This window comes from Halomonas sp. Mc5H-6, from assembly GCF_024124705.1.
GTDB classification, from domain to species: Bacteria; Pseudomonadota; Gammaproteobacteria; order Pseudomonadales; family Halomonadaceae; genus Vreelandella; species Vreelandella subterranea.
The window spans coordinates 1-57,260 of sequence record NZ_JAMXSI010000008.1; the positions used below are offsets into that span (position 1 = coordinate 1).

Consider the following 57,260-nt stretch of genomic DNA (forward strand, 5'->3'; position numbering starts at 1 on the left):
GGGTCTTTCGCTTCTTGTTCTGGTACTCGGCTTCGGAGAAAGTGATCTGATCCATGCGGTAATGAATCCTAGGCAGTTGACGATGGCCGTATTATCGCTGATTTCGGAGACTTATTCAGAGTCTCCTAAGTGTTTTTTTCATTGGACTAGCTTCGCTCGTATCAGGGTAAATGGCGTAACAGCGGCGGGTATGAGCGTTAGCGCAGCAGCGTTGACCACTCGACTAACTCAAATTGACCATCGACAATAATCGTCGGCCAGACACTGTCACTGGCCTGGTGATCGTCAGGCCCCAGATGCAGCGGCTCCTCCAGGCCGATATCGATCTCGCCAAGCCCAAGCAAGCCGTCAACAATGGCTTCTCGATCCGGCGAATCGCCTGCCGCCTTAACCCCCTCTACGAACAGTTTTGCCGCTATATAACCTTCCAGGGAAACAAAGTCGGGTTCACTGCCATCGGCATACGCATCGAGCGCCTGGCGATATTCGTCGACCACCGGCAGTTCGGAATCCAGTGGCGGCACAACCTGCGTCACGATCACCCCGTCTGCCTGGTCACCCAGCTCGTTCAACAGCGCCTGACTGCCGACGAAGGACACGTTGAGGAACACCGCGTCGGGCATATCCTGGCGCGCTTCGCGAATAAAGTCGGCGGCGGGACCATAGGTACCCACGATAATCACCGCCTTGGGCGTTTCAGCGGCTTGCAGTATGGTGGCCAGCCCCTGGTGGACATTGCGGGTACCGCGAGAAAAGCGGCCATGGGCCAGGTTATCGGTGCCGGTAAAGCCCTGCGCCTCAAGCGCTTGCTTTGCGCCGTTATAGCCCGCGTCGCCAAAACTGTCGTTTTGGGTAAAAAAAGCGATCTCTCGCGGCTCAATGCCCGCCTCTATCAGGCCATCCACCATGGCGGCGGTTTCCTGCACATAGCTTGCGCGGTAGTTGATGATGTAACGGTCGGGTGGCGATTTGCGTAGCACCCCCGCGCCGGTAAAAGCGCCAAACAGCAGCGTTTCGGCTTCGTTGTAAACCGGGATGGTGACGGTCGCGGTGGGGGTGCCCACATTGCCGATGGCTGCCAGGACATCCTCGTCCTGAACCACTTCGCGGGTATGGCGAGCAGCGGTGAGCGGGTCATACCGGTCGTCAAAGGCGGCAAGTGTCAGCGTTTCGCCATTGACGCCGCCGGACGCGTTGACTTCAGCGAAGTAGGTGTCGATCCCTTTTTTCATGCCCTGCCCAAGCGAGGCGGCCGGCCCGCTGTCAGGTGCTACAATGGCAAACTTGAGTTCCGCGTGGGCTGTCGAAATTGACACCACACTCACCAGTAACGCTATCCAAAATCGTCGCATTGCCCCCTCCTTTATCTGCTTGCCCGCTTGATTGCCAAGCACGGCTGCCTCAGCACTTTTTAAAAAAAATTAAAAACGCTTTTAAAACAGTGTTATAGAACTTTATTTATGCCCACCGGAAAACCGTCGTGAACATGCACAACACTACTATCGGCCGCAGAATATAGGACTAAAGGACAATTATCCTTAATTTCTAAGTAAACATTGTCGCAAAGTATGTAAACAAACGTTCGTTAGGCAGGTGCTGGTCAAGCTTTGCCAGCTTAGCTGGGGCGCTGCAGCGCGAAACGGTCGGTGGTGCGAACATAGTCACTACCTGCCAGTCGACCCACTGGGTTGAGGACTTCCAGGCTGACGTGTCGACCGTCCCAGACATCATCATCAAGATGCAGGGAAATCACGTTGGCAAGCACCAGGTTGCCTGACATGGGCTGGTCGCCAAAGCGAATGATGTCGCGCAAGCGGCAGCCAAACGCGATCGGGGCCTTGGCAATGCGGGGGACCGATACACCGGGCATGGCCGCTTTTTCGAGCCCGGCCAGAGTAAACTCATCCTCGCCGGGAGGCAGGCTTGCGCTGGTGGTATTGAGCGCCTCGACCAACGCTTCGCTACCGACATGCACCACACATTCGGGATTTTCTTCCAGGTTGCGCACGGTATCCTTGCTTCTGCCCTGACCATTCTGTAACGGTGAAAATCCCAGCACGGGCGGATCGACGCTGACCACATTGAAGAACGAAAAAGGGGCAAGGTTGGCATTGCCCTGGCGGTCCTGGGTCGCTACCCAGGCAATCGGGCGTGGGCAAACCGAGCCGGATAGCAGCCGATACAGGGTGCCCACTTCCAGCGGCGTCTCGTCGAGCAAATAGTGCATGGTGTTTCCTCATCGCAGACAAAATAAGTCATCACGCTACCACACCCAGCGAATGCGCGAAGACATGATACCCTTGGCTCTGGCAGTTTTAACCACCGTTTTGTGACAGCCAAGAGGTAAAACGATACCTGTGACTTCATCACTCCCTGACCGTCCGCTCTCCCCCTGCCGTCAGATATGCCGCATTGAGCCAACCCAATCACTTTGTGAAGGGTGTGGGCGACGTCTGGATGAAATCGCTCGCTGGGGGCAGATGACCGAGGCCGACAAGGCCCCGGTGTGGGAACGCATCGAGGCTGAAGGCTATGTCGTCTCTGAAAGTAATTCAGCGCGGGGCGGGTGATGGCGGTCGCTCAGGATGTGGTGAAGCTCGCCGCAGTTCACCAAGGGATCATCGCAGTTGATCACGATATCCGAGTGGGCCAGCACATAGCTTCGCCCGGTAATGGTGTTTTCCACCACCTGATAAGCGCCTTCCTGGTGGGTATCGATGAAAGTGCCGATAAAGCCGGTGTCGCGCAGCGATACGGTTTCCAGCTTGTCGCCCTGCCTGAGCCGCCCTTCGTAATGCATCAGCGCCAGCCGCGCGGACGTCCCCGTACCGGTGGTGCTGCGGCAAATAACACCGGGATGCACGTAGGTCGTTGAGCGAGAACGTACATAACCTTCAGCGACCTGTTCTTCAGGCCCCATGAAATGCAGGAATGGCAGCGGCCCGACATCCCCCAGGGTGTAATGGGAAAAACCGCGCTCCGCCTTGATGGCTTCGACGATTTTATGCGCGCACAGCGCGAGCGCCGACTCTTCTTCCAGCGTCAGCTTGAAGCCTAATTCAGCGGCATCCACCAGGGCATAAAAGCCGCCACTGTAAGCGACCGAATAGGTCACCGGGCCGATGCCGGGCACGTCGATCGTCTCACGGTAGGTGTCGATATAGCTCGGCAGTCCGCCACAGGTGACCGACTCCACCACGCCGTTATGCACCCGGGCCTCTACCTGTACCAGACCCGCGGGGGCTTCGAGCTTGAAGCGTTGAAGACCTTCCTGCTTGGGAACGATACCGCTTTCCAGCACCGCGGTGGCGGTACACAAGGTGTTGGACCCCGAATAGATCGGATAGCCCATGACCTCCATGATGATGTAACCGGCGACGGCTTCCGGATCGCAGGGTGGCACCAGCAGGTCCACGGACATCTCGGGAATGCCGTAGGGCTCCTCAAGCAACAGCCGACGCAGACCGTCGGCATCATCACGCAGGTATTCCATTTGCTCGCGGACATTCTTGCCCGGGAGATGATCGATGCCCCCCGTGACAATACGGCTGACATCGCCTCCCGCGTGGGTGTCCATTAACTGGATAGTATGCTGAGTATTCATTCGCCGGACTCTTTGCGGTTAGGAAGCGTTAAGGGCAAACGGAGCGCCATGGGATTCCCACTGGCTATCCGGGACGATCACGATCTTGCCTAGATAGTTACTGCCACGATTGACGAAATAGCGCTCGGCGTCGTGGAGTTCGGACAGCTTGAAGGCGGCATGCAAGACGGGCTTCAACTCGCCGCTACGAATCCACGCCATGAGCTGTTCGGCCTCTTCCCGCGTGCCGTGGGAAACCCCAAAGATCTGCACCTGGTAGAGGTAGATACGCGTCCACATGATCTCGCTGAGGTTGCCACCGCTGGCCCCCGCGATGGAAAGCCTCGGGTAGCGTTTGCGGTGCTGCATATCGACAATCATGGTGTCGATAAACAGGTTGGTCATCTCCCCGCCGACCAGGTCCATCACCGCGTCGATGGGCTGACCGCCGGTGGTGGCCAGTACGCGATCGACAAAGGTCGGCAAGTCGCCACGGTCAATCACGGCCTCGGCCCCCAACGCGATCAACGCATCGGCTTTATCGGGCTGGCTGACGGCGTAGGGAATCGCGCCGACCACCCGGCAAAGCTGAATCAGGGCCGTGCCTACCCCGCCGCTGGCACCGGTGACCAGCACGCGCTCTCCGGCGCCGATCCCGGCGGATGTCATCATGTGGTAGGCCGTCTGGTAGGAGCACATCCCCATGGCGGCAAGCTCGGCATCGTGCAGTTCCGGGTTGGGCACGTGGTGGAACTGATCGGACGGTACGGCGATGTACTCGGCATAGCCGCCATCCGCTCCGTGGCCATAGTAGTCCGGGGTCAGGTTGATATCGCGGCGATCATCGGCATAAAGATTGAAATCCAGAAGCCCCCGCTCACCGATCCGCGAGGTATCAACGCCCTCGCCTACCGCCACGACACGGCCCGCCACATCGGCGCCCTGAATGCGTGGGAACGTCAGCGTGGGCTCGCCGCCCATGGCAAAGGAGGTCACGTCGCCCTTGTCCTTGGTGGGGTACAGACCCTCGCGGGCTTTACGGTCGGTATTGTTCTTCGCCGTCGCCGTCACCTGCACCAGCACCTCGCCCGCTTGGGGTTCGGGGGTGGCCATATCCTGACGGTACTCGAGCTTCTCAATACCGCCATGCCCGGTGAGCAGCATGGCCGCCATGGTCGGCGGCGTTGAACGAGCAGTCACGTCTGCCATTGACTGGGCTCCTCTTGACTTGACTAAGAGATAAAGCTGTTGCGCCTGATGATGACCATAACAAACTTTCGCGCCGTCTCCATCAGGCCACCGAGGGCGTCAAAACCAGTGTTTGCGTTTGAATAGCCAGATCAGCATCCCACCGATTCCCAGCATCACTCCCCAGACAAAGAAATAACCGTAGCGATAGCCAAGCTCGGGAATGTACTCGAAATTCATGCCGTAGACACCGGCAATGAAGGTAAGCGGCACAAAGATAGCGGTAATCACCGTCAGCACGCGCATGGTGATGTTCAGTTGATGCGATGAAATCGAAATGTAGCCATCGACCAGATCGCCGCAGATATCGTAATACATTTGCGTGAGGGTATAGAGCCGCTCAAAGCGCTCTTCCACATCGGTAATCGCGTGGAGGGTGTCGTTTTTATCCCGCGGCAGGTGGGCATAGTCGTAGGCGGTCAGCTCCTGGGTAATGCCCTTGTGGTAGCTGAAGATTCGACGCATTTTCACCAGCCGCGAGCGGTAGGCGGTGATACGCCGCATCAAGACATCATTGCCGTTATCCAGCAGTTCATCTTCCAGATCGCTGAGGGCGACTTCGAATTCCAGCAGGCTGTCGATGTAATACCCGGCCGACAGGTACATCACCCGCAATGCCACGTGCTCTGGGGAGTGCGCCAGCAGTGCACTGCCCTGCTCGTTGAACAGACGCTTGATGCTTAACGCCTCACCCGGGTGCAGGGTGACCAGGAAGCGCTCGCCGACAAAAAAGCTTACCTGCTGGGGCACGAAGTTCAACTGGGCATCGAACGAGGAAATACCGCGGTAAATGATCAGCGTATGGTGCTCAAACTCTTCGATTTTGGGTGGATGACGCTCTTTTTGAGCATCCTGAATCGCCATCGGATGGCATTCGAAGTCTTCCAGAAAACGCTGCTCGACGGCCTGGCTTTCGCCCTGCATATCCAGCCAGATATGACTGCCCGGCGTTTGTCGCCACAGATCGATGAGCTGTTCGTCGCCTTCGTGTACGTCCCCCTCGGGAGTGGTTAGCAGTGTCCGAATCATGATCGTCCTTGAAGGTTAACGGATGACGTTTTGGTAGGCATGTTCACTCTGGCGCGTCTGCCATATAGACCTGTGCTTTACCGGCGTGTTTGGCGTTGTACATGGCAACATCGGCGCGCTTGAGCAATTCAAGCGCCGTTTCGCTTACGTCTGGCTTATACAGCGCCACGCCAATGCTGGCACTGACATGCACCTTCGCCTCCTGCAACTGTACCGGCTGTTCGAGGGTATCAACCAACTGCCGGGCAAGCCGCTCGGCGGCATCGAGGGCGATGTTTTCCAGCAGCACGACAAACTCATCTCCGGCCCAGCGGGCGACATAGTCGGTTTCGCGTACGGCGGCGCCTAGACGTTTGGCGATTTCACGCAGCAACTCGTCACCGGCCGCATGGCCATGCATGTCGTTGACCGCCTTGAAGCCATCGAGATCCATGAACAGCACGGCGAGCGCGGTCTGCTGGCGCCGGGTGCGCGCCATCGCCTCTGGCAACCGTTCATCCAGGGCCCGCCTGTTGGGCAGTTGGGTAAGGGCGTCTTCACGGGCTTCCAGGTCGCGCAGACGCTCAAGCTGTATGCGCTCGGTAACATCGTGGAGAAAAAGGCTACGCTGATTGCGTCCCTCAATATCGAGCGACTTGATGCGTATTTCCACCGGCAACGAGCTGCCATCACGACGCGCGGCGTAGTAGTTGAAGGGCGTCTGCTGATCGCCTTCCGGCACGCCATCAGGGAAAATCAGCTGCTGAATGGGACGCGCCAGCGCTTCCCTGCGCGTCCAGCCAAACATCGTTGTCGCGGCGCGATTCCAGTCAAGCACTATGTCATTATCGTCAATGCTGATGTAGGCGTCATAGGCCGACTCGATCACCAGGTTCAGTTCCCGAGTGCGCCGCTCAATCTGGTTTTCGAGATCCAGATGCAGCGCTTCGAGGGATGACTGGGACGCTTCCCGACGCTGTTTTTCAAACAGAAAGTGCTCGCGCAGGTGAATTTCATCGGTAACAATCGCCCCAAGGTCCTTAAGCGCATTAAGCTCGGCGTCGCTAAGCTGACGTGGCCTTGTATCCACAGCACACAGCGACCCCAACGCCAACCCCTTTGACGTGCGCAGCGGAATACCCGCGTAAAAACGCACCCCGTCAGGCTGGGTCACCAGCGGATTATCCGCAAAGCGCGGGTCCTCGAGTGTATCCTCGACCACCAGCGGCGTGGTTTCCGCAATGGTATGGGCGCAGAAGGCCACGTCACGGGACGTTTCACTCAGCTCCGTCCCCACCCGTGACTTTATCCACTGGCGTTTTGCATCAATCAGCGTGACGGTCGAGGTGGGCACATTCAGTAACTGGGTGACCAGGCGGGTCACCCGATCGAATGCGGGTTCTTCCGGCGTATCCAGCAGCGCCAATTCGTAAAGCGCCGCCAGCCGAGCTTCTTCGTCGGGAAGAATAGGGTAGTTCATTGACTGTGGCCCATGATGGTAGACGATAACTTACCATCATAACGTGATCAGCCATGCTTTGCCCAAGACGCCCGGTGACCGACCACTTTCGCCCAGCCGATACTCACCAGTGAAGAAGCCAATAGCGCACCAAGGAAAGGCCCCAGGGTGGGAATACCCGCAGGGAAGGTCGCCGCCATGAGCCCCGCTGCAAGACTGCCGCTGGCGATCCAGCCGGGTAACACCGCGCCTAATAGCCCTGCAATGCCGCCGCCGATCGCCGCCGCGGTGGACATCCGTCTCCATAACCCCAGCAATACCGGTACCACGATCGCGGCACACAGCAAGTCCGCGATCAGGAATAGTCGCAGTACGGAAAGACCCTGCAGGCCGATGATTACCACCGGCACCATCAGCGCGACCGTCCACCAGCGGGCCGTGGTCAGCGACCTGCCCCGCTGCTCATGCTGGGAGACGATCAGCGAGGCAATCGCGTTCTGCAGCGTATCGACACTGGATGCCACCAGTGTCACCGCCAGCACCAGGGCCAGCAGGGCGAGCCACGACGGTGCGCTGCCCAGGAGAGCAAAAAACGGGATAGGCGGTTCACCCAGCGCCACGCCACTCATCGCAGCAAGCATCCCCAGGCCGCCGATCACCATCACTACAGCGACGGTCAACCCACCCCCCAGCCAGGCACCTAGGCCCAGGCTGCGTGAATCCTGCGCGGCCCACACCCGCTGCCAGTAACCCTGATGGAAAAGGTTCGCCGCCGTGACGGCAATGACCAGTGTCACCGCCACACTCAGTGCGTCGCCCAGCGGGGCGCTCGGCATCGACGATGCCTCTGGCAGGGTGGGTAAATAGGTGAAGGCAACACTGCTGACGATCAGCAGCAGAGCGATCAACAGCCAGGCCTGCCAGCGGTCGGTGGCAAGGCTCGCCCTCAGCCCGCCGAGCACGGTATAGGCAAGCGTGCTCAAGGCGACGCCAAGAACAACCAGAGCAGGCGGCACATCGGAGAGTAATGCGGTAATCGCCCCAATGGCCGTCAGCTCTGCGGCCAAAAAGCAAGCCATGTAGGCCACCGACACCAGTGACACCCAGCGGCGCACGCTGGTGCCGTAGCACGCCTGGGCAAACTCGGCGATGCTTCTACCTTCGGGCAACGCGCGGCGAATGGCCGGTCCGTAAAGACCGAGTACGATAAACGGCAGCGCGGAACCGATGGCATAACCAGAAAGGGCCACTGGGCCAACGAAGGCGCCGATTTCCGGCGGCGCAAACAGGATCCATGCGCCCATCCCGGAGGCAAGAAACGATAACCCGAGGGTCGCCCCGGACTGGGAATTGCGAGCTGTAATGTAATCATCGACCGTGCCACCGGCCCAGCGAGCCCGCAGGCCAAGTATGATAAAAATACCGAGTGCCGCGGCCAGCGCAGCGGATGTCAGGTAGGGCATGTCGCGCTTCCTCCGCCGGTATCATCCGGATCAGGTTCCAGGGTTAGCGCAAGCGCACTCTCAGCCTCTTGGAGGCTCCCCTGGCGACAGTGTGTGAAAGAACTTTATGAACAGGTATTATTCTCAACGAGAATCGCACCAGCGTAAAGTGGCGAGTATATGCCATTACGCGCAAGCCCCTGCGCCCCAGGGCTTTTAATCCGCGTCACCGCTGGCCATACTCAGTAGGTAATCTAATAACGTTATAGAAACCGTGCGCCTGGAGCGACACGGTTCGCTCAAAGGGAAATCTCTAATGCGCTATACAGAAGCCAAGGAACATACGCCGGGCAGGCTACATGCATTGTTTGCTGACCCTTACAATGCGTTTGAAAACGATACCGACGAGCGGCAACTGCATCTGCATATTGCGCTGTATTTGCTGCTGGCACGCCCCATGGAGCGCGGCTTGATGACGCTGCGTGTCATACACGGCTGGGAAAATGGTAGCTTTGAGCCAGCTGATTTGCAGCATGTCGACTACGCCATTAAGACCGTGGCCGACTTCAAACGCGCCGTAAAGGACTTCACCCAGGCTTCAAAAGACAACGTTGCCTTCCCCGCCGATGAAGACGCCCTGCTGGAAGCCCCACTTGACGATGCGATCGCCAATGCCGAGGCAGACGGGCAAACGCTGGATGAAGAAACGCGCACGATCCCGGCCCGTTGGCCTGCTTTTGAAGGCGGTTTGGCCCTCTATACGCTGTTCAAGATGTACCACCGCCTGGTATACGGCGAGGACGAAGCATACCGCTGTACGCAGTGCTATACCGCTGATGGACTACGTGAGATGCACGAATTTCATCTTGAAGAAGGTGAGTTTGCGCTGCTGGTGCCGACCGGCAAGCATTTTGCCTCAGAGCCCTCGATGCTGGTGCTGCACGAAAGTCAGCTTGATCCGATTGAACGGCTGCTGGAAGAAAGCTTACCGCTGTTTCAGGATTTTTAGTCCTCGCATTGACGCTCCCTCGGCCCCTTCAGGCCGAGGAAGCTACCACCCGGCGAGTGACATCAGCCAAGCGAAATGGTGCTGTTGATCCCGCTGGAGACGTTTTCGGGCTCAAACCAGCGGGCGGTCACCGTCTTGGTCTGTGTCCAGAAGGCAATCGCCTGCTTACCGTTAGGCCCCAGGTCGCCGAGCTTTGAGCCTCGCGAGCCGGTAAAGCTGAAATAGGCAACCGGCACAGGGATCGGTACGTTGATACCGATCTGGCCCACGTCAATATCGTTTTCAAAGCGCCGTGCCACCCAGCCCGAGTTGGTAAAGATAGAGGTGCCGTTGCCGTTGGGGTTGGCATTGATGAATGCGACCGCGTCGTCCAGCGTCTCCACGTTGACCACGCAGAGTACCGGGCCAAAGATCTCTTCACGGTAGATGGTCATGTCGGCCGTCACGTCGGAAAACAGTGTCGGCCCCACAAAATTACCGTCCGGAAAGCCATCAACCGAGCAACCGCGGCCGTCGACCATTAGTTTGGCGCCCTCTTTCTCGCCTGCGCCAATCAAGCGTTCGACACGTTCCTTGGCCTGGGGGGATACCAGCGGGCCCAGGTCAGCATCGCGCTGAGTGCCAGGCCCGACCTTCATGCCACGAGCGCCTTTCACAATATCGTCTAACCATTCACGGGCTTCGCCCACCAGCACCACCACCGAGTTGGCCATGCAGCGCTGCCCGGCCGCCCCAAATGCCGAGCCCAGCAGGCTGTCGATGGCCTGGCTGCGATTGGCGTCGGGCATGACCACGCAATGGTTCTTGGCGCCCATCATCGCCTGCATGCGTTTACCCGCCGCGGCGGCGCGGTTATACAGCAGCGAGCCTACGTGGGATGAGCCAATGAACGACAGCGCCTTGATCGACGGGTGATCGGCAATCTGGTTCGCCACTTCGGGGCCGCCGTGAACCACATTCAATACGCCCGCCGGAATGCCTGCCTCATGGGCAAGCTCCACCAGTCGCATGGTCGAGCTGGGATCCTGCTCCGAGGGCTTCAGGACAAACGTATTGCCGGTGGCAATGGCCAGCGGGAACATGAAGCAAGGCAGCATGATCGGGAAATTGAAGGCGGTAATGCCCGCCCCGACGCCCAGCGGATGGTGCATGGTGTAGACATCGACCTCGTTGGCGGCATTATTGGCCAGCTCGCCAAGCTGTAGCGAGGTAATGGAGCAGGCATGCTCGACCACCTCCAGCCCGCGCCCAACCTCGCCTTCAGCATCCGGCAGGGTTTTACCGTGCTCTTCTGTAATCAGCGCCGCCAGTTCAGGTGTGTGCTCGCGAATCAGCGCCTGAAGCTTGAGCATGATGCGCATGCGTTTACCCAGGGGAACCTTGCGCCACTCCTTGAAAGCCGTTGCGGCACTGGCAATGGCGCGCTCGACTTCGTCGGCGGTGCAGAAAGGCACCCTGGCAACGACTTCCTGGGTGGCTGGATTCACCACATCACGCCACTCCTGGCTCTGGGACGTGACCGGCTGGCCATCGATAAACATGGGGATATTGCGAATGGGCATGGCGTTGCTCCTGTTGTCGTTGTATTAGAAAGTTTACGTAAACGTAAACGAGCTAACGCAAGAGTAAACAGAATCTATCGGGCGGCGTCAATTAGCCCTTCCAGGGGGACAAGCCTTTACCTGTCCGATGCATGGATTAGCCACCAGGAAAGTAAAGGATGGAGACCATGTCTAACACGCGTTGGTTAACGCTGAATCAAGGCGTTGGTGAGCCAGGGAATCCAGGCTAGCAAGACCAGGGTGACCAATGTCGCCAGCAAAAACGGCAGCAGGGCACGGAAGATTTTCAGCGGCGGAGCGCCGGTCATGGATGAGGCAATAAACAGCCCGGCCCCCACAGGCGGCGTTAACAACCCCAATACCAGGGTCAGACATACCACGACGCCAAACTGATAAGGACTGATGGCAAATTGCGTCTCGGCAATCGGCATCAGGATAGGCACCACCAGAATCAGCGCGGCGATGCCGTCGATGACCATGCCCACCAGCAGTAATGCGCCAATCATCATCAGCAGAAACACAAAGGGGTCGGTCGTGAGGGCGGCGATCCACTCGGCCGCCATTTGCGGCAACTGCTCGTAGATCACCACCCAGCCAAACACCCCGGCGGCAGCAATCAGCATGATGACCAAACCGGCGTTGACCGCCGTGCGCTTGAGCACCTGAGGCATTTGAACCAGGCGCAGCTCGCCATACACAAAACGCCCCATGATCAAGGCCACAAGCGAGGCCAGCGCCGCCGACTCGGTGGGCGTGGCAATGCCCAATAAAATGCCACCAATGATGATGACCGGAATCAGCAGTGCTGGCAGTCCCCAAAGTGCATCGTGCGCTGCCTGACGGCGACTGGGCCACTGGCCCTTGGGGTATTGCTGCACCAGCCCGACCAGCGCGATCACGACGAAGAAACTCCCTCCCAGCAATAACCCCGGCAGCAATCCGGCAATAAACATCTCGGCGATAGGCACCTGAGCCATCACCCCAAACAGCACGAACAGCATCGAGGGCGGAATAATCGGCGATAGCAGTCCACCTGCCGCGGTAATCGCCGCGCTGTAAGGCGTATCGTAGCCCTCTTCTTCCATGGCGGGCACCATGGCCCGGGACATGATCGCGATTTGCGACGCTGCCGAGCCGATAATGGCCGCCATCATCATGTTGGCCACCAGGTTGATATACGCAAGACCTCCGCGGAAACCGCCCACCAGAATTCGTGCCAGGGCGATCAAACGCCTGGTGAGACCGCCTTCGTTCATCAGCTCGCCGGCCAGCATGAATAGCGGGATCGCCAGCAACCCATAGCTCTCGATGGCGCTGAATAATTGCTGCGGATAAGACTCGAACAGCACGCTATTGCCCGACACGTAGATGTACACCATCGCCGTCAGTGCGAGCACCAGGGCAATCGGGACAGCACTCAGTAGTAACAGTAAAAATACGGCAATGGTCATAAGCGCGCCCACCTCATGGCAGTGTTTCGACCGTCGGCTCATCGCCAGGGTGGCGCCACTGGGTGACCGACTGCCAGACGTTGGCCAGCCCATGCAGGCTGAGGGATAGCGCAAACCACGGCACGATCAGCCATACCCAGAACTTTTTCACGCCCAGCGTCGAGGTGTTCTCGGCGTAAATGAAGTTGAAGGTCTGCCCCTGAAACGCCCCCGTGTCGAAGCCTAATCGAGCAAGCGTGAATGGCTGATACCAGCGCCAGCAAAGCCAAACGAGTAGCAGGGCAAATACCAGCACCATGACGTCGACCCAGAGGCCTATCAGTTGTCGTCCGACACGGGGCAGCCCATCGCTCAACAAGGTCACTGCCACTCCCTGGCGACGCTTGAACACCGCACCCGCAATCAAAAACGTCATCCAGATCATGGCGTAAATCGATAGCTCGCTTATCCAGTAAAGCGGGTTACCCAGCACACGAAAGACGATATTGATCAGGATCAAACACGTCACCGCCGCAGCCAGGGCGGCAGCGGCGGTCTCTTCAAAGCGGGCAAGCCCCGAGGAAAGGCGTTGCAACATGATCGTGGAGAATCCTCGTCAGTGGTCGAGTGGTTGACTTGTCAGCGGGTTACTCGCGCAGACGCTCGGCTTCTTCGCGCAGGGTTTCCAGCATCGGTGCCTTGGGTGCCCAGATAGCTTCCCACTCGGCTATCGCGTCTGAGAAGAATTCGGCATCCGCTTCGACGATGTTGATATCCAGGGCGCGGATCTCTTCTTCCTGAGCAGCGTCTTTTTCTTCAAAGCCTACCAGCACGTTCTCCAGATGCTCCGCCATGGTCGTGTCGATCAGTTCACGATCTTCCTCGGATAGCTCTCGCCATACGCGACCCGACACCACTCCCACCATGGGGAACATCATGTGATTGGAAATCAGCAGGTTATCGGCCTGTTCGTAGAATTTGAGAATCAGGATGGAATCGAAATCCATGTCGATGGCGTCTACCTGGCCGTTGGCCAGAGCGTCGTACACTTCCAACAACGGCATGGGCGCAGGGGCTGCACCGGTGGCGGTATAGAAATCACGAATCGGCTCGAAGGGGGTGATCCGCAGGCGCTGACCTTCCAGGTCATCGGCGCTCTCGATGGGGTCACGGCTGAGCACCTGGCGCATGCCCACCATACCGTAACCGACACCGACCAGACCGACACCTTCCGGCATCAGGTCGAGGAGCTCGCCGGCGGCGTCCGAACGCAGCAAGCGGGCGGCGTGGTTGACGTCATCAACCAGATAAGGCGCATAAAGCGCACCGAAGTCGGGAATCCGATTGGAGATTTCGGCAATGGTCAGGAACGCCATGTCCAGCGCGCCGCTTTGCAACTGCTGGACCATCTGCGCTTCATTACCCAACTGCTGGGCAGGAAAAACCGACACGCTATGCTCGCCATCAGAGCGCTCATTCAGCGTTTCGGCAAAGGCTTCCGCTTCGGTTGACCAAAGGTGCTGGGCGGGGGTGATCAGGCCTAAACGAAAATCACGCGCCTGGGCATTGAAGGACGTTACGGCCAACGCGGTGGCAGTAAGTGCAAGGGTCAACCGTTTGCAGTGATTCATAACTCGCCTCTTGTCATTGGCGCGGTCGCTTCGCAGGACCGCATTATGATGAATGAGGCTAAGAATACCCTACACCAAGCGTTGAGGGCAGCTATCACCACCAACGTCGCATCCGGCCAGGCCGTTCCGATTAACCCCGTTCAGACTGACGCAAGGTAGGCCGCCTTGAGCCGATAAAACTCATCCACAATCGCCGCCATTTCATCCGCATCATAGGGGCACAGCCCGCTGACAACCAGCTTTTTGGAGCCAACCCCCACCGATTCACCTGCTGACTCAATGGCAAACTCAAGCAGGGCGTCGGCGCGCTTTCCCTGCACATCCAACGACGAATGGCTGAGCGTCAACCCAGGCGACACAGCGTTCAGGCGCGAAAGCGAGAACCCCATGCTGTCGTAGATCACCAGGGGGCGCTTGGGGTTGAACATCACCCCGTGCTCCTCCATCAGCGGCTTGAGGTAGTGAGGAAAGTTCTTGCCCGAAAATGCCACGTAACAGCGAGCAAAGGCTTCTATCACCGAGGCGTCGTCGGTCCAGTCCCCGCGCCGTTTAACCTGTAGGTAACATTTACCGTCTTCATCGTATACGTGCAGCTCACCATTTTCAGATTCGCTGAACACAAGCGGGGTATCGGCCCCCACCATGCTGGTAAAACGAAACTCCATGTGCCGCGACAAACCAAACTTTGCCAATACCAGCGCAAAAAGTAGATCCCCCGGCACACAGAAACGCCGCGCATCCGGATTATGGATCGGGTTATAGTCACCTGCGACGCCCTTAGCGAAGCGGCTGGCCTGCTCAGCGGAGATCACCACATACTCTCCGCGCTGCGTGTAAAATTCCTTGAACATGGCGTAGGTTGTCTGCTCAGCGTTGAAATCAAAAGTCGAAGGTGGGCTTACGACGCGCATAATGCCATAAAACGTCGATCAGCAGGAGTCATCTGCAAGGAAGCCGTATGCCAAATCAGCGTCCCAGGTCAAAACGTCTTTCACACATTCTGCTCATCACCCTGGTAGGCGTTTTGACAGTGGCGCTCATCTGGCTACTCGGTAGTGCCTGGCTGCTCAATAGCCAATGGTTGCCGCAGCAGCTCTCAAAGATCGAAGGTGTCGAGGTGCGCTGGTCAAATGCCCAAAGCCTGCACCCTGGACGCTGGGAGGTCGAGAATCTCTACCTCGCCCGTGAAGACGATCGGATGCCCGTCACCGTTGACGCCCGACAAGCCACCCTTTCGCTGTCCTTGCTCGACCTGCTGCGCGGCGAATTGCATATCAAGGCGCTGGAGGCCAGTGGGCTCCGCCGCCTGACCGTTGGCGCTATTGCGCTTGAAGCCGAGGGCCAACTCCAGATAAAGGACACTCAGTTCAGCCGTGATGCCTTGGCCGTGCCCCATGTATCGCTGGATATCAACCAAGGGCGTTTGGTACGGCTAGGCGACCAAGCCACCCTGGCGCACGATATCAGGTTAGCCGCCAGTGCCAACCTGGAAAGCGTAACCACCGCACAGGTCCCCCGCGATGAGCTTATCGCCAGCCTGCTTGGCGCTCTTTCAGCACAGCTGACCATCAATGCCCAGGCCGACGCGTGGGACGTCTTCATGCCCTATCTGAAAGCACTGCCCTGGTTAACGCTTGATGGCAGCGGCGCACTGACGGGCAAGCTTGCGCTTGATGCTGGCAAGTTACAGCACGGTAGCCAGCTCACCCTGGTGGCGTCGGCCTTACGCCTATCGGTGGATGAGCAACGCCTGACGCCCGATGCCAGTGACTCACCGCGCTGGATGACTCCCGACTCTTCTCCGCCGCTTCATACCGCCGTCGGCGAAGGGCGCGTTCGTCTGGCAGCACAGGACAATACGCTGACCTTTTCCACTCAGTTAAACAACGTGGTGTTGGCTGACAGCCATCCTTACGCTGACGATACCCAACTAGGCCTGATGACCGGCATTCCCAACCAGCGCTTGGACCAGTTGGACCTACCGACGAGCGCCACCCTTGAGCTACAAGGCCAGGTGACCCGACTGGATATGCTTGACCGCTACCTGGCAGATACCTTTGACGGTCAGGGTGTTCGCCTGGCCGGGAAGGGTCAAGTCGACGCCACCGTAACGCTACGTGATGCCCAGCCTCACCGTGCCTCGTTGTCGATTCAGGCACCCGAACTGGCCACGGAACTGCTGGATTTCAACGCCATGGGAAGCGGTTCCCTGACGGCACAGCTAACCCCCGACGAGGTCATCGATGCGACACTTACGTTCATTGATGGGACCCTGCGCCACCATGAGCAAACGCTGCTGGCGGATGCCGCGATCACCCTCAACGCGCGCAGCCCGATTGACCCTGTGCAAGCCCGGGAAGACGCCACCGCCCGGCTGGCCTGGCAATCTGCCCGCCTGCCGGACATCAGCGTGCTGCAACCCTACCTGGGCGCAATATTACCCGACCCCGGCCCGCTGCAGTTGCTTGACGGTCAAGCCAACAGCAACGGCCAACTGGCGCTCACGACAGAGGAGATGAGCGGCGAGATCTATTTATCCGGGGAGCAGTTGACCACGCGCTGGCAGCACGGCGAAGAGGACGGCACGCTGGAAAGCAGCGCCCAGCTCAGCCTGGCGATGCGTCGGGCAGCGCTCGACGGCTCCGCGCTGGACATCAGCGGATCACGCTTGCGTTGGCAAGTTGCGGATACGGACGCTCCCTCTGAGACGTTACAGAGTACCCTGGTACTCAATGAAGGCCGTTTCAAGCGAGAGAGGATCGCTGACGCCAGTCGCATTAGCGGTGAGTTTTCCATGGAGGGCAGCGTACAACAGCTGGGCTTTTTGAATGCTTTCCTGCCCGAGGCCCACGGATTAAAAATCGCAGGTAACGGCCAGCTATTTGCTCAAGGGGCATTCCGCAATGACCGCCTGCTGGCGCCCACCCGCCTGAGGATCAACGCCAACCAGCTGGAGGTCGGTTTTCTGGACTATCTGGCCACGGGCCGCGGCGAGTTGACGGCTCAATTGGATAGCGCCGAGCACGCCCAGCTTTCGCTGGGCATACCGCACTTTACGCTCACGCGCCGGGACGACGACCGGCCCCACTTGGAAGGTCGCCACTTTGCCCTGACGACCCAGACCGAACGTTTCAGCGAGGTGCTGGCAGCCCCCGAGCCTGCCTTCTTCACCACGCGTATTGCGCTGCCCATTACCCAGGTTCCTGACTTCACCCGTTATAACCACTATCTCCCCGAAGAAGCAGGCATTCGCCTGCTCGGGGGCCAAGCAAGCCTGACCAGCGAATGGCTACTGGAGGGCCTGACCGCTGAGGGCGAGATCAACCTGCGCGCCTTTGGTGCCGACCTGGCGTTGCTCGACCAACGTATCAGGGGCGATGTCGAACTGAATCTGCAACTCGACAAAGGTGATCTGGAAGCACGGCGCTTTAACGCCGACGACTCATTCCTGCGTCTGGAAAACGTGTTTCGACAGAGCGAAGAAGGCACGCAGGATGCCGGGTGGTGGGTTCAATTGAGCCTTGACGACGCAGTACTCGAATGGCGCGACCCTATCAGCCTGACCAGTCAACTCCGCCTTGGCATGCGTGATACCGGTTTACTGGCCCGGCTCTTCTTGGCGCGCGCCCGGGAAAGCGGCTGGTTAGGCAGATTGCTGAACGTCCACGACATCAACGGTGACGCGCGGCTGCAGATCGACGGCGAGCGCATTCGTCTTTACGACCTGACGCTAACCGGCGGGCCCCTTCTGCTGCTTGCCGATCTCACCCTGGCCGAGAAACAGGCTAACGGCGCGCTATATGCCCGTATCGGCGCCCTGGGAACAGGTGTCGAGCTGATCGACAGCGAGCCTGAGCTGAAAGTCCTGCAACCCAGGCGCTGGTTCGACCGCTGGCGGGAGGCAAAGCGTTTTCCCAGGCCTTAACGGCGATTTCGCTCACGGCGAATCATCCTGACCCGCTGTTTGGCTTTTTGCGGCGTGGAAAGGGGAGCGGCCGAATCATCGGCAGTTTTCGGGGGTAGGGTCACCCAGGCAAATACCGGCAGCGCCAAGTGCCAGTGAATCGCCGCGATTCGCAATCCCAGCGTCACAGTCAACGAGGCGGCAATGGTCAGGGGCAGCGGCGCTTGCAGGGCATCTAGCACCACGTATGCAGTGCCACCCGCCATCGCCGCCGTGGCGTAGACTTCCTCGCGCAGCACCATGGGGACACGCTGGGCCAGCACATCGCGAATCATGCCACCCGCCACCCCTGTCATCATGCCCATCAGCACCGCCACAACGCCGGATGTCCCCAACAATAGCGCTTTGTGAGCGCCAATCACGGTAAATAACGCCAGGCCAAAGGCGTCCGCAATCGGCAAAAAGCCCCGTGACAGCCGGTGAATATAGTGAAACCCCACCAGCGCGGCGCACACGGTGGAAAAAATTACCCACAGATAGGTTGGGTCAGCCACCCAGAACACCGGCCTCACCCCCAACACCAAGTCGCGCAGCGTACCGCCACCTATCCCCGTCACAGCTGCCAACACCAGCATACCGAATGGATCCATCCGCGAGCGGCATGCCAGGACAACACCGGACAGGGCGAAGACGATCACCCCCGCCATATCCAACCAATAAACGATACCCGACACAAGATGCTCCTTTTTATCCACGGCCCTTCAATGCGGGCAGAATAGCACCCGCCTTGCCGGGCCTAACACGAATATAAAAACGCCTATGATAGGCGTGTTAAGACACATTAGGTTAGGCTGTCGTCGTAATACCTTTATCGATTGACAACGGAGTGCCCATGGACTGGAACCCTGCTTATAGCTGGTTGGTACTCGCCCTTCTACTGAGCTTGGCGGAGCTAACCTCTGGCGCGATGTTGCTGCTTGCCCTGGGAGTGGCCGCAGCGTTCACGGCAGCGGTCACAGCGCTTGGCCTGACGCTAACCTGGCAGTTGATCAGCATGGGAATATTTTCCGGTGTGCTGGTGCCTCTGGGGGTGATGGTCATTCGCCCGCACTTCTCACCCAAGGGCGTACACTACGGCACCACCGGCACCGGGGTTGAGAAGGGCAACCACTACACCACATTGAAACGCGACTTCGATAACGCTGCCGGCATCAAGGTCAACGGTGATTTTTATCGATTACAGGTATTGGAAAGCGGTGATACCGACCTACCCCAAGGCACGCCAGTGCTGTTTAAACGCTTTGACGGCACAACAGCTCTCGTTAGCCTCGCCTCCACCGACACCGATCGTCAGGACGATACTTCCCAACGCAAGGAGTTATAAAAATGGATTTACCCATTAGCCCAGGCCTACTGATAAGCCTGATCATTGTCGTCATCGGCATACTGATCATTTCGAAAGGCCTGGTGATCGTTCGCCAATCCGAGGTGATGGTCATCGAGCGACTCGGTTCGTTTCATCGCGTACTCGAAAGCGGCATCAATATTATTGTGCCGTTTATCGAGCAGCCGCGTGCCATCACCATGCTTCGCTACCGCAAAATGGGCGAGGACTACACGGCCATTACCAGCGATGAAACGCGTATCGACCGCCGCGAAACGGTGATGGATTTCCCGGGCCAGCCGGTGGTGACCACCGATAACGTCACCGTGCGCATCAATGGCGCACTCTACTATCAGATTATCGACCCGAAACGTGCGGTCTATGAAGTCGAGAACATGAGTCAGGCCGTGGAAGTACTGGCCAAGACCACGCTGCGTTCGGTGGTTGGCAAGATGGAGCTGGATAAGCTGTTCGAGTCCCGCGCAGAGGTCAACAATGAGATTCAGGCGGCCATGGAAGAGCCTGCCTCCAAGTGGGGCGTCAAAATCTCTCGCGTTGAAGTGCAGGATATCGCCATGCCGGATGAAGTCGAGTCCGCCATGCGTCTACAGATGGCCGCCGAGCGTAAGCGTCGTGCCACCGTTACCGAGGCAGAAGGCGAAAAATCCGCCGCCATCGCCATGGCGCAGGGCCAGCGTGAATCCTCAATCCTGAATGCCGAGGGCGATAAAGAATCTGCGATTTTGCGCGCCCAGGGCGAGCAGGAATCGATCAAGCTGGTACTCAGCGCGATTGGCGATAGCGAAGAGAACAAGCGCACCGTGGTGGGCTATCTGCTGGGCCAGAGCTATATCAAGGGGCTGCCCAACATGGCTAAAGACGGCGAACGGGTTTTCGTGCCCTACGAGTCCTCTGCCCTGCTTGGCTCCATGGGCATGTTCCGCGAAATGGCGGGGTCGCCGGAAGACACCGTGGCCAGCCACCTCAAAAACCGTAACGGCAGTCGCGAAAGCGGCTTCCAGGGTGGTGTCGTTGGCGGGGCTGCCAGCGGCCAGTAGGTATTAGCAAAGGAGGCTCCTGGTGATGGTCCTTGTGCCCCCCGAAGCAACGCGATCCGACCGGGCTGGCGACAGTCCGGTTTTTTTATGGCCTTTTCATGAGGCCGGGACAAAAAATCGTTGAAGAAACAGCACCACTTTGACTCGCTTTTTAGTTAAGATTGGGATCAACGTACTAACGCTACTGTACCTCGCTGCATCAGCCTCTCGCCGTATATTGTTGATGCCTTTCATCAGCGGAATGATCGCTATCATACGAGGACGTTCGCCATGCTGCGCCGTGGGTTCGCCATACGACATCGCATTCTGCTGATCGTCTCATTTATTGTGTTGGCGATACTCTCTGATGGCCTCAAAGCGGAAGCCCTGCCCCAGCCGCTAATGGACTGGGAGTACCGTTGGGGCGACTCCCCCCTGAATGCGAACGGCGAGCCCGAGTGGTTGGATGATGAATCCGCCGACTGGCAATCAGCAGCCTCCCCTTCCAACCCACCAGGCCGTGAAGGGCATCAGCACCTTTGGTTACGCACAACCTTGCCTGAGGGCGATTGGAATGACCCCGTCCTTTATATCACCAGTATCAATTTAATCGGCCAGGCCTACCTCGGCGATGAGCTGATTTATCAGTACGGCGAATTTGACGACCAGGGGCGAGGCGATTTTGCTGGCTGGCCCTGGCATATGATCGACCTGCCGGAAGGGGCGGCTGGCCAGGTACTTACTTTCCGGCTCTATTCCTACTACACCAGCATTGGTCTTTGGGGCGAAGTGCAGATAATGGAGCGTATCGATGTACTCAAACACGTCATCCATGAGTCCGCCCAGGATCTTGGCGTCAGTGCGCTCGTATTGGTGCTGGGCATTCTGGCCACCCTTTTCGCCCTTATCGGGCCTGAACGGCGTGGTTTCCTGGCCATCGCGCTGTTTGCCTACGCCTCCGGGCTGATGCTGCTCGCCGAGGCACCCGCCCGCCAATTGATCGCCGATGGCCCCCTGGCCTGGGATATGCTCAGAGCAGGCAGCTACTATACCCTTCCGATCGCGCTGGGGATGTTGCTCAGCCATTGGCTTGAAGGCACCGCCAAGCGCTGGATCAAGCGACTCTGGGCCTTACACCTGGCCTACCTGGTGATGGCCATTGGCCTGGTGCAGTTAGGCTTTATCAGCCTATCGATAACCTTCCCTGTGTTTGATGTCTTGCTCGCCGTGACCATGCCGTTCATGCTGTTGCTCGCGCTATTTCGCTTCAGCAGGCTCAATCTCGAACAGCGCTTGCTGGTGCTAAGCTTCACCTTTTTTGCTCCCCTGCTGCTCGCCGACATGGTTGTCGCCCATGGCTTCGTGGCCTGGCGAACGGTGCCATTAAGCTATGGCAGCTTAGCTTTTTCTCTGGCAATTGCGACTATATTTCTATGGCACTACCGACGCACCCAGCAGCAACTGGCAACGGCCAACGAAACCCTTGAACAGCAAGTTACCGAACGCACAGCAGAACTTGGCCAGCTTGTTCAGGAGCTGGAGGGGCTTTCGTTTGAAGACCCTCTCACCGGCCTTCACAACCGACGCCATTTCAATACGGTATTCGACCATGAGTGCCGCCGCGCTCAACAGCATGGCAGCCAGCTTTCTCTGCTCATGTTGGACCTGGACCATTTCAAAGACATCAACGATCACTTTGGCCACGATGCAGGCGATGCGGTGCTGGTTAAAATGGCCGCGTTACTCAGCCAGCATTTTATGGAGTTAGGGGTGGTCTGCCGAATCGGAGGCGAAGAGTTTGTTGCCCTGCTCCCGGAAGCCTCGGCCGATTCGGCCGAGTCCAGTGCCAACGCGCTGTTAGACGCCGTCGCCCAATGCGCCTGTGCTCATCAAGGCGTCCCGCTCAGGCCAATCACGCTGTCTTGCGGCATTGCCACCTACCCCGATCATGCTCCAAACCCGCATAAGCTTCTTCGACTCGCTGATGAAGCGCTTTATCACGCCAAACGCAGCGGCCGTAACCGCTGCGTTGTATGGTCTGAGTCATTCGAGGAACATGGCTTTATACTTGGCCGACGGCAACCACAGTAACCTGTGTTCCGTTCATCCAAGCAGCGCCTGAGGCTTAGGGGGAATCGGTCGCCAGAAAATGATCAATGAACACGCCATAGTCCTGTTCGACGCAATCCGCGTAAGCCACCGCGAGGGTCGACACCACCTCCACAAACTGTTCTTCACGCCCTTTAAGTCGCTGGCAGATCGCCATGGCAAAAGGTCTATGATCCCCGCTATTCAGCGCTTTCGCCCCCCGCAGGTGTTCCCGGGCGAGAATCTGCCCCCACTGGTGTGCGAGCTTGCGATACGGCTTTCCGCTGGAAAGTTTATGGGTAGGGAAATCCTTCTTGAAAGGAGAGCGCTCGCGGACCGAAAACACCTTGTCATTCATGGTTAACCAGCCAAGGTAGGCATCCGGGTGTTCCGCAATGGCATGAAACGCCGCCGCATGGCGAATACCTTCATTGGGAAATAGCTTGCGCCATGCCTGCTGTTGGGCCTTGCTCATGAAGCGATAGGCTTCCGGGGTTACCTGCTCTTTGACATCCAGAATGATGTCGTCGTGCTCGTGGTCGACCCCGCCTTCAATCAGTACATAGTAGCGCTCTACCCCGAGCGAACCGGTACCTGCGTCCAGCCGACGCGCGGTGTCTTTGACGCGGAAATGGCGGGGGTCGCTCTCTTTTGCAGCATCTTGAAGGGTTTGCTGGTATTCCTGCTCTATCAGTCGACGCAGTTGACTGGCCATATCAGCGGGCAAGTTAGCGAGCTTACCGGGGCGCTCCGCAAACTGCCGACCTCGCTGGTCGTCAAGCGTGGTCCATTTTTCCAACATGCGCGCACGGCTCTGCTTATCCGCCACCTTGCTCATGAAAGGCTTCAACTGACCTTTGGCGCTATCCAGCGTGACTGCCTCGATGGGCACATCGTCGGTATAATCCGCAAGCGTGTAATAGTACCCCTCTAGTAGCTTGCCAAGGGCTTTATCAATGGCTTTGGGGCTAAGCTCGGCATTTTCACGACCATCCAATACCACGCTGATGGCCAGCCTCCACAGGTCGTATTGGTAATCGCCGATTAGCGCATCGTCAAAGTCGTCCATGCCGTAGCGCACCTGGTCATCATGATGACCGTAAGCACCAAAATTGTAGACATGGGCGTCACCCTGCAACCAGGTTTGGGTATTGGGCCACCCCCCAAACAGCGAAAAGCGCCAGTCGTGCCATACGTCTTGCCAGTACATATGATTGGTACCGCGGAAGAAACGATATGGCGATGCCGCCATCTTGGCAAATTTGGCCTGGCGGGTCGCCGCGTCCAAGGGCGCGTTGGCTTGCTGGATGGCTTCAATCACTTGCTGGGGGCGGTTGTGTCCCGTTAGTGCATGACTCATTGCGATGCCTTTGTGGGTGCATAAATGCTGTCTTGTCTAAGGGTAGGCGACAAACGTTAAGAGATTAAGTCACGGAAGCCACAATACGCCTTTAAAGCCCCAACTGTCGTGACATCACCGTGACGGGTTCGCCCCGGTACTCAAGGCTTTCTACATCTTGCCAACCCAAATGCCGATAAAGCGCCTGCTGGTCGGGGGTGTAGAGATAGAAGTGCTCGATGCCGTTCTCAACGGCTTCTGCTTCTACCCGGCGCACCAATGCAGAGGCAATGCCCTGCCCCCGCCACTCGGGCACGACAAACACGGAGGCCAGCCAAGGGGTAAGTTCAGGGCGTATGCTCATGTCATCGGCAATCAGGCTGGCGGTTCCCACCGGGGTTTCGCCCTGCATCGCCACAAAGATTGAAGGCACACCGCCCTGCCCACACTCGGCTTTCAATCGTGTAATAGCCTGTTCCAGCGTTAAGCCTGGATGCAAATGCCCCCAGGATTCATATGTCCAGCCCGCGACTATTTCAGCATTAGGATTGTCGGCTCTTAGCCGCTTGAGGGTGATATCACTTTGCATAAATGACGCTCTTCTTCAGCATGAGCGAATACATTAGCGACAAATAAGGTATAGCGCTATAGCGCGTCAAACCAGGGACCGGCAAGCGGCTGCCCCCATTGATCACCATGAACGAGTTCACTTAATGGCAAGCGGGAGCGCCAGCCTTTGGCTTCAAGCTCTGGCTGATCTAAAAACTCGCTCACGTAGCCAAGGCAGAGATATGCCAGCGGGTAAACATGCTCAGGCAGGTTTAACGCCGTGCTCAGCTGTTCCTGGTCAAGAATACTCACCCAGCCAACACCGATACCTTCTACCCTCGCAGCCAACCAGAGGTTTTGCACCGCCAGACAAGTGCTGAAGAGATCGGTTTCCACAATGCTATTGCGCCCCAGCACATGGGGCCCGCCACGGCTACGGTCGCAGGTAATGCAAAGATTCAACGGGCTTTCCATAATCCCTTGCAGCTTGAGGCTGCGATAATGCTCTTTACGCTCGCCTTCAAAGCGCTCGGCGGCCTTCTGGTTCTCCTGCTCGAACATCGCCAGCACCGTTTCCCTGACGCTGCGACTTTCAATCACGATGAAATCCCAGGGCTGCATGAATCCCACGGAAGGCGCATGATGCGCGGCCTCCAGCAGTCGTGTTAGTACTTCAGGGGGAATCGGGTCGGGCAGAAACTGCGAGCGCACATCGCGCCGCTCATTTATGGCGCGGTAGAGTCCACGCCGCTCAGCATCGGAAAAAGAAGGGTTCGAGGTAGACATGTGGGTGGTGGCGCCTTTTCCTGGTCGGTTTTATCGTTAAAGGATACTCCGCTCCATATAGTGAGTCCCGCCCTCGGTTTTACGCACGCGAAATCCCATTCGCTCGTACAAAGCGCTTGCGGGGTTGATACAAAATACACGTAACCGAAGTAAGCGAATGCCTGCTTGCTTAGCAATTTCCTCCGTGTAGCGGATTGCCACTGTACCTACGCCTTGACGCTGCCACTTCTGATCAATTTGTAGTTCCCGAATGTAGTAGGCATTTTCATCGTGATTTATGCATAGCAGCCCTACTCGCGAAGCGTTGATGACCAGCTCGTAGCTGTCTAAATCACCCCACTGCTTATCAAACAGGTCGGTATCCCAGTGCATATCCAGCCGCTTGTAGTAGGCTGACATATTTTGACGAATTATTCTTGCTGCGAACTCTTTGTCATCAGTTCGACGAATGATGGCGTCCATATGCGTGTCTCTAGGCTTTAGTTACCTGAGATATCTTGGACTTATAGTATGCAAAACGCCAAGGCATTGCCTTGGCGTTTTGGTTGTTAGCTTAGCTTAAGCCCTACCCCAACTGAAACGGATAAACAGACCCGATCTTTAACAGCTGGGTGAGTTCATCCAGTGCTGTCAGCGACTCTTCTGCGAGCTGCGGGTCTTTGAGGTCGTCCACAGCAAGGCGGTCGCGATAGTGGCGCTCCACCCATGCGGTCAGCTCATCACAGAGCGCATCGGTGAGCAGCACGCGGCCGGTTAGCGCTGCTCGCTCTGCCTCGGAAAGAACCACGCGCAGCCGCAGGCAGGCGGGGCCGCCGCCGTTGCGCATGCTCTGCTTGACGTCCTTGACGATCACCTCACTGATGGGGTTATTGCCCGCTAGCAGCGAATCCTGAATGGTGCGCCATACCGCCTCGCGTTCCTGGCATTCGCCGGGCACCACCAGGGTCATGGTGCCATCCGGGTTGGAGAGCAGCTGCGAGTTGAACAGATAAGACGCCACGGCGTCTTCCATACTCACTGCTTCCTGAGGCACTCGCACAGGAATGAGTGGTGTGGCCATTTTGGCGCGCAGCTCATCGAGCGTGCCCTCTTCATCCAGAAAGGCCATTTCGTGGTAAAGCAGCACGGGGCCGTTACCCACGGCGATGACGTCGTTGTGGAAAACACCCGCGTCGATGGCCTCCGGATGCTGTTGGGCAAACACCGTTTGCGCGTCCGTCAGCCCATGCTGGCGGGCCACCGCCTGGCTGGCTTCCAGGGTCTGCCTGGCAGGATAGCGCTTGGGCTCTCGCTCGCCGCTACGCGCGCCGCCAAACGCCTGACGCCCATACACGAACAGATGAACGCCCGGCTCGCCGTGCTCACCGCATAGACGGGTATGGTTGGCCGCGCCTTCGTCGGCAAAGGCGGGGGTGGCGGGCAGCACCGGGTGGTGGGCAAAGTGCTGTTCGTTGCGGAAAATCGCTCTTAGTACGCGCCCCGTAGTTTGCGGTTCCAGGTAGCGGTGAAAGCTGGACTGAAGATTGGCCGGGGTGAAATGCACCCGGCTATCCGGCGCGTCCAGGCTTGGGGTAATCGTACCCGCGTTGGCGGTCCACATGCTGGACGCCGAACAGACCGCGCGCAGCAGCTGCGGCGCCTCTTTGGCGGCGCGGGCCAGCACGTCGCTATTGCTGCCGCTGAAGCCCAGATCGCGCAGCGCACCGATATCCGGCCGCTGCTGGGGTGGCAGAACGCCCTGGGCATAGCCCGCGTCCATCAGCGACTTCATCTTTAAAAGCCCCTGCAAGGCGCCCTCTTTGGGGCTGGACACCAGGCCGCCGTGACTCATGGAGGCCACGTTACCCACCGCCAGGCCCGAGTAGTTATGGGTCGGGCCGACCAGGCCGTCGAAATTGACTTCCTGGACGTTGCTGATGGCCGTTGTGTTCATAGATTGACTCCCGGGGGCAGGGTGTCGGGCATTTCCAGGGTGTCGGCTTCCATGGAGGCCACCGGGTAGGCGCAGTAATCCGCCGCATAGTAGGCGCTGGGACGGTGGTTACCGCTGTCACCCACGCCGCCGAAGGGCGCATCGCCGGACGCGCCGGTAGTCTGGCGGTTCCAGTTGACGATCCCGGCGCGAATGCGCAGCAGGAAGTCGTCCCAGTCGGCCTGCTCGCCGCCAATAAGCCCGGCCGAGAGACCGTAACGGGTGTTGTTGGCAAGCTGTAGCGCTTCATCCCAGTCGCTATAACGGTGGATTTTCAGCAGCGGGCCGAAGTGCTCCTCGTCGGGCACGTCCAAGCCAGTCACATCGATCAGCGCGGGGCTGAGCAGGCTGGTATTGTCCTGTAGACGCTGCATACGATTGATCACCGTGCCGCCCATGGACTCCAGCTCATCCTGGGCCTTGAGCAGGCCATCTGCCGCCGCCACGCTGACCAACCCGCCGAAGAACGGCGCGGGCTCTTCCTCGAACTGGTCCGCCACGTGCAGCTTGCCGATCGCGTCAGACAGCGCGTCGATCAGCCTGTCACCGACTTCACCCTTTGGCACCATCAAGCGCCGCGCACAGGTGCAGCGCTGGCCACCGGAGAGGAACGCCGACTGCAGAATGCTCAGCACCGCGGCGCGCTCATCTTCCACATCTTTCACCACCAGCGGGTTGTTACCACCCAGCTCAAGCGCGAGGATTTTATCCAGTTGACCGGCAAACTGCTGGTGGAGCATGCCGCCCACCTTGGCACTACCGGTAAACAGCAGTCCATCGATATCGGGGCTGCCTGCCAGCGCCTGACCGACCGGCACGCCACCCTGCACCAGATTGATGACGCCTGCGGGCAGACCGGCTTCCAGCCAGCACTGCAGGGTCAAATCCGCGGTCAGCGGCGTCTGGTCGCTGGGCTTGAAGACCACACAGTTTCCCGCCAACAGCGCGGGTACCATGTGGCCGTTGGGCAGGTGGCCAGGGAAATTGTAGGGGCCGAACACCGCCATCACGCCGTGGGGGCGGTGGCGCAGCACGGCTTTGGCGCTGCCGACGTCTTTTTCCCGTTCGCCGGTGCGCTCGTGGTAGGCCTTGAGGGAAAGCGCCACTTTACCGATCATTGCGCCCACTTCGGTGCGCGCTTCCCAGAGCGGCTTGCCGGTCTCGGAGGCAATGGCGACGGCCAAGGCTTCGCGGCGGGCGGTCAGCACCTCGACAAAACGCTCGACCAGCGCCTGGCGTTCGGCAAACGGCGTACGCGCCCAATCGGGAAAGGCGCTCCGTGCGGCGCTGACGGCCGAGGCGACCTGTTCACCGGAGGCTTCTGCCCCCTGCCAAAGCAGCGACCCGGCCACCGGGTCGACCTTGGTCAAGATGGCCGCTTCGCCGGCTACCCAGGCGCCATTGATCAGTTGCTGCTGTTGGGCGTGCATAAAAACTCTCCTGTAAACGTCGCCTAGGTCTCGAGTAGCCGTAGGGTATCGCCGGTGGTAACGCCTAGGCGCTGCGCTTCTTGTTCGCCAAGCACGATGGTGTTGTCGTCGCTGGGTGCACGGCCTATCCAGCTCGCGGTAAAGCTGAGCATATCGGTGGTCGCGGCAAGCCAGCGGCTGACGCTCTCTTGCGGCGCGCTATTGGCCACTTCCACCTGGCAGAGCCGCGAGTTGCGGATGGCGCGCACATCGTCAATGTAGGCCTCCACCGTGGGGCCACCGTCGAAAATATCGATATAACCTTCCCAGCGCAGTCCCTCTTTTCTGAGCATTTCCATGGCCGGACGGGTATGCCGATGCACCTGGCCGATGCAGGCCCGCGCCTCTTCCGACATAAAGGTGGTATAGATCGGAAACTTGGGCATCAGCTCGCCGATAAAGCTCTTCTGCCCCAGGCCGGTCAGGCGGTCGGCCTCGTTGAAATCCATGGGAAAAAAGTGCTTGCCCAGGCTTTCCCAGAAGGGGCTGGTGTTTTGCTCATCAAAAACGCCGCGCATTTCCGCCAGCACTTTATCGGGGAAACGGTCGCGGAACTGGGCGATAAACAGCCAGCGCGCCTTGGAGAGCAGCGCACCGTTGCGCAGATGCTTGTTGGCTTCGCCGCGGTATTCTGGGCGCAGAAACAGCGAGCACACCTCGGCATCGCCGGTATGGTCAGAGCTTAAAAACAGCGTGTCGATGGTGCGATGCAAGTCCAGCTGTATGGAGGAATGCGCCAGCGTGCCCAGCCGGTAATTGTAGAACGGCACTTCGCGACCAACCTGGCCCTCAATCGCGCAGCAGCCGGCGAGCTCGCCGTTGTCTTCGTCTTCCAGAACGAAGAAATACAGCCGGTCATCCACCGGGGTGCGCTCTTCAAAGGCGCGGGCGGCTGCTTCAATCTTGCCAGCCAGGAACTCGCGGTTATCCGGCAACGAGGTAAAGCCCACACCGGCCTGCTGCGCAAGCGCCTGGAGACCATCCAGATCATCCCGGGCAATGGGTCGAATGCGCATTACATTTCTCCTTCATCGAGCGCATCTACCGCGCTGGGCAAGGTTAACGGCGCGGCGAGCACCGCGCGGCCCTCTTCCACGCCCAGGCGTTCGGCGTGCTCGGGGGACAGCATCAACTGACCGGTGGGCGACAGCGCATAGCGCGCCACAATGCAGCGAAAGCCCCCCAGCTTCTGGTTGGCAATCATCGCCGGTTCCGCATCAGGCAGCGCGTGTTCCGGGCGAACCCGGACCGGGTGCCACGCTGCCGAGCGGAAGGTTTCCAGCCGCTCGCGTTCGGTTTTGACAATCGGCCCGGCGTCGAAAATATCCACATGCCGCGAGCGCACAAAGCCTTCCGCCAGCATTTCTTCCAGGGCCTCTTCGTGGGCCGGGTGTTCACGGCCAATCGCTGCCCGCGCCTGGGGCGTTAGCAGCGGTAAATAGAGAGGAAACTGGGGCATGACTTCGGCGATAAAGCTTTTCGAGCGCACCCCGGCAATATGATTCATCTCCTGGAAGCTGCGGGCAAAAAAGTGCCGCCCCACGCTCTCCCAGAACGGCGACTCGCTGCGCGTATCCAGATAGCCAGGGAATGCCACCGCCAGAATGCACGAAAAGCGCTCAGGGTACTGGGCGATAAACATCAGCCGTGCACGGCGTAGCAAGCTTTCGGCACTGGTGCCCTTGTAGCGCGGATTGAGCGAAAAGGCACACAGCAGGGTGGCATCCGAGACTTCATGGGAAAGCGCCAGGGTCTGCACTTCCCGGCGCACGTTGAGCTGCTGGGAGGCGTGAATCAGCGTTTCCTGGCGATAGGTGTAATAGGCCTCATTAGCGCCTGCCTGAGCGCGGATGGTCGCCGTTCCCAGCACTTCGCCACTGGCGTCGTCCGCCAGCACGAACGTATAGTGCTCGTTGCCGGGGAACTCCACCTCGCCGCTGAAGGCGGCCTCGGAGCGCACAATGCGCTCTTCAAGACGCTCGCGGTTGGCGGGTAGATTGGTAAGCTTGGGCACGGCGTGCTCGGCTAGCTGTTCCAGCGCCGACAGGTCGGCCATTTTCACCGGTCGAATTACCAGCATCCTCAACGCTCCCTCAGCATTTGAGACAGTTGTTGCTGCGGCTTCACTCATGCGGCGGCAACTAACCGTTCAATCGCACGTTCCAGGCGGGCCATGCCTTCGGCAATGTCCGCTTCCGGAATGACCAGGGAAGGCGCCATGCGCAGCACATTGGGCCCGGCAATCAACGCCATCAATCCCTCTTCAATCGCCAGCGGGAGGATGTCTTTGGCACGCCCTTCATAGGCATCGGACATTTGGGCGCCCATCAGCAGGCCCATGCCGCGAATCTCTTTAAACACGCCGTGCTTGCGATTGATGGTTTCAAGGTGCTCGCGAAACAGGTCATGACGCTTTTTGACACCTTCAAGCACCTCGGGGGTATCGATAAACTCGACCGCCGCCAGGGCAACAGCAGATGCCAGCGCGTTGCCGCCGTAGGTGGAACCGTGGGTACCAATGACCAATGATTTTGCCACCGCATCCGTCGCCAGCATTGCCCCCACAGGGAAACCACCGCCCAGCGATTTGGCGCTGGTGAGGATATCCGGCGTAATGCCGTAATTCTTGTAGGCGTAGAGTTCGCCGCTACGGCCAACACCGGTCTGCACTTCATCAAAAATCAGCAGCGCATTGTGCTCGTCGCACAGATCGCGCAGCCCCTGGAGGAAGTCCTGCTTGCCAGGCACGATACCGCCCTCGCCCTGCATCGGCTCCACAATGATCGCGCAGGTGTCATCGCCGACCAGCTTGCGCACGCTTTCCAGGTCATTGTAGTCGGCATGCAGGATGCCACCGGGCACCGGGCCAAAGCCCTGCGAATACTTGGGCTGCCCCCCCACGCTCACGGTGAAAAAAGTGCGGCCATGGAACGACTGATAAAACGAGATGATTTTATCTTTATGTTCACCGTGGTGATCCACTGCCCAGCGGCGAGCCAGCTTCAATGCAGCCTCATTGGCTTCACCGCCGGAGGAGCACAGGAAGACCTTATCGGCGAAGGTGCGATCGACCAGCGCCTTGGCCAGGTTCAGCGCTGGCTCGTTGGTAAACACATTGGAAAGGTGCCACAGCTTTTCACCCTGGTCCTTTAGCGCCTCGACCAGTACCGGATGGCAGTGCCCCAGGGAGTTGACCGCGATGCCCCCGGCAAAATCGATATATTCGCGCCCCTGTTGGTCCCACAAGCGGCTACTCTCACCTCGCACCGGGATGACCTGCTGCGGGGCGTAATTGGGTGCCATATAGTGATCGAAATCCTGACGGCTTGGGGTGTGGCTCATGGGACGCTACCTCCAGTGGAGTAAGGGAATGAAAACAGTATAAGGGGACGAATAGGGTAACTGCTTTCAGCAATGGGACGGCAAATTATGAAAAGCAGCATTTAACTGCCCCCTTTTGTAACACTCTATTATCCATCCTTTATCCTCCCTTGTTCACCTCACGCTATCTCTGACGTATTCAGGCCTGATGCCCTTTGGTGGCTGTAAGCGGCGCACTTTCCTCAAACATTGAATAAGGCACGGGACCCAGGCATCGGCGTGCGGTGTCGGCCATCAAGGGCTAAATCCGTGAGCCTGCATATCCAAGCCCCACCTGCACTTCAACGCTGTTCGCGGTAGGCTTGAGGAAATCCCCCGAGGAGCACGCCGCATGCTCGACGTAACCCACCTGCGTGGTAGCCGCCATGCCATTGGCGTGGCCCATGGCCAGCGCCATGCCGCGCAGATTCAGAGCAGCATTGAGGTCTATGACCGGCTGTTTCAAGACTTTGCAGGCCTCGACTGGGCCGCCGCCCGGCAGGTGGCGCGGCGCTTTATACCGGCTATCGAACGCGGCTTTCCGGCGATCCTGGATGAGCTCGAGGGCATTGCCGAGGGCGCCGACCTGCAGCGCGACGACATTCTCACCCTCAACTGCCGCAGCGAGATCTCGCTAACCCAAGCCAGCGGCGGCTGTTCCGCCTTCTCGCTCTACCAGCAGGGTCGCCAATGGCTGGCCCAGAACTGGGACTGGCGCCTCGACCAGCTCGATAACGTGGTGGTACTGCGCATAGAGGGCGAAGACGCCCCGCCGCTGGTCAGCGTCGGCGAGGCCGGGATGCTGGCCAAGATCGGCCTCAACGCCCACGGTCTCGGCGTGTGTCTCAACGCCATCCGCTCGCAGACCTGCGGCGACGGCCTGCCGATCCACGTCGCCCTGCGCAAGCTTCTCGAGAGCGACGGTTTCGCCAGCGCCCAGCGCATCGTCGCGGAAGACCGCGTTGCCTCACCGGCACACTTTCTGGTCGCCAGCGCTGCAGGCCAGGCCGCCGGTTTCGAGGTCCAGCCCGGGCCGCCGGGGGTACTCGAGGCCCGCGACGGGCGCGTGACCCACACCAACCACCTCTACGCCGCGGCCGCCACCGCCTGTGTCGCCGACTTCCCCAAGCCCGACTCCCATGTGCGCCTGCGCCGCCTCAATGAGCTGCTCGACCCACCGCCCAAGTCCAGCTTCAGGGCGCTGTTCGACGTACTGAGCGACCACCACAATGCGCCCATGTCGATCTGCAAGCACACTGACATCGACCTGCCCGAGGCCGAGCGCATGGAGACCCTGTTCGCGGTGGTGATGAACCTCGACGAGCGCACCCTGCACCTGCGCCACGGCTACCCCTGCAAGGCCCGGCAGACGCTGAGCATCGCGCTCGACTAGCGGCGCGAGAACAGAGGCTGCTGTATCAGGAGGGTCGGCGGGATACACTGGCCCAGGATCGAAAGCTTCAGCAGCAACAGCTTCAGCAACAACAAAAGGGAGAAGCGCCATGAAATATATCTTCGAAGTGCATATCCGCGACGGCTACCGCGCCGAGGACTACGCCGATGCCTGGGTCCGCGCCAGCCAGCTCATCCAGCAGGCGCCAGGGGCACGCGGTACCGAGCTGCATCGCAAGATCGGCGATCCCAACACCCTGATCGCCATTGCCCACTGGGACAGCAAGGCCAGCCGCGACGCCATGGAAGCCCAGCCCAACCCGGAGATAAAGGAAATCATCCGCCGTGCGGCCCCCTGCTGCGAGATCCGCCTGATCGGCGAATTCGAGGAGCCGGAGTGGGTGGTGATGCCGCCGAATGCCGAGTCATAAACGGGCGGGCTAGCGATCACATTTGGCATGAATGAGCCTGGTATGGAAGATCGCCGCCCTTGAAGAGCGCTATAAGAGCCCCATATTCCTTAGCAAGCTATAAAGTTATTCGTTGTGTAGTGAGGTACTGATACTCAGGACGAGAGGAGCACTCCATGCAGATTGATCTCAACGGCAAGCACGCCATTATCACCGGCTCGACCGCAGGTATCGGCTTTGCGATTGCCCAGGGCCTGGCCAATGCAGGTGCCGAGGTGGTTATCACCGGGCGCACCCAGGCACGCGTTGACGAGGCCATCGCGGCCATCAAGAAAGACATTCCCAACGCCAAAGCGACGGGCGTGGCCGCCGACCTGGGCACCGCCGACGGCTGCCAGACGCTGATCGAGCAACAGCCCAGCACCGATATCTTGATCAACAACGTCGGCATCTTCGGCCCACAGGACTTTTTTGAGGTCGACGACGCCACCTGGCAGCAGTTCTTCGACGTCAACATCATGAGCGCCGTGCGCCTTTCGCGCCACTACGCTCAAGGCATGCGTGAGCGCAACTGGGGCCGCATCCAGTTCCTGTCCAGTGAATCGGGCATCAACATCCCCAGCGAAATGGTCCATTACGGCATGACCAAATCGGCGCTGCTGTCGGTCTCGCGGGGGCTTGCCAAGGTATTGAGCGGCACCAATGTGACCGTCAATGCCATTCTGCCCGGGCCGACCCGCTCAGAAGGGGTGCTCAACATGATTCGTGAAATGGCGGAAAAAGAAGGCACTTCCCAGGCCGAAGTGGAAGCGCGCTTCGTACAGGAAAACCGCCCCTCATCGATCATCCAGCGCCTGGCAACCCCCGAGGAAGTCGCCAGCATGAGCGTCTATGCGGCCTCGCCCCAGGCCAGCGCCACCACCGGCGCCGCCCTACGCGTGGAAGGCGGCATTGTCGATACGCTAACCTAACCGCTCTTCCCTCGGTGTCATGCCGAAGTGGTGGCGGTAGGCGGTAGAAAAATGCGCCCCGGAAGAAAAGCCGGTGGCAAACGCAATATCGCCTACCGCCAGGTCGCTTTCCCGTAGCTGCTTGCGGGCTTCCTGAAGACGCAGGTCCAGGTAGTAGCGGCTGGGCACCGCCTGCAGGTATTTCTTGAACAGCCGCTCCAACTGGCGCCGGGATATTCCCAGATGCTCGGCAAGCTCCAGGGTAGAGAGCGGCTCCTCGATATTGGCTTCCATCAGCGTCACGGCATCCACCAGGCTTTGCGGTGCATGGCCCAAGCGGCTGCGCAGCGGCACATGCTGGCGTTCGTCCGCCAGACGAATCCGGTCGCAAACGAACTGTTCCGAGACCTGCTCGGCCAGGCGAGCGCCGTGGTGCTGACCGATAAGCGTCAGCATCATGTCCATCGCCGCCGTGCCGCCTGCGCAGGAAAGCCGGTCGCGATCAATCTCAAACAGCTGCTGGGAAAGCGTGACTTGCGGATAGGCCTGGGAAAAGGCGTCGAACCGCTGCCAGGGCAGCGTGGCGCGGTAACCTTCCAGCAGCCCGCAGCGCGCCAGCACCTCGGTGCCACCCGCCAGCCCTCCCAGCATCACGCCGCGCCCCACGTATCCCCGCAGCCATTCATTGAGCTTGGCGGGCAGCGCATAGGGCAGCGGCGTCGGGGCGCAGACCAGCAATAGATCAAGCGGCCCAGGCGTGCCTGCCAGCGTATGCTGCGCCAGCACGGAAAGCTGCGCGCCACTGCGAACGGCTTCGTCGTCCATACTCAGCGTGACGGTGTGATAAAGCATCTGCCCGCTGAGCTGGTTGGCCATTTGCAAAGGTTCCAGCGCGCCAGCATGCGCCAGCATCGAAAACCCCGGCAGCAGCACAAACGCTACCCGCCGTCGCGACGCGGCATTGGGGGAGTTGACCGGGTTATGCTGCATGGAAAACCGCCGTGACGAAAACAAACCGACATCTTAACCAATTGCCTGGATAAAGGCAGTGGCCGCGTCGCGGTAAACAAAACATGACGTATAAATGCAAAAACGCCGAGCTCCCAGGCCCGACGTTTTCATAACGCTAATACCGCCATTTAGCGGCAACTGGTTTACAGGTTGACCACATCAAAGTCGACCATCGGGTCAACATCGGCGTCGTAATCAACATCGTCGCGCTCGAAGCCAAACAGCTTCAGGAAGTCGTGTTTATAGCTTGCGTAGTCGGTGATCTCGAACAGGTTATCGGTAGTGACTTCCGACCACAGGTCCTGGCAGGCCTTCTGGATATCGTCGCGCAACTCCCAGTCATCCAGGCGCAGACGGCCCACTTCGTCAGTGGCCATCTCACCGCCCTGCGGGGCATAGAGCCGCTCGCCGAACAAGCGGTTAAGTTGATCGATCGTGCCTTCGTGGACGCCCTGCTCTTTCATGATGCGATACACCATGGCGATATACAGCGGCATCACCGGGATCGCCGCGCTGGCCTGGGTGACCACCGACTTGAGTACCGCCACGTTAGCGCCGCCACCGGTCTCTTTCAGCTTGGCATCAATCGCCGCGGCGGCACGGTCCAGGTCTTCCTTGGCCTTGCCCAGCGCGCCGTGCCAGTAGATCGGCCAGGTGATCTCAGTGCCGATATAGCTGAACGCCACGCTGCGTGCGCCCTTGGCCAGCACGCCGGCCTGGTCCAGCGCATCCATCCACAGTTCCCAGTCCTCGCCGCCCATCACGGTGATGGTGTCGTCGATTTCCTGCTGGGTGGCGGGCTCCACCTCGGCTTCGATGATGGCGTCCTTGTTGGTGTCGATCGCGGTCGCCCGGTAGGTTTCGCCAATCGGCTTGAGGCTCGAGCGCTTGAGCTCGCCGCTATCCGGCAGCTTGCGCACCGGCGATGCCAGCGAGTAGACCACCAGGTCGACTTCGCCCATGTCCTGCTTGATCAGCTCGATGGCTTTCTGGCGCGCTTCGTGGGAGAACGCATCGCCGTTGATCGACTTGCTGTAAAGGCCTTCCTGCTTGGCGAACTTGTCAAACGCTGCGCTGTTGTACCAACCCGCTGTGCCAGGCTTATTCTCGTTCGCCGGTTTTTCAAAGAACACCCCCAGGGTATCCGCTCCGTAGCCGAACGCCGCGGTAATGCGCGCCGCCAGGCCGTACCCACTGGAAGCCCCGATCACCAGCACCTTTTTGGGCCCGGCGCTTTTATCCAGGTTGCGGGCGCGAGTGGCCTCGATCTGCTCGCGAACGTTCTGCTCGCAGCCGACCGGGTGGGTGGTCGTGCAAATAAAGCCGCGTACTTTGGGTTTGATAATCAAGGGGAACCTCGCTTTCAAAATAACGTGTTTAGCTCATCAGTGGCACTATTCTAGCGGTCTAGAGCGGCGCTGTCCGCTATTGAGCTTATGGACCTTTCACGTCAGGATATTGTTTTATCACAGACCGCCCGTGAGGCTTTGTTAATGAATGCACAGCAGCTAGTCGATGAACGTGGCGATTTATGGTTGGCACTGGCCCCGTTATGGCTGGACCGCGAGCCAAGTGAGCGCGATTATGCCCAGATGGTCGAGGTCGTTCAGCGCTTTGATATGACCTTCAAAGAGCTTGAATGGATGTTCCGCCTGGAGATGGCGCCAGTGATGGCCCGCCATCAACTGTCCATTGCCAGCGAATGGCGTGAGTTCAATAACCGCAAACTGATGCAGCAACTGGTCAGCCACAACCTGCGTTTGACAGGCTGGCGGCGCAAGAGCTGGGCACTGTTTTCAGGTCTGACGACCATGATGGTCCGCCATCGTTGGAACGAGTTGATGAACCGGGTAATGGTCGCCCGCGGCGAGACCTAAACCTCGTCGAGCGCGCGTTCCAGACGTAGCCGTAACAAGCGGCCATGATCCCGGGGACCAAAGCGCGCAATGACCTTGCCATCACGCCCGACCAGGAATTTTGTAAAATTCCATTTGATCATTGTCGTCCCCAACACGCCGGGGGCCTCGCGCTTTAAAAACACGAACAACGGGTGGGCGTCACTGCCATTGACCCGCACTTTTTCCATGAGCGGAAACGTGACGCCATATTGCTGCTCGCCAAAGGTACAAAAGGCCTCAGCGCTTTCCGGCGACTGCTTGCCAAACTGATCACAGGGAAACCCCAGTACCGTGAAACCGCGATCCCGATAGCGTTGGTAAAGCATTTCCAGCTCTTTGAGCTGCGGGGTATAGCCACAGCGGCTGGCGACGTTGACGATCAGCAACACCTGCCCCTGCAACGCCCGCAGGTTAAACGGCTGCCCCATGTGGTTGTAACAATCCTGATCGTAAAATGTCATCTGCCGCCTCCCCCCTGGAACGCCTCGCCACTTACCATGCCATGTCTATGCTCGACGCACCAGTTCCCCAAGCCAGTCTCTGCCAACCTAGACCAGCGGACCGGCCACCACGCGAAGCGCCAATGCCAGCAGCAAAATCCCGGTCACCCGATTGATCCAGTGGGCGCGGCGCTGAAGCCAGGGCAGCACCCGTGAATGCGACAGGGCAACGGCCACCAGCACGTACCATCCTCCGTCAATGACCATCGCCGTGACCACGATGAGCGCTTTGGCAACCAGGCTCATATCGGGCGTGACAAACTGGCTGAGCAGCGCAACGAAGAAAAGGATCAGTTTGGGGTTGCCCAGCGCCACCAACACGCCCTCCCTGGCGGCCCGAGCGCCGGACGTGACCATTGCCTGTTGCTGCATCGCCCCGGCACTACCGGCACGCAGCGCTTTAATGCCCAGCCAGGCAAGATACGCCGCCCCTACCCAGGTAATCAACTGGAAGAGGGTCGGCCACTGCACAATCAGCGCGCCCAGGCCCAGCACGGTCAGCAGGGCATAGAGCCCAACGCCACCGGCATGGCATAACGCCGCGGTCACGCCCACCAGCCTCCCCCCACCCAGGGTATGGCGCAGCACCAGCGCCAGACTGGGTCCCGGTGACATCGCGCCCATGGCGCATACCGCCGCGAGCGACAACCATAGCGAGAATGGCATGTGATCCTCCTAGATCGTTTATTGTCCTTTCACCATCGGCAAATGATGACGCCTTGCATTGTAAGCCATGTCGAGGGATGAGACGCCTGCGCTTACGCAAATAACGCTGTTAGCATGATATCCTGTTGGGTAAACTTTGGCTTTTTTGATGACACCCTGATCAGCAGGGGGAATCACTAATTACAGGACGTCAACATGGGTAGGGCTTTTCAGAACCGTAAAGAATCCATGGCCAAAACGGCCGATGCAAAGACGAAGGTTTACAGTAAGTACGGTCGCGAGATCTACGTTTGCGCCAAGTCGGGCGGCACCGATCCCCATAGCAACCTGGCGCTACGCGGCCTGATGGAGCGTGCCAAGAAGGATCAGGTACCCTCTCACGTGATCGACAAGGCGCTGGATAAAGCCAGCGGGGCGGGCGGCGAAGACTTTTCAGCGGCGCGCTACGAGGGCTTCGGCCCCGGCAATGCCATGGTGATTGTCGAGTGCTTGACCGACAACCCCAACCGCACCTTCGGCGACGTGCGCGGTTGCTTTACCAAGACCAAGAGCAAAATCGGCACCCCCGGCAGCGTCAGCCATATGTTCGACCACTGCGCGATTTTCGCGTTTGCCGGTAACGACGAGGAAGCCGTGCTGGAAGCACTGATGGAAGCCGATGTCGACGTCACCGATATCGAGCAGGAAGACGGCCGCATCACCGTGTTTGCGCCGCATACCGACTACGCCAAGGCCAAGCAGGCGTTGCTCGACACCTTCGGCGACATCGAGTTCGAGGCCGATGAAATTCAGTTCCTGCCGCAAACCACCACGCCGGTCGAAGGCGACGATGTGGCCATGTTCGAAAAACTGCTCGGCATGCTGAACGATCTGGACGACGTACAAAACGTCTACCATAGCGCTGAGCTGCCCTCAGACGACGAATAAATGCTTGATACACCAGCGCCGCCCATGATGGCGGCGCTGGTGCAAGGCAGGACCAGGCGCTAAGGCCTGACAGTAACGCTTTGGGGCTTATCCATCACTAGAAGGTCAGGCAGATTTTGCCAAAGTGTTTCCCGGCCTCTTGGTGACGGAGGGCATCGGCGATGTCGGTCAGCGGGAATTCACGGTCGATAATCGGCCGCATGCCATTGGCCTCGATGGCGCGAATCATTTCAATCTGGTCGCGACGGCTGCCGACGATCAAGCCTTTCAGGGTGGCCTGCTTGGCCATCAGCTTGGCAGTGGGAATCTCGCCCTCACGGCCGGTCAATATGCCGATCAGTGCAATATGACCGCCGATCTTGACCGCATCGATCGACTGCGGCAGCGTGCCGGAGCCCCCCACTTCCACCACATGATCAACGCCCTCGCCTTCGGTCAGCGCCTTGACGGCCTTGCCCCACTCGGGCGTCTCTTTGTAGTTGATGGTGTGCTCCGCGCCCAATTCACGCAGGCGGGCAAGCTTCTCATTGGAGGACGACGTGGCGATGACCCGTGCGCCCATCATCTTGGCAAATTGCAGCGCAAAGATGGACACGCCGCCGGTGCCCAGTACCAGCACCGTATCGCCAGCTTTCAGTCCGCCATCGACCACCAATGCGCGCCAGGCGGTGAGGCCAGCGGTAGTCAGGGTGGCTGATTCGGCGTGGCTGTACTCAGCCGGCTGATAGGTGAACGAGGTGGCCGGTGCGATCACCTGCTCGCGCGCATAGCCATCGATGCCATCGCCGGGGGTAGTACGGAAATCACCGACCCGCGCGGGGCCCTCCAGCCAGCCGGGGAAGAACGTCGACACCACCGGGTCGCCCACGGAAAACTCGCTCACGCCTTCACCGACGGCGTCGACAACGCCTGCGCCATCCGACATGGGAATACGCCCCTCCTCGGTGGGGATCATCCCGGCTACCACGGCGTAGTCGTGAAAGTTCAGCGAACTGGCGTGCAAGCGCACACGAATTTCGCCTTTCCCCGGCTCGCCGGGCGCGGCTTGATCCACTACCGTTAGCTTGTCGAGACCGCCGGGCTGATTGAGTTGAATCGCTTGCATGAACACCTCTTTGGACAGAATGGTCGGTACATTAATCATTGGGGCTAACAGCATCGACATCAAGGCCGATGAACCCACCCGATTGCCGACGCCATAGACGCGCATAAATGCCATTCTTTTCCAGTAACTGGGCATGGGTGCCGCTTTCGACAATCCGGCCTTCATCGACCACGATAAGCCGGTCGAGCATCGCAATGGTGGACAGCCGGTGGGCAATCGCAATCACCGTTTTACCTTCCATCAGGGTATCGAGCTGCTCCTGGATGGCGGCTTCCACCTCGGAGTCCAGCGCCGAGGTGGCCTCATCGAGTACCAGGATCGGGGCATTCTTGAGCAACACCCGGGCAATCGCGATGCGCTGCCGCTGGCCGCCGGACAGCTTGACGCCGCGCTCGCCCACATGGGCGTCCAGCCCACGCCGCCCTTTCGGGTCGACCAGATCATTGATAAAGGTATCCGCATGGGCGCGACATACCGCCTCCCAGACGTCGTCATCATTGGCGTGGGGACTGCCGTAGCGGATGTTATCCCGCAGCGAACGGTGTAGTAGCGAGGTGTCCTGGGTCACCATGCCGATCTGGTGGCGCAGCGACGTCTGCGTAACCCCGGCGATGTCTTGCCCATCGATAACAATGCGCCCGCCCTGAAGGTCGTAAAAACGCAGCAGCAGATTGGCGAGGGTCGACTTACCCGCCCCGGAGCGGCCGATCAGGCCGATTTTCTCACCCGGCGCGATAGTCAGACTCAAGCCGTCGAACACGGTTCTGTTCTCGCCTTTGGCTTGTTCATAGCCGAAGCGCAGCCCCTCGAAAGCAATCGCCCCATGGGGAACGCTTAGCGCCTGGGCATTGGGTGTATCACGAACGGTGGGCTCCTGGGCGATCGTGTTCATGCCGTCCTGTACCGTACCGATGTTTTCAAACAGCCCGGCGACCTCCCATAAAATCCAGTCCGACATGAAACGAATTCGCATGACCAGCGCGATGGCAATGGCCAGCACGCCCAATGAGATCGCGTCCAGGTACCAGGCACTGATTGCCATCCCCGCGGTGCCCACCAGCAGGGCCGTATTCAGCAGTGTCAGGCACACGCTCATGATGGTGACCAGGCGCATTTGACGGTGCACGGTACCCATGAAACCTTCCATGGCATCCTTGGCGTAGCCCTGTTCCCGCTGGGTGTCGGCGAACAGCTTGATGGTCTGAATATTGCTGTAGCTGTCCACTACGCGACCGGTCATCTGGGCGCGGGCATCCGCCTGGGCCATGGAAACATCCCGCAGGCGCGGTACGAAAAACCACATGATCGCCAAATAGCCAGCAAGCCAGAGCCCCAGGGGCAGCAGCAGCCAAGGATCAGCACGGCCCAGCAAAATCGCCGCGCCGGTGAAATACACGATGGCATAGACCAGCAGATCCATTACCTTGGTGACGGTTTCGCGAATCGCCAGCGCCGTCTGCATGACTTTCTGCGACACGCGCCCGGCAAACTCGTCCTGATAAAACGCCAGGCTCTGGCTGAGCATATGCCGATGCGATAGCCAGCGGCCGATCATCGGGTAGTTGCCGAAGATACTCTGATGCGTCACCAATGACTGCGCCAAGACCAACAGCGGCAGGCCAATCAGCACCAGAACCCCTACCCCGGAAAGCCACAGGCCATGTTCGGCCCAGAAGTTCTCCCGCTCCACCTTGCCGAGCCAATCCACCAGCTCGCCCATGTAGCTGAAGAACACCACCTCGGCGGCGGAGACCAGGGCAGTCAACAGCGACATCAGCAGCAACAGCGGCCAAACCGGGCGGGAAAAATGCCAGATGAACGCCGCCAGCCCCTTGGGTGGTGTCGTCACTTTACCTTCAGGATAAGGGTCAACGCGCGTTTCAAAGTAACGAAACATTGGCGCGAGCATACGCGAGAGCATGAAGAGTCCTTCCTCCGTTTGATGATGGGCAGGAAGGCCGGAAGCACAGCAGCCAACCGTCCCACCACTTACCGGTCAGGCGAGTAACCAGCAGCGCTGTTGCGGCGGTGTGGTTGACACAATCCTGTACCGGCTAAACTTGCCGTTGCTGCTAACCGTTTGGAGCGTCAATAAGGCTGTGGAATCTCGCCATCATCCTCGCCGTCGTCGCGCATGCGCGCCTGGCGCTCGGCTTCTTCTTCTTTGGCGTCGTCGATGACTTCCATCAGTTCATCCACGTCGGCAATGTGAGTATCAAAGTCGAAATGACCGGTGAGCTTGCTGTCGGGATGCAGCTCGCCGGATTCGTACAGTGCCCACATTTCTTTGCCGTAATGGGTGTCGAGAAGCGCGGGGGCGTACTGGCCGAAGTAGTTGCGCATGTTATCCACATCGCGATACAGCATCGCCGCGGCGCTGTTATTACCGGCGGCGTCAACGGCCTGGGGCAGGTCGATAATCACCGGTCCATGGGCATCCACCAGCACGTTGAACTCCGACAGGTCGCCGTGAATCAAACCGGCGCACAGCATGCGCACCACGTCCTGAATCACCTTCGCGAAGTAGGCCTCTGCCTGCTCCGGCGTCAAGGTGACTTCGTCCAGGCGTGGAGCCACGTTGCCGTCGGCGTCGGTGATCATTTCCATCAGCAGGACGCCATCCACAAAGCCGTGGGGCTCCGGTACCCGCACGCCTGCACCGGCCAGCCGGTAAAGCGCATCGACTTCCGCGTTGAGCCAGGCCTGCTCCTGCTCTTTCTGGCCGTAACGGGTTTTCTTGGACATTGCTCTGGCGCGGCGGGAGTTTCGCTCTTTACGTCCTTCCTGGTACTGGGCCGCCTGCTTGAAGCTACGCTGCTTGGCTTCTTTGAAGACCTTGGCGCAGCGCTCCTCTTCGCCGCAGCGCACCACATAGACCTGGGCTTCCTTACCGCTCATCAATTGCATGAGCACTTCGTCGATCATGCCGTCATCGACCAAGGGCTGTAATCGTTTAGGAATTTTCATGGGTCGCTGCGTTGGCTCCTTTTCAGTTCACGCTCAAATAGACACTTAATGGCGAATGCGACGGACGCGAAAGGCTCGCCCTTTCAACTTATCACGCTCAAGCTTTGCCTGGGCCTGCTGAACTCTGTCCCGCACAACCGCCACGTAGGCGCTGCGAGCAAGCACTTTTATCTTGCCTACCTGGTCACCGCGCAAGCCGCCTTCACTGGTCAGTGCCCCCAAAATATCGCCGGGGCGCAACTTGTCTTTCTTGCCACCGGCCAGTTGCAGGGTGGCCATGGGCGGCTCGAACGGCAAAGCGTTCGTTGCCTTGGGCAGCGGCTCGGTGGTCAGGGTTTCACTCAGCACGTCGGCCAGTTTTTCCAGCCGGTAGGTCTCCTTGGGGGTTACCAGGGTGCAGGCAATGCCGCTCGCCCCAGCTCTCCCGGTTCGCCCCACTCGGTGGACGTGGACGTCCAGCTCACGGGCGATCTGGTAGTTGAACACCGCATCCAGTTGGGCGATATCCAGGCCACGGGCCGCCACGTCGGTGGCGACCAAGATAGACGCGCTTTGATTGGCAAACAAGACAAGCAGCCGGTCGCGGTCTTTCTGCTCCAGGTCGCCGTGCAGCGCGACGGCGCTGAAACCGGCATCGACCAGTTGGTCGGCTACCGCCTGAGTCTCGCGCTTAGTGTTGCAGAACACCACGCTGGTGGTCGGCCGGTTGACCAACAGCAACTGTTTGAGTGCCGCAAAGCGGGCGTCTTCGCTTGCGACCTGGTAGAAATGCTGGTCGATGGTGGTGGCGTCATGAACCTCGGCCACCTTGACCGTCACCGGGTCGCGCATCACGCCGCGCGTCATCGCTGCCAGCCCGCCGGATGCCTGCTCGTCCGGGAAGGTGGCGCTAAACAGCAGCGTCTGGCGGTCGGCCGGGGTGTCGGCAATGATGGCGTCAATCGTTTCCTGAAAGCCCATATCCAGCATGCGGTCGGCTTCATCCAGCACCAGGGTCGTTAGCGAACCAAGCGTCAGAGCGCCTTTGCGCAAGTGCTCGTCAATGCGCCCCGGCGTGCCCACCACGATATGCGCGCCGTGGTCCAACGATGAAAGCTGTGGCCCCAGCGGCGCTCCCCCGCACAGGGTTAGGATTTTCACGTTGGGCATTGCCCGGGCCAGGCGGCGTAGTTCCTCAGCCACCTGATCAGCAAGCTCCCGGGTGGGGCACAGCACCAGCCCCTGAACGGCAAACGCCTCGACGTGCAGCTCGGCCAGCAATGCCAGCCCAAAGGCGGCGGTTTTACCCGAGCCGGTTTTGGCCTGGGCCATGACATCGCGGCCAGCCAGCATGGGCGGCAGGCTTTGTGCCTGAACCGGCGTCATGTGGTGATAACCCAGAGAGTCAAGATTACTGGCAAGTGCGCTTGGCAGTGCCAGAGAAGCAAAAGAAGTGTCGGACACGGAAAATTCCTGAAGGGGCGAAAATACCCCGCTAAGCATGAGCGGCCTTAATGCCTCGCACCATACCAGAAAGCGCCCTTTCGCGCCCTGTTGTCATGCCTGGATAGGAGCCAGTTGCGCTTGGCTGAGTGCTTGCAGATCCTTGGGCGCCAGCTCAATTTCAAGCCCCCGCCTTCCAGCGCTGACATAAATCGTGGCAAAGGTTTCTGCAGAACGGTCGATAAAGGTGGCCAGGCGCTTTTTCTGCCCCAGCGGGCTGACACCGCCCAGCACATACCCCGTTGTGCGTTGCACGTCATCGGGTTGCGCCATGGCGGCTTTTTTGGCCCCGGCGGCTTTGGCGATCTGCTTCAGGTTCAATTGCCCGGTGACGGGCACAATGCCCACCGCCAGTTGCTTGCCATCCAGCTTGACGACCAGGGTCTTGAACACCTGTTCAGCGGCAACGCCCAGCTTATCGGCCGCTTCCAGGCCGTAGGACTCGGCAGCCGGATCATGATGATATTCGTGGATTTGGAAGGCAATGCCAGCGTTTTGGGCACTTTTAATCGCGGGAGTCATGTCGTTCTCTTCAGTTAAAGGCATCAGCCAGCCTGGAGCTATCAGTAGCTTCTGCTAATATTGATAGCGTGAACAAGCACAGTGCGTCAACTGAGTAAAACGCATACCAAAACGCCAGCTTAACGTTCAGCTGGCGTTTTGGTTGACATTGCATACAGCATGGGGGTCAGTTGCAGGCCACCACTTTACGCAGAGTATCTTTCGCCCACAGCGTTTGGCCATCGGGCGTGCGGCCATGGTCGTTCCAACGCTCGGCTGTTTCCAGACAGAATGAACCGGCGCTTTCAACGGTCGTATCGCGGTTAGCGGGACGCTCACCACCGATTCGCATGATATCAGGGTTGTCGCTGGTGTAGCTTGGGGCAATGGTAGAAGTTGCACAGCCAGCAACCAGTGAGATCAATAGCAGTACAGGCAAACAGCGGCGCAATGGCATGTTTTTACGACCCTCAACATAACACTCTTAGACCGACACCTATTGTCGGCAGCACTTAATAGCACCGCCTTCAAGCAGACGTCAATCTTTTTCGTACGTTTCGGTCAGCGGCATAAGAGCAAACGGTAACGCCGTCAAATAAATGTCCGCATGGTGTCAGAAAGCGCTCATCCGGCGTTGACATCGTTCGTTGAAATAGATTTATTGGCAAAAAACGCCAATGCCTTCCAAGCTATTAAAAAGCGCTAAATAAGGAGGAACCAGGACACGCCATCTTAACGACACAGGCAAGTGTCATTAGGACGTAAGACGCACCTGCCAGTGTCGACGTTGCCGTCAACCACGGAGTGAATGCCACGATGGTACGACTCGATAAGAAAGCAACCAGGCTTTACGTTTTGGACACCAATGTCCTGATCCATGACCCCGCCGCGCTCTACAATTTTGACGAGCACGATGTCGTTATCCCCATGACCGTCCTTGAGGAGTTGGATAAGCACAAAAACGGTATCCGCGAAATCGCCCGTACAGCGCGCCAGATAAGCCGTACGCTTTCAGACCTCACCAGCCAAGTCACCTTCGACGAAATTCAAAGCGGTATTCCGATTCCACGCATCACCGGCGAGTCCGGCAAGCTGCACTTTCTTTGCTACCGTGACCTAAAACCCTTTGATTCCCTGGACGACAGCCCCGATAACCGTATTCTCGCCGAAACCTGTCGGCTACGCGAGGAACGCCCCGATGCCTCGGTGATCCTGATCACCAAGGATATCAACCTGCGGGTCAAGGCGGCGGCGTTGAAAGTCCCGGTCGAGGATTACCTGAATGATCGTGCGTTCGACGATAGCGACGCGATGATCGAAGGTGCCCAGGTATACACCTCGGCAGGCCCTCAAGGCGCCTCGCTTTGGGAAGCGCTGAACGTGGACGTGACCGTCGAGCGAGCCGATCATCACACCTTCTACCAACTGAGTGGCGACATGCCGCGTCATTGGCATGTGGGGATGCTGGTGTCGGATAGCGAAAACGGTGCTGAGTTCGAAGCGATCGTCCGCGAGCTGGGACCTTCCTCGGCACGGCTGCAACTGCTCACCAACTACCGCCACCATGCGGGCGTCTGGGGGGTTCACGCCCACGACAGTCGGCAAAACTTCACCCTAAACCTGCTGATGGATCCGGAGATTGACCTGGTTACCATCGCCGGTAACGCGGGCACCGGCAAAACCTTCATGACCCTGGCCGCCGCATTTCAGCAGACCCTGGACCAGAAACAGTTCGAACGCATTGTGTTTACCCGGGCGCCCATTCCCATGGGCGAGGATATCGGCTTTCTACCCGGCACCGAGGAGGAAAAAATGTCGCCGTGGATGGGCGCCTTCCACGACAACATGGACAACCTGTTGCGTAATGATGAAGGCGAGTCCACCTGGGATAACGGTGCCACCCGGCAGCTGATTGGCTCACGGGTGCAGATCCGCGCACCGAGCTTCATGCGCGGGCGTACCCTCAACGATACCTTCCTGATCATCGACGAGGCACAAAACTTCACCCCCAAACAGTTGAAATCCCTGGTCACCCGGGCCGGGCGCAACACCAAGATCGTCTGCCTGGGTAACGTCGGGCAGATCGATACCCCTTACCTGACCGCCAATACCTGCGGTATGGCCGCCGTGGTAGAGCGATTCCGCGACTGGCCCCATGCCGGGCATATCACCCTGAAAAGCGTCGAGCGTTCACGCCTGGCCCTGGCCGCCGAAGAACTCCTGTAAACCTTTCAACCCAAGCCCGCTTCCTGCCCGACGGCAGGAGGCGGCGTGCGACAGATTAGTCGTCGCGTGGATTATCCCGCGGTGTCTGGGTGTCGTCCTGTTCATGCCACGGATGCTGACGCCCCAGGGTGTCAGCGGCGTAGGCCTCGCGCTGTCCCAGCGGGCGTTCCTGACCAATGGTCGTGTCCTGGCGGGTCTGACGCTCCAGCTCGCAGTTGATTTCGGCACCCAGTAACACCACAAACGCCGAGAGCAAAAACCACAGCATCAACACCACCACGGCCCCCAGAGAGCCGTACAGCTCGCTGAAGTTGGAAAAGTAACGCACGTAAAGCGATAGCCCGCCCGACCCCAACAGCCAGAGCAGCGTTGCCACCATGGTACCGACGCTCAGCCATTCCCATTTGGCGGCACGCCGATAGGGCGCAAAACGATAGAGCAGCGCGATGACAGCACTCATCATCACCAGCAAGGCCGGCCAGCGCATGAAATCGATGATCCGGTCCAGGGGTGAAACAACCGCCAAGGCATCGACCAGCATCGGCACCAGGCCTATGAACCCAAGCGTAAGAAGCGTCATGCCAATCATGCCGAACGTCATGGTGGTCACCAGCACGGCCAAACGCCAAACGCTGCGTTGCTCCTGTTCGCCATACACCACGTTCAATCCCACGATCAGGCCACTGACCCCCTTGGAGGCGATATACATGGCAATCAACAGGCTCACCAGCGCCGCCATTTCATTACTCGACCCAACGCTATCCACCACGTCCTGGGCCTGGTTGTCGATCAGCTCGGCCGCCTCGGGGGGCATCAATCGAATGAGGTTGTAAAGTTGCTGGCTTGCTTCATTCGGATCGAAAAACAGCCCCCAGATGGAGATCACCGCCGCAATGGTGGGAAACAACGCAAGCAGCGCATAGAAGGCAACCCCCGCTGCCAGCAGCATGATGCGGTCACGGCGTGCCGAGCGTAAAACACGCCAGACGATGTCGTGCCAGCCTGGCTTGGGAATTTCGTTGGGGAGCTCGGCTTGGCGGCCACGCGAGGGTCGAAACATGCGCCTACTCCTGAAATAACGCTGACCAGCTCAGCGTAACTGTTTTCCTTAACTGCTCAGGCGCTGTAAAAGCCAGCGCCCGATATCGCTTACCTGCTGGGGGCAGAGCGAGTGGGCCATGGAGTACTGCCGGTAGTTGACGGCATAGCCCAGGCTCGTTAAGCGGTCAGCGCCGCTCTTGCCCAAGCTTTCCGGCACGATGGGGTCGAAGCTGCCGTGCTGAACCTCTATGGGAATCTGGCGATTGGCTTCGGCCAGTTCAATGCTGTCGGCGGTGGCGAAGTAGGTCGACATCGCCAGGAGCCCGCCAAGCGGCTCGGGAAATGACAGCGCGGCATGATAAGCAACGGCGCCGCCCTGGGAAAATCCCGCCACGATAATCCGCTGACTATCGATACCCTGGTCAATCTGCTCATGAATCAGCGTTTGAATACGCTTGGCCGAGACCTTCAGCTGTGCTTCATCGACTCGGCGGCCCAAATCCATCGCCAGGATATCGTACCAGGCAGGCATCACCATTCCACCGTTGATGGTCACCGGCAAGCGGGGCGCGTGAGGCATGATAAAGCGCACATTGGCGCTGGTCGGCAAGCCCAGCGCGGGAACTAAAGGTTCAAAATCATGCCCGTCGGCACCTAAACCATGCAATATGAACACACACGCATCGGCGGGTTTACCGCTTTTCGGCTCGATAATGAGTTCGCCAGGCGCTGTCATGATTATTCATCCCTTACTTAAAAAAACATCACCCTAGCGCAAAGCAACGTCTGGGGCGAGTAATGTGGCGATTTTTCATACACATACAAAAAACCCCGCATAAGCGGGGTTTTTCAGCACATCAGCTATCGGCTGATGGCGCACATCATCGCTCTAAATTACAGAACTTTGATGTTGGAAGCCTGAAGGCCTTTTTTACCCTGGGTAACGTCGAAGGAAACCTTCTGACCGTCTTGCAGAGTTTTGAAGCCGTCAGCCTGAATTTCGGAGAAATGCGCGAACAGGTCGTCGCCGTTGTCGTCCGGAGAAATGAAGCCGAAGCCTTTAGTGTCGTTAAACCACTTAACGGTACCAGTTGCCATGATCGAAATCCTCGATAAAGCGTATTTAAAGCCGGGTAATACCCGAGTTGCAGTGGGTAGAACAAGAAACTTTCACCAGACTCAACGCTTGCGGCGCTTCGATACTGCTGACAACGTTCGACTTGCTAACCTACTGCCCAGAAGAATGCGCCTTGTTTCAGCACACGTCAATACTATCGCGTAAAAAAGTGTCAGTAAGATGACCGCGCCGCTAATATCCACCCTGCGGCTTTTTCAGCGATCATCAGCGTCGGTGAATTCGTGTTGCCGCTGGTGATCGTCGGCATCACGCTGGCGTCCGCCACGCGCAGGCCAGTGACACCACGGACGCGCAACCGGCTATCGACAACCGCCATGGGGTCGTCGTCCCGCCCCATCCGCGCGGTGCCCACCGGATGAAAAATCGTCGTGCCAATATCGCCTGCCAGCCGCGCCAGCTCGTCGTCGCTCTGATACTCGAGGCCCGGTTTTACTTCTTCAGGCTGATACTTGGCAAACGCTGGCTGCTCGGCAATTCTGCGCGTCACCCGCAGCGAATCGGCGGCCACCTTGCGATCCTCTGGTGTGCTCAGGTAATTCGGTGCTATCGCCGGTGCCTGGCGCGGGTCGCGGCTTTTAATTCTGACGGTCCCGCGGCTGCTGGGATTCAGGTTACACACGCTCGCAGTGATCGCAGAGTACGGGTGTAGCGGCTGACCAAATGCTTCCAGGCTTAATGGCTGAACATGGTACTGAATATTGGCGTAGTCGTACTCCTCGGAGCTGCGCGTGAAGATGCACAGCTGGGAGGGCGCCATACTCATGGGGCCGGTCCGTTTTAGGGCATACTCCAGGGCAATTTTCGCCTTGCCTACCAGTGAGTTGGCTAAGGTGTTGAGTGTTTTACCGCCCTGCACCTTATACACCGAGCGGATTTGCAGGTGATCCTGCAGATTTTCACCCACGCCGGGCAAGGGACTCACCACCTCGATACCATGCTCGGCTAGCAGGTCAGCAGGACCTATGCCGGAAAGCTGTAATAACTGAGGCGAACCAATCGACCCGGCAGACAGGATCACTTCCTGCTGGGCCTCCACGCGCAGCGTTTCACCGTTGCGCACCACTTCGGCCCCCACACAGCGTGGTGTTGTGCCATCGTTCGCAAATAAGAGTTGATTGACATGGGTCGAGTGCCAAACGGTAAGGTTATGACGCTGTCGCACCGGCTTCAAAAATGCTTTTGACGTATTCCAACGCCAACCGGCGCGCTGATTGACCTCAAAGTAGTCCACCCCTTCGTTGTCGCCGCGATTAAAGTCGCGTGTCCGGGGAACACCCGACTGTGCCGCTGCTTCAGCAAAATCATCCAGCACTTGCCAGCTTAGCCGCTGCTTTTCCACCCGCCATTCACCGCCGTGGCCATGGAAGTCGCGGTGCTCGGCATCGGCATCGCCGCCTTCATCCAGGCGATGATGGTGTTCGTGCTTGATAAAATCAGGCAGACAGTTTTCCCAGCGCCAGGCATCGTCGCCGGTCACCTCGGCCCAGTGGTTATAATCCCGCGCCTGGCCGCGCACGTACAGCATGCCGTTGATGCTCGAACAGCCGCCCAGGGTCTTGCCTCGGGGGTAAATCAACGAGCGACCGTTGAGCCCTTTATCCGGCTCGGTGCGGAACATCCAGTCAGTGCGCGGGTTATTGATGCAATACAGATAGCCCACCGGAATATGAATCCAGTGATAGTTATCGCGCCCGCCCGCCTCAATCAGCAGCACCCGATGATCGGGGTTGGCGCTCAATCGATTGGCCAGCAGGCACCCGGCGGTGCCTGCCCCCACGACAATGAAGTCAAAGGTGTTGTTCGTTGTATCGGTCATGAGCTGGCTCCCGCAACGCGTCGGCGTTTACTTGGCGGTTGGCATGACAAAGTCTGCGCCACCATCGATCGAGTCGGACCAGCGCTGCATGATCGACTTCTGCTTGGTGTAGAAGCGCACGCCTTCCTCGCCGTAGGCATGGGTATCGCCAAACAACGAACGTTTCCAGCCGCCGAAGCCGTGCCAGGCCATGGGCACCGGGATGGGCACGTTGATACCCACCATGCCCACCTGGATGCGGCGACCAAACTCCCGCGCCACGCTGCCGCTTTCGGTAAAGCAGCTGACGCCGTTGCCGAACTCATGATCGTTGATCAATTGAATGGCAGTCGCCGCATCGGGAACCCGCACACAGACCAGTACCGGGCCGAAAATTTCTTCTTTGTAGATCGTCATGTCCGGGGTGACATGGTCAAACAGCGTGCCACCCATCCAGAAACCGTCTGCGCAGCCGTCGCCGGTCTGGGAAACGTCAAACTCACGCCCGTCAACCAGCAGTTCAGCCCCTTCGGCCACGCCCTTGTCGATGTAGCCGGTGATGCGCTGGTGCGCTTCGCGGGTCACAATCGGGCCCATTTCGGCGTCCAGTTGCATGCCGTTTTTCACTTTGAGCGACTTGGCGCGCTCTGCAAGCGCTGGCATGATCTTATCCGCCACATCGCCCACCAAGACGGCCACGCTGATCGCCATGCAGCGCTCCCCCGCGGAGCCATAGGCGGCGCCGACCAGGGCATCAACGGCTTTATCCAGATGTGCATCGGGCATCACGACCATATGGTTTTTCGCCCCGCCGAGCGCCTGGACGCGTTTCCCGTGGCGGGCGCCACGCTCGTAAATCAGATTAGCAATGGGCGTCGAGCCGACAAACGACAGTGCCTTGACCTCGGGGTGATCCAGCAGTTGCTCGACCGCATCCTTACCGCCCTGCACCACGTTGAACACGCCGTCGGGCAAACCGGCCTGCTTGAGCAGGTCGGCAATCATCAACGAAGCGCTGGGGTCCAGCGGGCTCGGCTTGAGGATAAAGGTATTCCCCGTGGCGATGGCGACCGGGAACATCCACATGGGCACCATGACCGGGAAATTGAACGGCGTGATCCCCGCCACCACGCCAAGCGGCTGGCGTACCGTCCAGTTATCGATCCCGGTGCTCACCTGTTCGGTGTAGTCCCCTTTCATCAACTGGGGAATACCGCAGGCAAACTCGACGATATCGATACCCCGGGCCACTTCACCCTGGGCATCGGTAAACACCTTGCCGTGCTCTTTGGTGATCGCCTCGGCCAAGGCGTCCTTATTGGCGTTGAGCAACTCCAGGAATTTGAACATCACCCGTGCCCGGCGTATCGGCGGCGTATCGGCCCAAGCAGGAAACGCGGCCTGGGCAGCCTCCACGGCGGCGTTTACATCGTGCTCACCGGCCAACGACACCCGCCCGCTCACCTGGCCCGTCGCGGGGTTGAATACGTCCTGGGCATCCCCCGTGCCCTGGCTTACCTGGCCGTTAATAAAATGCTGGATAGTGGTCGTCGTGGTCGCGGTGGTCATTGAAGTAACCTTTATAAGTGTCGTGATCGTTAAAATGGCGATAACACCAGATTAACCGCCTAACAGAGGCGATCAATTGAGTAATTCTTAACCACGATATAAGCTTTGCTAATAACAACACGCTTAAGGAAGGTTACCCATGCAGGAATACGCCTCACTACGGGCGTTCGTGGCGGTTGCCCGCGCTGGTAGCGTGTCACGCGCCGCCGAACAACTGCACCTCACCCAGCCCGCCGTAAGCCTAAAGTTGAAGCAGCTTCAAGCCAGCCTGGGGCTCACCTTGTTCAGCCGACGCCCTCAAGGCCTGAGCCTTACCGCCGACGGGCTTGCCCTTCTGTCGGCCGCCGAAAAGGCGCTGGCCAGCGCCAGCGCCTTCGAACAAACCGCCAGCGCCCTGCACAGCACACTGCGCGGCAAACTGACCATTGGCACCATCGTCGACCCTGAGTTTATTCGCCTGGGGGCCTTTCTGAGCCGCCTGATGCTCAGGGCGCCACAACTTGAAACCGAGCTGCACCACGGCATGAGCGGCCGCGTACTGACACGCATTGAAAAGGGCGAGTTGGACGTGGGCTTTTATCTCGCGCCTCCTGGTGAAGGCACCGGCCACCCGGCGCTGGCCTGGCGAGAGCTGACCCAGTTTGACTATCACGTGATTGCCCCCGCCGGCTGGGAGGCGCGACTTGCGGATACGCGTTGGGCGTCGCTGGCCCGCCTACCCTGGATCGTCACGCCCCCCGACTCCGTCCACTACCGGCTTCTTCAGCACCGCCTGGCCGACGGCGGCATCACGCCGAACCGCGTCGCCCAGGTCGACCAGGAAGCCTGCATGCTCGACCTTGTACGCGCTGGCGTGGGCCTTAGCCTGGCGCGTGATGCCCTGGCCATGGCTGAACGCCAGGAGAGCGGCCTGGCCGTGGCCGACCATGTTCGGCTGCCCTGTTCGCTGGGCCTTATCTGGCGACATGATCGTGCCACCGAGCCCCCCATCGCCGCCGCGCTAAAAACCCTGGACGACGTATGGCCCCCACGCCACGGCCAGCTTTAACGAAGGAATACCTGTCCGCCTGCAAGGAAAGTGAACCACCCGCAACCTAACAAATCGAAGGTGATGACAGTACGGTTCACCTCCCGGGAGTCAACCTCATGATGCAACAGCTACCACGTCGCCCGTTAGCACTGGGTATCGCTACGGCCGTCCTTGGCATCGCCAGCACCTCACTGCAGGCCGAAACGCCCGCAGAAGCGGTATTTGCCGGCGGCTGCTTCTGGTGCATGGAGCCCCCTTACGACCGCCAGCCCGGCGTGACGGCGACCATCTCCGGCTATACCGGCGGCGAGCTGGAAAACCCCACCTACGACGATGTCAGCAGTGGCGACACCGACCATATAGAAGTGGTCAAGGTCGAATACGACGCGGACCAGATCAGCTACGAGCAGTTGCTGGACATTTACTGGCGCAATATCGACCCCTTCGCCGTCGGCCGCCAGTTCTGCGATGTTGGCGACCAGTACCGTTCAGCGATTTTTTATCAGGATGACGAACAGCGCGAACTGGCCGAAGCTTCCAAGGAAGCGATGGAAGAACGCTTCGACGAGACAATAACCACCGAGATACTGCCCGCTGACACTTTCTGGGCGGCCGAGGAATATCACCAGAACTACTACGAGAAGAACCCGGTACGCTACAAGTTCTACCGCTTCAGCTGTGGTCGTGATGGTCGCCTGGAAGAGGTTTGGGGCGACGAAGCTGGCGGGCCTACGTTTGACTGAACGAGACATTGATATCCCCATAGGGAGAAGCTATTAGGCAACGCCTGCCATCTTCTACTACCTTAGTAAGGCATTCGAAATAGACCAGTCGGTCAACGCTAGCAACGCGCCAGGACGCGGTTTTTAAAGCAGCGTTGATTTCACCATGTTGATCTATAGATAGGAGATCTTATGAGCAACAGCATCACCACCGTTAACCCGACTACTGGCGAAACACTCCAGACCTATGCGCTGATGGATGAAAGCCAGGCGATCCAGATCGTTGAGGCCAGCCACCAGGCATTTCTCGATTGGCGGCTCAAACCCCTCGAACACCGTGCCAAGGTGGTCAAGGCTATCGGCGAGGCGCTCAAGGCACACAAGGAAGAACTCGCCGACTTCATGGTCAAGGAAATGGGCAAGCTGCCCTCGCAGGCCTATCAGGAAGTCGACCTGTGTGTGGGCATCTGCGATTACACCGCCGAGCGCGGTCCGGAATCCCTTGCCGATGAAACACGCAACCCGAGCAACGGTGAACGCGGCATCGTGACCTATTCGCCGATGGGCGTCATCTACGGCATCCAGCCGTGGAACTTCCCCGCTTATCAAGTCGTGCGTTATTCCATCGCCAACATCATGGCGGGTAACGCCGTGCTACTGAAGCACGCCGAATGCGTCACCGGCAGTGGCCTGCTGCTCGAGAAAATCTACCGCGAGGCGGGCCTGCCCGAAAACGTCTTCCGCACGCTGGTGATTTCCCACGATGTCTCCGACCAAGTCATCGCCCACAAGGCGGTGCGCGGCGTCACGCTCACCGGCAGCGACGGAGCCGGGCGCAAAGTGGCGGCCAAGGCGGCGGAGCATCTGAAAAAGACCGTCCTCGAGCTGGGCTCCAACGATGCCTACCTGGTGCTGGACGACGCCGACCTGGAAGTAGCGGTGGATACCTGTGTGATGGGCCGCGTCTACAATACCGGGCAAACCTGCGTGGCCGCCAAACGCTTTGTGGTCACCGAGGCCAACTACGAGGCCTTCAAGGAGCGTTTCGTCGAGAAGATGAACGCCCTCCAGGTCGGTGACCCCACGCAAGACGGCACCGATGTCGGCCCCATGGCACGCGTCGATTTACGCGACGATCTGCATGCCCAGGTGGAAGAAAGCGTACGCAAGGGCGCGAAGGTTCTGTGCGGCGGCCAGAAGCCCGACAGCAAAGGCGCCTTTTATCCGGTCACCGTGCTGGATAACGTTACCCCCGGCCAGCCCGCCTACGACGACGAGCTGTTTGGCCCGGTGGCGGCATTGATTCGCGCCAAGGATGACGACGACGCCATGCGCATTGCCAATGACAGCCGTTACGGTCTCGGCGGCGGAATTATTTCCAAGGATGTGAAGCGCGCCACCGAGCTTGCCAGCCAGTACTTCGATACCGGCATGGTATTTATCAACGGCTTTGGCGTGGCCACACCGGAAATGCCGTTTGGCGGCGTGAAGGATTCAGGCTACGGCCGAGAGCATGGCGGCTTCGGCATGCACGAATTCGTCAACGCCAAGTCGGTCATCGTCGTCAAGGAATAGGTGTCGGTAAGTACATCCTGATCCAATGACGAAAAGCGCCGCAGGCTAAAACCTGCGGCGCTTTTTAGTTAAGGCACATTGTCAGGTACTTTTTA

The 57,260-nt window shown here is 59.1% G+C and carries 53 protein-coding genes and 1 riboswitch (1 of these 54 running past the window's edge); of the genes, 15 read left to right on the top strand and 38 right to left on the bottom strand.

The window, feature by feature from the left end; genetic code table 11:
• Positions 1 to 197: 197 nt before the first annotated feature.
• Together NH395_RS12130 and NH395_RS12135 are read right to left on the bottom strand one after the other, a co-directional pair.
• The gene (locus NH395_RS12130) at positions 198 to 1,352 is read right to left on the bottom strand and encodes an ABC transporter substrate-binding protein (protein WP_253025129.1); all 1,155 of its coding nucleotides are present in this window, start codon (positions 1,350 to 1,352) and stop codon (positions 198 to 200) included.
• A gap of 263 nt (positions 1,353 to 1,615) precedes the next feature.
• On the bottom strand, positions 1,616 to 2,227 hold the full coding sequence (locus tag NH395_RS12135; RefSeq protein ID WP_253025131.1) for a flavin reductase family protein: 612 nt from the start codon (positions 2,225 to 2,227) through the stop codon (positions 1,616 to 1,618).
• 130 nt (positions 2,228 to 2,357) lie between these two features.
• On the opposite strand from NH395_RS12135, the gene NH395_RS12140 reads away from it, so the two are divergent.
• Entirely contained in the window at positions 2,358 to 2,570 is a 213-nt protein-coding gene (locus NH395_RS12140) for a DUF1289 domain-containing protein (RefSeq protein ID WP_234346855.1), read from the top strand.
• On the opposite strand, the gene NH395_RS12145 is transcribed toward NH395_RS12140, so the two are convergent.
• The 5 genes from NH395_RS12145 to NH395_RS12165 form a co-directional block, all read right to left on the bottom strand.
• Positions 2,531 to 3,604 (bottom strand): proline racemase family protein, encoded by a 1,074-nt coding sequence (locus NH395_RS12145; RefSeq protein ID WP_253025133.1) that lies wholly within the window; start codon positions 3,602 to 3,604, stop codon positions 2,531 to 2,533. The genes NH395_RS12140 and NH395_RS12145 overlap by 40 nt on opposite strands.
• 18 nt (positions 3,605 to 3,622) lie before the next feature.
• The gene (locus NH395_RS12150) at positions 3,623 to 4,792 is read right to left on the bottom strand and encodes a zinc-binding dehydrogenase (protein WP_253025135.1); all 1,170 of its coding nucleotides are present in this window, start codon (positions 4,790 to 4,792) and stop codon (positions 3,623 to 3,625) included.
• A 99-nt stretch (positions 4,793 to 4,891) separates the two neighbouring features.
• A complete protein-coding gene (locus NH395_RS12155) occupies positions 4,892 to 5,860 on the bottom strand; it encodes a magnesium transporter CorA family protein (protein ID WP_253025137.1) in 969 nt (322 codons plus the stop codon).
• A gap of 43 nt (positions 5,861 to 5,903) precedes the next feature.
• On the bottom strand, positions 5,904 to 7,319 hold the full coding sequence (locus NH395_RS12160) for a diguanylate cyclase (protein ID WP_253025140.1): 1,416 nt from the start codon (positions 7,317 to 7,319) through the stop codon (positions 5,904 to 5,906).
• Between the two features lie 47 nt (positions 7,320 to 7,366).
• On the bottom strand, positions 7,367 to 8,761 hold the full coding sequence (locus tag NH395_RS12165; protein ID WP_253025142.1) for a sodium:solute symporter: 1,395 nt from the start codon (positions 8,759 to 8,761) through the stop codon (positions 7,367 to 7,369).
• Positions 8,751 to 8,853, bottom strand: a riboswitch (TPP riboswitch). It overlaps the preceding gene by 11 nt.
• A gap of 203 nt (positions 8,854 to 9,056) precedes the next feature.
• On the opposite strand from NH395_RS12165, the gene NH395_RS12170 reads away from it, so the two are divergent.
• Positions 9,057 to 9,749 (top strand): hypothetical protein, encoded by a 693-nt coding sequence (locus NH395_RS12170; protein ID WP_253025144.1) that lies wholly within the window; start codon positions 9,057 to 9,059, stop codon positions 9,747 to 9,749.
• A 62-nt stretch (positions 9,750 to 9,811) separates the two neighbouring features.
• Here the strand turns inward: NH395_RS12170 and NH395_RS12175 are convergent, their stop codons facing one another.
• From NH395_RS12175 to NH395_RS12195, 5 genes are all read right to left on the bottom strand, one after another.
• Positions 9,812 to 11,311: a CoA-acylating methylmalonate-semialdehyde dehydrogenase gene (locus NH395_RS12175; protein WP_253025146.1), complete on the bottom strand. Its 1,500-nt coding sequence runs from the start codon at positions 11,309 to 11,311 to the stop codon at positions 9,812 to 9,814.
• Between the two features lie 185 nt (positions 11,312 to 11,496).
• Positions 11,497 to 12,762: a TRAP transporter large permease gene (locus tag NH395_RS12180; protein WP_253025148.1), complete on the bottom strand. Its 1,266-nt coding sequence runs from the start codon at positions 12,760 to 12,762 to the stop codon at positions 11,497 to 11,499.
• Positions 12,763 to 12,775: 13 nt separating this feature from the next.
• Positions 12,776 to 13,339, bottom strand: a complete 564-nt coding sequence (locus NH395_RS12185) for a TRAP transporter small permease subunit (RefSeq protein ID WP_253025150.1) — start codon at positions 13,337 to 13,339, stop codon at positions 12,776 to 12,778.
• A 49-nt stretch (positions 13,340 to 13,388) separates the two neighbouring features.
• Positions 13,389 to 14,372 carry a TRAP transporter substrate-binding protein gene (locus NH395_RS12190; RefSeq protein ID WP_253025152.1) on the bottom strand — a complete coding sequence of 328 codons (984 nt, stop codon included), beginning with the start codon at positions 14,370 to 14,372 and terminating at the stop codon, positions 13,389 to 13,391.
• A 140-nt stretch (positions 14,373 to 14,512) separates the two neighbouring features.
• Complete coding sequence (locus NH395_RS12195; protein WP_253025154.1) at positions 14,513 to 15,223, bottom strand: DUF3581 family protein; 711 nt, start codon at positions 15,221 to 15,223, stop codon at positions 14,513 to 14,515.
• Between the two features lie 107 nt (positions 15,224 to 15,330).
• Between NH395_RS12195 and NH395_RS12200 the strand changes: the two genes are divergently transcribed.
• Complete coding sequence (locus NH395_RS12200) at positions 15,331 to 18,297, top strand: hypothetical protein (protein ID WP_253025156.1); 2,967 nt, start codon at positions 15,331 to 15,333, stop codon at positions 18,295 to 18,297.
• Here the strand turns inward: NH395_RS12200 and NH395_RS12205 are convergent.
• Positions 18,294 to 19,010, bottom strand: a complete 717-nt coding sequence (locus NH395_RS12205) for a trimeric intracellular cation channel family protein (RefSeq protein WP_253025158.1) — start codon at positions 19,008 to 19,010, stop codon at positions 18,294 to 18,296. The two genes, NH395_RS12200 and NH395_RS12205, sit on opposite strands and share 4 nt — an antisense overlap.
• Before the next feature lie 158 nt (positions 19,011 to 19,168).
• Here NH395_RS12205 and NH395_RS12210 point away from each other — a divergent pair, with 158 nt between their 5' ends.
• The 3 genes from NH395_RS12210 to NH395_RS12220 all read left to right on the top strand — a co-directional run bounded on the left by NH395_RS12210 (position 19,169) and on the right by NH395_RS12220 (position 22,788).
• A complete protein-coding gene (locus tag NH395_RS12210) occupies positions 19,169 to 19,660 on the top strand; it encodes a nodulation efficiency, NfeD-like protein (RefSeq protein WP_253025160.1) in 492 nt (163 codons plus the stop codon).
• 2 nt (positions 19,661 to 19,662) lie between these two features.
• The gene (locus tag NH395_RS12215; RefSeq protein WP_253025162.1) at positions 19,663 to 20,718 is read left to right on the top strand and encodes an SPFH domain-containing protein; all 1,056 of its coding nucleotides are present in this window, start codon (positions 19,663 to 19,665) and stop codon (positions 20,716 to 20,718) included.
• A 270-nt stretch (positions 20,719 to 20,988) separates the two neighbouring features.
• Positions 20,989 to 22,788 (top strand): diguanylate cyclase, encoded by a 1,800-nt coding sequence (locus tag NH395_RS12220; protein ID WP_253025164.1) that lies wholly within the window; start codon positions 20,989 to 20,991, stop codon positions 22,786 to 22,788.
• Between the two features lie 34 nt (positions 22,789 to 22,822).
• Here the strand turns inward: NH395_RS12220 and NH395_RS12225 are convergent, their stop codons facing one another.
• The 9 genes from NH395_RS12225 to NH395_RS12265 all read right to left on the bottom strand — a co-directional run bounded on the left by NH395_RS12225 (position 22,823) and on the right by NH395_RS12265 (position 32,242).
• Positions 22,823 to 24,145, bottom strand: coding sequence for a DUF2252 family protein (locus tag NH395_RS12225; RefSeq protein WP_253025166.1), 1,323 nt, complete (start codon positions 24,143 to 24,145; stop codon positions 22,823 to 22,825).
• Positions 24,146 to 24,236: 91 nt separating this feature from the next.
• Positions 24,237 to 24,713, bottom strand: a complete 477-nt coding sequence (locus NH395_RS12230) for a GNAT family N-acetyltransferase (protein ID WP_253025168.1) — start codon at positions 24,711 to 24,713, stop codon at positions 24,237 to 24,239.
• A gap of 56 nt (positions 24,714 to 24,769) precedes the next feature.
• A complete protein-coding gene (gene bluB, locus NH395_RS12235; protein ID WP_253025170.1) occupies positions 24,770 to 25,459 on the bottom strand; it encodes a 5,6-dimethylbenzimidazole synthase in 690 nt (229 codons plus the stop codon).
• Positions 25,460 to 25,495: 36 nt separating this feature from the next.
• On the bottom strand, positions 25,496 to 25,921 hold the full coding sequence (locus tag NH395_RS12240; protein ID WP_253025172.1) for a GNAT family N-acetyltransferase: 426 nt from the start codon (positions 25,919 to 25,921) through the stop codon (positions 25,496 to 25,498).
• 103 nt (positions 25,922 to 26,024) lie between these two features.
• Positions 26,025 to 27,392, bottom strand: a complete 1,368-nt coding sequence (gene astB, locus NH395_RS12245) for an N-succinylarginine dihydrolase (protein ID WP_253025174.1) — start codon at positions 27,390 to 27,392, stop codon at positions 26,025 to 26,027.
• Positions 27,389 to 28,861: a succinylglutamate-semialdehyde dehydrogenase gene (gene astD / locus NH395_RS12250; protein ID WP_253025176.1), complete on the bottom strand. Its 1,473-nt coding sequence runs from the start codon at positions 28,859 to 28,861 to the stop codon at positions 27,389 to 27,391. The genes astB and astD overlap by 4 nt, the downstream gene beginning before the upstream one ends.
• 23 nt (positions 28,862 to 28,884) lie before the next feature.
• A complete protein-coding gene (astA, locus tag NH395_RS12255) occupies positions 28,885 to 29,916 on the bottom strand; it encodes an arginine N-succinyltransferase (protein WP_253025188.1) in 1,032 nt (343 codons plus the stop codon).
• The gene (locus NH395_RS12260) at positions 29,916 to 30,980 is read right to left on the bottom strand and encodes an arginine N-succinyltransferase (RefSeq protein ID WP_253025190.1); all 1,065 of its coding nucleotides are present in this window, start codon (positions 30,978 to 30,980) and stop codon (positions 29,916 to 29,918) included. The genes astA and NH395_RS12260 overlap by 1 nt, the downstream gene beginning before the upstream one ends.
• Positions 30,981 to 31,027: 47 nt before the next feature.
• The gene (locus NH395_RS12265; RefSeq protein ID WP_253025192.1) at positions 31,028 to 32,242 is read right to left on the bottom strand and encodes an aspartate aminotransferase family protein; all 1,215 of its coding nucleotides are present in this window, start codon (positions 32,240 to 32,242) and stop codon (positions 31,028 to 31,030) included.
• Between the two features lie 370 nt (positions 32,243 to 32,612).
• On the opposite strand from NH395_RS12265, the gene NH395_RS12270 reads away from it, so the two are divergent.
• The 3 genes from NH395_RS12270 to NH395_RS12280 all read left to right on the top strand — a co-directional run bounded on the left by NH395_RS12270 (position 32,613) and on the right by NH395_RS12280 (position 35,033).
• Positions 32,613 to 33,653 (top strand): C45 family peptidase, encoded by a 1,041-nt coding sequence (locus NH395_RS12270; RefSeq protein WP_253025194.1) that lies wholly within the window; start codon positions 32,613 to 32,615, stop codon positions 33,651 to 33,653.
• Between the two features lie 109 nt (positions 33,654 to 33,762).
• Positions 33,763 to 34,083, top strand: coding sequence for an antibiotic biosynthesis monooxygenase (locus tag NH395_RS12275; protein WP_066321531.1), 321 nt, complete (start codon positions 33,763 to 33,765; stop codon positions 34,081 to 34,083).
• 155 nt (positions 34,084 to 34,238) lie between these two features.
• The gene (locus NH395_RS12280; RefSeq protein WP_253025196.1) at positions 34,239 to 35,033 is read left to right on the top strand and encodes an SDR family oxidoreductase; all 795 of its coding nucleotides are present in this window, start codon (positions 34,239 to 34,241) and stop codon (positions 35,031 to 35,033) included.
• Here NH395_RS12280 and NH395_RS12285 read toward each other — a convergent pair.
• A complete protein-coding gene (locus NH395_RS12285) occupies positions 35,025 to 36,002 on the bottom strand; it encodes a GlxA family transcriptional regulator (RefSeq protein WP_175474711.1) in 978 nt (325 codons plus the stop codon). The genes NH395_RS12280 and NH395_RS12285 overlap by 9 nt on opposite strands.
• 164 nt (positions 36,003 to 36,166) lie before the next feature.
• Positions 36,167 to 37,372 (bottom strand): enoyl-ACP reductase FabV, encoded by a 1,206-nt coding sequence (gene fabV, locus NH395_RS12290; protein ID WP_253025198.1) that lies wholly within the window; start codon positions 37,370 to 37,372, stop codon positions 36,167 to 36,169.
• 144 nt (positions 37,373 to 37,516) lie between these two features.
• On the opposite strand from fabV, the gene NH395_RS12295 reads away from it, so the two are divergent.
• Positions 37,517 to 37,900: a hypothetical protein gene (locus NH395_RS12295; RefSeq protein ID WP_092827034.1), complete on the top strand. Its 384-nt coding sequence runs from the start codon at positions 37,517 to 37,519 to the stop codon at positions 37,898 to 37,900.
• On the opposite strand, the gene NH395_RS12300 is transcribed toward NH395_RS12295, so the two are convergent.
• On the bottom strand, positions 37,897 to 38,382 hold the full coding sequence (locus tag NH395_RS12300; RefSeq protein ID WP_092826629.1) for a glutathione peroxidase: 486 nt from the start codon (positions 38,380 to 38,382) through the stop codon (positions 37,897 to 37,899). The genes NH395_RS12295 and NH395_RS12300 overlap by 4 nt on opposite strands.
• An 87-nt stretch (positions 38,383 to 38,469) precedes the next feature.
• On the bottom strand, positions 38,470 to 39,087 hold the full coding sequence (locus tag NH395_RS12305) for a LysE family transporter (RefSeq protein WP_253025200.1): 618 nt from the start codon (positions 39,085 to 39,087) through the stop codon (positions 38,470 to 38,472).
• Positions 39,088 to 39,282: 195 nt separating this feature from the next.
• Here NH395_RS12305 and NH395_RS12310 point away from each other — a divergent pair, with 195 nt between their 5' ends.
• Positions 39,283 to 40,014: a YebC/PmpR family DNA-binding transcriptional regulator gene (locus NH395_RS12310; protein WP_253025202.1), complete on the top strand. Its 732-nt coding sequence runs from the start codon at positions 39,283 to 39,285 to the stop codon at positions 40,012 to 40,014.
• Positions 40,015 to 40,111: 97 nt separating this feature from the next.
• On the opposite strand, the gene NH395_RS12315 is transcribed toward NH395_RS12310, so the two are convergent.
• From NH395_RS12315 to NH395_RS12340, 6 genes are all read right to left on the bottom strand, one after another.
• Positions 40,112 to 41,119, bottom strand: a complete 1,008-nt coding sequence (locus NH395_RS12315; RefSeq protein ID WP_253025204.1) for an NAD(P)-dependent alcohol dehydrogenase — start codon at positions 41,117 to 41,119, stop codon at positions 40,112 to 40,114.
• Positions 41,120 to 41,150: 31 nt separating this feature from the next.
• Positions 41,151 to 43,040 carry an ABC transporter ATP-binding protein gene (locus tag NH395_RS12320; protein WP_290443818.1) on the bottom strand — a complete coding sequence of 630 codons (1,890 nt, stop codon included), beginning with the start codon at positions 43,038 to 43,040 and terminating at the stop codon, positions 41,151 to 41,153.
• Positions 43,041 to 43,207: 167 nt separating this feature from the next.
• Positions 43,208 to 44,086, bottom strand: coding sequence for a PA4780 family RIO1-like protein kinase (locus NH395_RS12325; RefSeq protein WP_092826621.1), 879 nt, complete (start codon positions 44,084 to 44,086; stop codon positions 43,208 to 43,210).
• Between the two features lie 45 nt (positions 44,087 to 44,131).
• On the bottom strand, positions 44,132 to 45,529 hold the full coding sequence (gene dbpA, locus NH395_RS12330) for an ATP-dependent RNA helicase DbpA (protein ID WP_253025206.1): 1,398 nt from the start codon (positions 45,527 to 45,529) through the stop codon (positions 44,132 to 44,134).
• Between the two features lie 93 nt (positions 45,530 to 45,622).
• Positions 45,623 to 46,090: a Cys-tRNA(Pro) deacylase gene (ybaK, locus tag NH395_RS12335; RefSeq protein WP_253025208.1), complete on the bottom strand. Its 468-nt coding sequence runs from the start codon at positions 46,088 to 46,090 to the stop codon at positions 45,623 to 45,625.
• Positions 46,091 to 46,256: 166 nt separating this feature from the next.
• A complete protein-coding gene (locus NH395_RS12340; RefSeq protein ID WP_253025210.1) occupies positions 46,257 to 46,526 on the bottom strand; it encodes a hypothetical protein in 270 nt (89 codons plus the stop codon).
• A gap of 359 nt (positions 46,527 to 46,885) precedes the next feature.
• Here NH395_RS12340 and NH395_RS12345 point away from each other — a divergent pair, with 359 nt between their 5' ends.
• Positions 46,886 to 48,295 carry a PhoH family protein gene (locus tag NH395_RS12345; RefSeq protein ID WP_092826615.1) on the top strand — a complete coding sequence of 470 codons (1,410 nt, stop codon included), beginning with the start codon at positions 46,886 to 46,888 and terminating at the stop codon, positions 48,293 to 48,295.
• A gap of 55 nt (positions 48,296 to 48,350) precedes the next feature.
• Here NH395_RS12345 and NH395_RS12350 read toward each other — a convergent pair whose 3' ends face one another.
• The 5 genes from NH395_RS12350 to NH395_RS12370 form a co-directional block, all read right to left on the bottom strand.
• Positions 48,351 to 49,355: a YihY/virulence factor BrkB family protein gene (locus NH395_RS12350; protein ID WP_253025212.1), complete on the bottom strand. Its 1,005-nt coding sequence runs from the start codon at positions 49,353 to 49,355 to the stop codon at positions 48,351 to 48,353.
• Between the two features lie 48 nt (positions 49,356 to 49,403).
• Entirely contained in the window at positions 49,404 to 50,072 is a 669-nt protein-coding gene (locus tag NH395_RS12355; RefSeq protein WP_253025214.1) for an alpha/beta hydrolase, read from the bottom strand.
• Positions 50,073 to 50,230: 158 nt separating this feature from the next.
• Positions 50,231 to 50,434 (bottom strand): cold shock domain-containing protein, encoded by a 204-nt coding sequence (locus tag NH395_RS12360; RefSeq protein ID WP_009101184.1) that lies wholly within the window; start codon positions 50,432 to 50,434, stop codon positions 50,231 to 50,233.
• A 191-nt stretch (positions 50,435 to 50,625) separates the two neighbouring features.
• A complete protein-coding gene (locus NH395_RS12365; protein ID WP_253025216.1) occupies positions 50,626 to 52,290 on the bottom strand; it encodes a GMC family oxidoreductase N-terminal domain-containing protein in 1,665 nt (554 codons plus the stop codon).
• Positions 52,291 to 52,317: 27 nt separating this feature from the next.
• Positions 52,318 to 53,838, bottom strand: a complete 1,521-nt coding sequence (locus NH395_RS12370) for a CoA-acylating methylmalonate-semialdehyde dehydrogenase (protein ID WP_253025217.1) — start codon at positions 53,836 to 53,838, stop codon at positions 52,318 to 52,320.
• 139 nt (positions 53,839 to 53,977) lie between these two features.
• Between NH395_RS12370 and NH395_RS12375 the strand changes: the two genes are divergently transcribed.
• The 3 genes from NH395_RS12375 to NH395_RS12385 all read left to right on the top strand — a co-directional run bounded on the left by NH395_RS12375 (position 53,978) and on the right by NH395_RS12385 (position 57,165).
• A complete protein-coding gene (locus tag NH395_RS12375; protein WP_253025218.1) occupies positions 53,978 to 54,886 on the top strand; it encodes a LysR family transcriptional regulator in 909 nt (302 codons plus the stop codon).
• Between the two features lie 101 nt (positions 54,887 to 54,987).
• Positions 54,988 to 55,611 (top strand): peptide-methionine (S)-S-oxide reductase MsrA, encoded by a 624-nt coding sequence (gene msrA / locus NH395_RS12380; RefSeq protein WP_253025453.1) that lies wholly within the window; start codon positions 54,988 to 54,990, stop codon positions 55,609 to 55,611.
• A gap of 171 nt (positions 55,612 to 55,782) precedes the next feature.
• Positions 55,783 to 57,165, top strand: a complete 1,383-nt coding sequence (locus NH395_RS12385; RefSeq protein ID WP_253025219.1) for an NAD-dependent succinate-semialdehyde dehydrogenase — start codon at positions 55,783 to 55,785, stop codon at positions 57,163 to 57,165.
• Positions 57,166 to 57,246: 81 nt separating this feature from the next.
• On the opposite strand, the gene NH395_RS12390 is transcribed toward NH395_RS12385, so the two are convergent.
• A protein-coding gene (locus NH395_RS12390) for a phosphatidylglycerophosphatase A (RefSeq protein WP_253025220.1) crosses the window boundary here: on the bottom strand, positions 57,247 to 57,260 show its 3' end. It continues 466 nt past the right edge of the window; 14 of the gene's 480 nt are visible here — the last part of the coding sequence; its start codon lies beyond the right edge, outside the window — the gene reads right to left on this strand; the stop codon is at positions 57,247 to 57,249.

Coding starts and splice junctions, on each gene's coding strand:
- NH395_RS12240 (WP_253025172.1), bottom strand. CDS start 25,921: ATGGACGCCATCATTCGTCGAACTGATGACAAAGAGTTCGCAGCAAGA.
- astD (WP_253025176.1), bottom strand. CDS start 28,861: ATGCACGCCCAACAGCAGCAACTGATCAATGGCGCCTGGGTAGCCGGC.
- NH395_RS12295 (WP_092827034.1), top strand. CDS start 37,517: ATGAATGCACAGCAGCTAGTCGATGAACGTGGCGATTTATGGTTGGCA.
- NH395_RS12200 (WP_253025156.1), top strand. CDS start 15,331: ATGCCAAATCAGCGTCCCAGGTCAAAACGTCTTTCACACATTCTGCTC.
- astB (WP_253025174.1), bottom strand. CDS start 27,392: ATGAACACAACGGCCATCAGCAACGTCCAGGAAGTCAATTTCGACGGC.
- NH395_RS12275 (WP_066321531.1), top strand. CDS start 33,763: ATGAAATATATCTTCGAAGTGCATATCCGCGACGGCTACCGCGCCGAG.
- NH395_RS12160 (WP_253025140.1), bottom strand. CDS start 7,319: ATGAACTACCCTATTCTTCCCGACGAAGAAGCTCGGCTGGCGGCGCTT.
- NH395_RS12345 (WP_092826615.1), top strand. CDS start 46,886: ATGGTACGACTCGATAAGAAAGCAACCAGGCTTTACGTTTTGGACACC.
- NH395_RS12145 (WP_253025133.1), bottom strand. CDS start 3,604: ATGAATACTCAGCATACTATCCAGTTAATGGACACCCACGCGGGAGGC.
- NH395_RS12180 (WP_253025148.1), bottom strand. CDS start 12,762: ATGACCATTGCCGTATTTTTACTGTTACTACTGAGTGCTGTCCCGATT.
- NH395_RS12370 (WP_253025217.1), bottom strand. CDS start 53,838: ATGACCACCGCGACCACGACGACCACTATCCAGCATTTTATTAACGGC.
- ybaK (WP_253025208.1), bottom strand. CDS start 46,090: ATGACTCCCGCGATTAAAAGTGCCCAAAACGCTGGCATTGCCTTCCAA.
- bluB (WP_253025170.1), bottom strand. CDS start 25,459: ATGTCTACCTCGAACCCTTCTTTTTCCGATGCTGAGCGGCGTGGACTC.
- NH395_RS12210 (WP_253025160.1), top strand. CDS start 19,169: ATGGACTGGAACCCTGCTTATAGCTGGTTGGTACTCGCCCTTCTACTG.
- NH395_RS12375 (WP_253025218.1), top strand. CDS start 53,978: ATGCAGGAATACGCCTCACTACGGGCGTTCGTGGCGGTTGCCCGCGCT.
- NH395_RS12285 (WP_175474711.1), bottom strand. CDS start 36,002: ATGCAGCATAACCCGGTCAACTCCCCCAATGCCGCGTCGCGACGGCGG.
- NH395_RS12320 (WP_290443818.1), bottom strand. CDS start 43,040: ATGCTCTCGCGTATGCTCGCGCCAATGTTTCGTTACTTTGAAACGCGC.
- NH395_RS12385 (WP_253025219.1), top strand. CDS start 55,783: ATGAGCAACAGCATCACCACCGTTAACCCGACTACTGGCGAAACACTC.
- NH395_RS12170 (WP_253025144.1), top strand. CDS start 9,057: ATGCGCTATACAGAAGCCAAGGAACATACGCCGGGCAGGCTACATGCA.
- NH395_RS12270 (WP_253025194.1), top strand. CDS start 32,613: ATGCTCGACGTAACCCACCTGCGTGGTAGCCGCCATGCCATTGGCGTG.
- NH395_RS12185 (WP_253025150.1), bottom strand. CDS start 13,339: ATGTTGCAACGCCTTTCCTCGGGGCTTGCCCGCTTTGAAGAGACCGCC.
- NH395_RS12130 (WP_253025129.1), bottom strand. CDS start 1,352: ATGCGACGATTTTGGATAGCGTTACTGGTGAGTGTGGTGTCAATTTCG.
- NH395_RS12325 (WP_092826621.1), bottom strand. CDS start 44,086: ATGAAAATTCCTAAACGATTACAGCCCTTGGTCGATGACGGCATGATC.
- NH395_RS12220 (WP_253025164.1), top strand. CDS start 20,989: ATGCTGCGCCGTGGGTTCGCCATACGACATCGCATTCTGCTGATCGTC.
- NH395_RS12360 (WP_009101184.1), bottom strand. CDS start 50,434: ATGGCAACTGGTACCGTTAAGTGGTTTAACGACACTAAAGGCTTCGGC.
- NH395_RS12135 (WP_253025131.1), bottom strand. CDS start 2,227: ATGCACTATTTGCTCGACGAGACGCCGCTGGAAGTGGGCACCCTGTAT.
- NH395_RS12350 (WP_253025212.1), bottom strand. CDS start 49,355: ATGTTTCGACCCTCGCGTGGCCGCCAAGCCGAGCTCCCCAACGAAATT.
- NH395_RS12265 (WP_253025192.1), bottom strand. CDS start 32,242: ATGAGCCACACCCCAAGCCGTCAGGATTTCGATCACTATATGGCACCC.
- NH395_RS12300 (WP_092826629.1), bottom strand. CDS start 38,382: ATGACATTTTACGATCAGGATTGTTACAACCACATGGGGCAGCCGTTT.
- NH395_RS12215 (WP_253025162.1), top strand. CDS start 19,663: ATGGATTTACCCATTAGCCCAGGCCTACTGATAAGCCTGATCATTGTC.
- NH395_RS12310 (WP_253025202.1), top strand. CDS start 39,283: ATGGGTAGGGCTTTTCAGAACCGTAAAGAATCCATGGCCAAAACGGCC.
- NH395_RS12230 (WP_253025168.1), bottom strand. CDS start 24,713: ATGCAAAGTGATATCACCCTCAAGCGGCTAAGAGCCGACAATCCTAAT.
- NH395_RS12355 (WP_253025214.1), bottom strand. CDS start 50,072: ATGACAGCGCCTGGCGAACTCATTATCGAGCCGAAAAGCGGTAAACCC.
- NH395_RS12260 (WP_253025190.1), bottom strand. CDS start 30,980: ATGCTGGTAATTCGACCGGTGAAAATGGCCGACCTGTCGGCGCTGGAA.
- NH395_RS12340 (WP_253025210.1), bottom strand. CDS start 46,526: ATGCCATTGCGCCGCTGTTTGCCTGTACTGCTATTGATCTCACTGGTT.
- NH395_RS12190 (WP_253025152.1), bottom strand. CDS start 14,372: ATGAATCACTGCAAACGGTTGACCCTTGCACTTACTGCCACCGCGTTG.
- NH395_RS12315 (WP_253025204.1), bottom strand. CDS start 41,119: ATGCAAGCGATTCAACTCAATCAGCCCGGCGGTCTCGACAAGCTAACG.
- NH395_RS12305 (WP_253025200.1), bottom strand. CDS start 39,087: ATGCCATTCTCGCTATGGTTGTCGCTCGCGGCGGTATGCGCCATGGGC.
- NH395_RS12150 (WP_253025135.1), bottom strand. CDS start 4,792: ATGGCAGACGTGACTGCTCGTTCAACGCCGCCGACCATGGCGGCCATG.
- NH395_RS12280 (WP_253025196.1), top strand. CDS start 34,239: ATGCAGATTGATCTCAACGGCAAGCACGCCATTATCACCGGCTCGACC.
- NH395_RS12195 (WP_253025154.1), bottom strand. CDS start 15,223: ATGTTCAAGGAATTTTACACGCAGCGCGGAGAGTATGTGGTGATCTCC.
- NH395_RS12365 (WP_253025216.1), bottom strand. CDS start 52,290: ATGACCGATACAACGAACAACACCTTTGACTTCATTGTCGTGGGGGCA.
- NH395_RS12165 (WP_253025142.1), bottom strand. CDS start 8,761: ATGCCCTACCTGACATCCGCTGCGCTGGCCGCGGCACTCGGTATTTTT.
- msrA (WP_253025453.1), top strand. CDS start 54,988: ATGCAACAGCTACCACGTCGCCCGTTAGCACTGGGTATCGCTACGGCC.
- NH395_RS12225 (WP_253025166.1), bottom strand. CDS start 24,145: ATGAGTCATGCACTAACGGGACACAACCGCCCCCAGCAAGTGATTGAA.
- NH395_RS12175 (WP_253025146.1), bottom strand. CDS start 11,311: ATGCCCATTCGCAATATCCCCATGTTTATCGATGGCCAGCCGGTCACG.
- astA (WP_253025188.1), bottom strand. CDS start 29,916: ATGCGCATTCGACCCATTGCCCGGGATGATCTGGATGGTCTCCAGGCG.
- NH395_RS12155 (WP_253025137.1), bottom strand. CDS start 5,860: ATGATTCGGACACTGCTAACCACTCCCGAGGGGGACGTACACGAAGGC.